We start from the raw sequence: 57,671 nt of genomic DNA, 5'->3' as shown, positions 1-57,671 counted from the left end.
AGCACAGCAGATCGGGAGCCAGCGTCGCCAGCGAGATGTGCTTGGCGTCGTCGTAGAGGATCTTGTCGTAGATCTCGTCGGCGAGCAGCAGCAGCTGATGTTTGCGGGCGAGTGCGACCAGCCGGGTGAGGACCTCCGCCGAGTACACCGCGCCGGTGGGGTTGTTCGGATTGATGACGAGCAGCGCCTTGGTCTTCTCGGTGATCTTCGACTCGATGTCGTCGATGTCCGGGTTCCAGTCGTTCGTCTCGTCGCACAGGTAGTGGACGGGGGTGCCGCCTGCGAGCGACGTCATCGCCGTCCACAGGGGGTAGTCCGGCGCGGGGATGAGGACTTCGTCGCCGTCGTCGAGCAGCGCCTGCATCGTCATGGTGATGAGCTCGGACACGCCGTTGCCCAGGTAGACGTCGTTGATGTCGAACTTGGGGAAGCCCGGCACCAGCTCGTAGCGGGTGACGATCGCGCGGCGCGCGGAGGCGATACCGCGTGATTCGGAGTAGCCCTGCGCGTGGGGGAGCGACGCGATCATGTCCTGCACGATCGTGTCGGGGGCTTCGAATCCGAACGGAGCGGGGTTGCCGATGTTCAGCTTGAGGATGCGGTGACCTTCGGCTTCGAGCCGCGAGGCATGGGCGTGTACCGGCCCACGGATCTCGTACAGCACGTTCTGGAGCTTGGACGACTGTTCGAGTGTGCGTGTCATCCGATGATGAAGTTGGCCCTGATCCTCGTTGTTCACGGGGACCATCGTGCCACTGCCCAGCAAACGATTTTCACCCGGTTTTCCACGACACGCGAAATTTGTCGAAACTCGGGGGCGACGTTTGTCCGTATCAGTGCAATGATTGGTGCTCCATGCAAGATCTGCTTCGTCGGGGAGATGAAGCGGGACGATTTAGGAGTACTCGGAATGGCGCAGGGAACAGTCAAGTGGTTCAACGCAGAGAAGGGGTTCGGCTTCATCGAGCAGGACGGTGGCGGAGCTGACGTCTTCGTGCACTACTCCGAGATCTCGGGTTCGGGCTTCAAGAGCCTCGACGAGGGTGCACGCGTCGAGTTCGAGATCGGACAGGGGCAGAAGGGGCCGCAGGCTCAGGGCGTCCGCGTCATCTGACTCGACCCACAGTTTCTGTCGGCGGCGTTGCATCGTGAGATGCGGCGCCGTCGTCGTGTAGGTCGTGGTCAGTGGTGGCCCCTGTGCGTTGGGGCACAAACCTGCAGGGGATTGCTGCAGATGGGGTGAGTTTCGGTAACATCTACCCGCGTCGGGGGTCACAGAGATCAGCTTATTTCTGTGGGCAAGCAGGGATCGTGCTCGGGGGATTCTCCCGGGTGGCTTGGAGCGGGTTGATCGTGTCAGTGACAAGGGGAGGAAGCTCTGCTGCGCACAGCCAGCAGCGGCGCAGCAACCAGCGGCAATGGCGTGACCCCAAGCGATATCTGTGGCTGTACGGCCTGGCCATCCCGCTGAGTCCTTTTCTCGCGTGGCTCTTGGTCCACTATCTGCATCTCGGAGTTTTCTGGGCGACCGGCGCCATCATGATCGCCGTCATCTGCCCGCTCGTGGACCGTTTCACGAGACTTGACACCAGTAATCCGCCGGAAGAGGTCATGAAGGATCTCGAGAACGACAGGTATTACCGGCGTTGCACCTATGTGTATCTGCCACTGCAGTACGCGGGACTGGTCTTCGGCTGCTGGTTGTGGGTGTCACAACCGATGGGCTGGGCCGAACGGTTCGCCTTGGCCGCGACACTCGGCATCGTCGGTGGCGTCGGAATCAACGCGGCGCACGAGATGGGCCACAAGCGAACGAAGATCGAACGACGACTCGCGAAGATTGCCCTCGCCCAGTCGTTCTACGGCCATTTCTACGTCGAGCACAATTTCGGTCATCACATCCGTGTCGCGACTCCGGAAGATCCCGCGACCGCACGCTTCGGTGAGAGCTACTGGAAGTTCCTTCCGCGGTCCGTGATGGGAAGCTTGACGTCGGCGTGGAAATACGAGCGCGCGCGACTGGCCCGGCGCGGTGTGTCGACGTGGAATCCGAAAAACAACAACGTCCTGAACGCGTGGCTGCTGAGCGCGGCGCTCTACGCCGCCCTCATTGCCGCGTTCGGCTGGCAGATCGCGCCGTGGCTCGTCGTGCAGGCCGTGATGGCGATCATGTTCCTCGAGGGTGCCAACTATCTGGAGCATTACGGGCTGCTGCGCCGCAAGCGGGACGACGGCAAGTATGTGCGGGTGGCACCTGAACACAGCTGGAACAGCAACCACATGTGTTCCAACCTGTTCTTGTACAACCTTCAGCGACACAGTGACCACCACGCCAACCCGATGCGTCGCTACCAGACATTGCGGTCCATGGAGGATGCGCCGCAGCTTCCCGCGGGATACGCCGTCCTGATCATCTTGTCGTTGTTCCCGCCGCTGTGGCGTCGCGTCATCGATCCGAAGCTTCTCGAGCACTACGACTACGATCTGAGTCGTATCAACATGGATCCGGTCAAAGTGGATGCACTGCTTGCGCGGTACGGACAGCCCGGTAATCCTGTAACAGGAAGATGAGTTTGCGATAACGATCGGATCGCGACTCGGGGGAGAGCGCGGGTGGGAGGCTAGTGTCAGCGGATTCGGGACCTGACGGACATCGCGGGGGCAACGCCTCGCTCGACGGTTTCCCTCTCTCCACCGCCCAACGGGGCATCTGGTTCGCGCAGCACCTACTCGGCGATGTGCCGCTGACGATCGCCCAGTACCTCGACGTCCACGGCGAATTCGACCCCGAGATCTTCGCCGACGCAGGCGCAGAAGCCGCTCGCGAGATCGGTACGGGCATGCTGCGGCTCTACGAGATCGACGGCGAGCCGCTCCAAGCCATCGACGACACCCTCCACGACCGGGCCACGATCCTCGATCTCCGCGGCGAGGACGACCCCGAGGCGGCCGCGATCGAGTGGATCCGCGCCGAGTGGGTCGCACCGCTCGACATGCTCCGCGACCGGCTCATCGTGTGCGCTGTCCTCCGTGTCGCCGAGCAGCGACATTTCATCTACACCCGTATTCATCACATCGCCCTCGACGGCTTCGGCGCGATGACCTTCAGTAATCGCACAGCCGAGCGCTACACCGCGGTGGTCGAAGGCCGCGACCCCGAGCCGTTCGGCGTGAGCGCGCTACCCGACATCGTGGAGGACGAAGCCCGCTATCGCTCGTCGACCCGGTTCGACTCCGACCGCAACCACTGGGCCGAGCGCATCCGCAACCTCCCGCACCCCATCAGCCTCGCCGGTCGCGCGGCCCCCGTGGGTTCGCACCCGGTGCGGTGGAGTGCTCCGCTACCCGACCGCGTGGCCGAGGCCGTCGACCGGTTGCTCGTCGAACACGAACGCACCACGTTCGCGACGGTGGTCGTCGCGGCATTCGGAGCGTTCCTGTCGCGGGTGACGGGCGAACGTGAAGTGGTGCTGAGCCTGCCCGTCTCCGCACGCACCACCGCGAAACTGCGCCGGTCCGGCGGCATGGTCTCCAATGTCGTCCCGATCCGGATGACGGTGGGGCCCGACGACACCGCCGCCGATCTCATGCGTCGTGTGCAGCTCGAGCTGACAGGGGCATTGCGTCATCAGCGGTACCGGCACGAGGACATGCGCCGCGACACCGGGTACGGCAGTGCCGACCGCGGATTCTTCGGGCCCGCTGTGAACATCATGATGTTCCAGGGGCATGTCCGCCTCGGCGACGCGATCGGCAAGCTGCACGTGCTCAGCACCGGCCCTGTCGAGGATCTTTCGCTCAACATCTATCCGAGCGACGCCGACGATCCCGCGCACATCGACCTCGAGGCCAACCCGAATCTGTATTCGCGAGCGGAACTGCGTTCGCATCACGCACGTTTCGTGGAGTTCCTCGACGGTTTCGTCTCGACGGCCGGTCCGGTGGGAGCCCTCGATGTGTTGCACGACGACGAGCGCGCCGCACTCGTTCCCGCGCACGGGCCGTCCACCCGCCCGGTGCGGCATCTGCGCGATCTGCTCGCCGACGGTGTCGCGTGCAATCCCGACGGTCCCGCGATCATCGACGGTGCCAGGACCCTGACCTATTCCGAGCTCGATCGGCACGCCGACCTACTGGCCGGGGTGCTGAGTGCCGCAGGCGCCGGACCCGAGGTCTTCGTCGCGCTGAGCATGGACCGCAGCGCGGAGGCCATCATCGCGATGTGGGCGGTGGCGAAGACCGGGGCCGCGTTCGTGCCGATCGATCCGGCGCTGCCCGCCGAGCGCGTCGCCTACATGGTGCGCGATTCCGTTGTGCGACTGGGGCTTACCGTGCGTGCACGGATCGACGAGCTCCCGGACGGACCACGCTGGATCGCAGTCGACGATCCGATCACGGCCGAGGAGTCCGCGGCCTCGTTCGTCCCGCGGTCGCTGCGCCCCGACCACGCGGCCTACATGATCTACACGTCCGGTTCGACGGGAACACCGAAGGGCGTCGTCGTCGGTCACACCGGGCTCGCGACGTTCGCGGCCGAGGCGCGGCCGGAGCTGGGCCTGACATCGCAGTCGCGGATGCTGCGGTTCTCGTCGGCGAGTTTCGACGCGTCGATCTTCGAGATGCTGCAGGCGTTCAGCGCGGGCGCCGCAATGGTCGTGGCCCCCGCCGACGTGCTCGGCGGAGACGACCTCGCCGAAGTGCTGCGCCGTCACCGCGTCACACACATCGTGTCGGCACCGACGGTGCTCACCACCGTCGACCCCGCGGGACTCGACGATCTCGAAGCCGTTGTAGTGGGTGGCGACGTGTGCACCCCCGATCTCGTCGCCCGTTTCGGCGACACGTGCCGTTTCGTCAACAGCTACGGGCCCACCGAGACCACCATCATCGTCACCGCAGGCGAACCACTGACCGTGGGCGCACCGATCACGATCGGCCGCCCGATCGACGGAGTCACGGCCGTCGTCCTCGACCGCAGACTCCGGCCGGTCCCGGTCGGCTTCGTCGGCGAGCTCTACATCGGCGGCGCCGGCCTCGCGCGAGGCTATCTGAATCGTCCGGGGCAGACCGCAGATCGGTTCGTGGCGAACCCGTTCGACCCCGGCACGCGTCTGTACCGTACGGGTGACGAGGTGCGCTGGACCGCCGATCACGAACTCGACTTCGTGGGACGATCCGACTTCCAGGTCAAGATCCGCGGCTTCCGTATCGAACTCGGCGAGATCGACGCGGCGTTGCGTGCCCTCGACGGTGTGGAGTACGCGGTCACCGTCGTCCACGATGCGGGGCATTCCGTCGTCCCCGTCTCCTACGTGCTGATGGAGCCCGGAGCCCTGTTCGACGCCGAGTCGCTCATCCGCGGCGTGGAACGGACCTTGCCGTCGCACATGGTGCCCGCGTCCGTCGTCGAACTCGACGAAGTGCCTGTCACTCTGGCCGGCAAGCTCGACCGTGCCGCGTTGCCTGCACCGAGGTTCGCGTCGGCCGAGTTCCGCGCTCCCATCACCGACACCGAGCGCCTGCTGACCGAAGTGGCGCAGGGTCTTCTCGATGCCGAACGCGTAGGTGCCGACGATTCGCTGTTCGCGCTCGGCGCCGACAGTATCGTCGCGATGCAGTTCGCGGCCCGCGCGAAGGATGTGGGCCTGTACATCACGGCGCGGCAGATCTTCGAGCACAAGACGATTGCGGCGCTGGCGAGGGTTGCGTCGGTGGTGTCGGACGACTCGGTGTTGCGTGAACTCGACGGCGGGGGTGTCGGTCCGGTACCGCTCACCCCGATCGTGCACGAAATGCTCGGCCGCGGAGACTATTCGACGTTCGCTCAGGCAGTACTGGTAACCACTCCGGTCGACCTGACCCACGATCAGCTCACCGCCGCGGTCACCGCAGTCCTCGGCCGCCACGACATCTTGCGCTCGGTATTCACCGCCGAGACGTGGCAGGTCCCGGAGGGAATACCCGAGGGTGCGGTGGCGATCGAGCGGATCACCGTTCCGGACGCGGAGTCGATCGGCGACCTCGTCGACGCCCGATGTGACTCGGCTGCACAGCGTCTCGACCCCTCCAGCGGTGTGATGCTGCAGTGCGTGTGGTTCGACGCCGCGCAAGGGCACGGCCGGCTGCTGCTCGTGGCGCACCACCTCGTCGTCGACGGCGTGTCGTGGCGCGTGCTGCTACCCGACCTCGCGCAGGCGTGGATGCAGATCGTCGCGAGCACCGAACCTGTATCGGCCGAGGGCGGAACCTCCTATCGCCGGTGGGCGTACGCGTTGCAGTCCGATGCCCGCGACGGCATACATGCCGACGAACTCGGATTCTGGCAGCGCACTCTCGGGGCAGTGACGCCGATTCCGGGAATCGGTGAGCTCGACCCCCGGATCGACACGCTCGCGACCACCGAACGCGTGCGCGTTGCCCTCGACCCCGACACCACGGCCGCGGTCCTCACACGGCTGCCCTGCGTGTTCCGTTCGGGCACGGCCGACGGCCTCGTCGCCGCGCTTGCGCTGGCGCTGTCGAGGTACGACCGCGCGGTGCCGATCATGCTCGAAGGCCACGGCCGAGATCGTGAGGGTGCCGATCTCGCGCGCACCGTCGGCTGGTTCACCAGTGTCTATCCGGTGCGTCCGGCCGTACCCGAGTCGGTCGATCTCGTCGAGGCGTTCGCAGGCGGCCCCGCCGCGGGCGCGGTGATCAAAGCGGTCAAAGAGGCGCTCGCAGCCGCCCCGAATCATGGTGTGGGATACGGCATCCTTCGGCATCTCGACGACGAGACGCGCCCCGTCCTCGCCGCGTCGCGCGTTCCGCAGATCGGGTTCAACTACCTCGGACGCCTGACCTCCGGACATATTCCCGAGGCGATCCGCGACATCGGCTGGGTGCCCGCGGCGGTCGATCTCGACCCGACGCGCACTTCGCAGCTCGCGGTGTCCGCGGCCGTCGATATCAATGCCATGGTGGTGGACGGCCCCGACGGGCCTCACCTGACCGCGACCTTCGCGTACGTGCCGCGGGTGGTGCAGGCGGAGTTCGTCACCGACCTCGCGACCCGCTGGCGCACCGCTCTCGAAGCCCTTGCCGCGCATGTGGAGGGTCCCGGAGCAGGCGGTCTGACGCCGTCCGACGTGCCACTGGTATCGGTGCGGCAGCATCAGATCGAACGGTGGGAGTCCGAATACCCAGGTGTGCAGGATATCTGGCCCCTACCACCGCTGCAGTCGGGACTGCTGTTCCACTCGCAGCTCGCTGCCGGGTCGCTCGACGTCTACGTCGCTCAGCTCACCCTGAACCTCACCGGCAGCATCGACGCGGCACGACTGCGCACTTCGATCGAGACCGTGGTCGCCCGGCACGCCAACCTGCGCACCGCGTTCGTCCACGACGAGACCGGAGTGCCTGCCCAGCTCGTGCTCGACCGCGTCGACGTTCCGTGGCGTGAGGTCGAGGCGGACGCGGATGCTCTTGCCGCAGTGCTCGATTCGGAACGCACATCGCCGTTCGACAGTGCGCATCCGCCACTGTTGCGGGCCGTGCTCGTGCGTACCGGTGCGGACGCCGTGCTGGTGCTGACCAACCACCACCTCGTCCTCGACGGCTGGTCGATGCCGCTGCTCGTGCGAGAAGTGCTCTCCTGCTACGTCTCACCCGATGCGCTCGCCGATCCGGTGCCCTACCGCGACTACCTGCGGTGGTGGAACGCCCAGGACCACAACCGGTCGCTGCAGGCGTGGGGCGATGCACTGTCGGGGCTCACCGACCCCACGTTGGTCGCCCCGCATGCCGGGGAGGTGCTCGACGTCGATCCCGAGCAGATCGACGTCGAACTGCCCGCGTGGCTCCGCACGGGCCTCGTCGCCCGCCGCGACACCGATGTCACCGTCAACACCCTGGTGCAGACGGCATGGGCGCTCGTTCTCGGACGCGTACTGGGCCGCGACGACGTCGTGTTCGGCGCCACCGTCTCGGGGCGCCCGGCCGAACTGCCCGGTGTGGAGTCCATGCTCGGCCTGTTCATCAACACCCTGCCGGTGCGGGTCCGGCTCGACGAGGCCGACACCGTCGTCGACCTGCTCCGGCGCGTGCAGGACGACCAGGTCGCAATGCTGGAGCATCACCACGTCGGACTCGGCGCGATCCAGGAGCGCGCCGGCGCAGGAACCCTCTTCGACACGCTGACCGTCTTCGAGTCGTACCCCGTCGACCGTGCAGGTTTCGACGAGACCACCGATCTCGCCGGGATGCACGTGACGGACATCGATGCCCGCGACGCCACGCACTATCCGATCACCGTGATGGCGATCCTCGAACCCACCCTGCGGTTGAGCGTGCGTTTCCGCACCGACCTGTTCGATCGCGCCACCGTCGAACGGCTCGTGCAGCGACTGCTCGGCGTACTCGAAACCTTCGTCGCGCATCCCGACACGCACATCCGCGATGTCGACGTATTCGTGCCCGGCGAACTCGGCGTGATCGCGAACTTCGAGCGCGGCGAGATGGTCGCGCTTCCCGCCAGGACACTTCCCGACCTCCTCTGCGAGCAGTCGGAACGCACCCCCGACGGCACCGCGGTCGTCGTCGACGGCGGCGCAGTATTGAGCTACGGAGCGTTCGCGGGACGCGTGCATCGGGTCGCGCGGGCGCTGATCGCCGACGGAATCGGTTCCGGAGATCTCGTGGCCGTCGCGATGCCGCGGTCGCTCGACCAGCTCGTGGCGATCCACGCCGTCGTCACCGCAGGCGCGGCCTACGTCCCCATCGATCCCGACCAGCCTGAGCAGCGCACCAGGCACGTCCTCGACACGGCACGTCCCGCTCGTGTGCTCGACGCGCTGCCCGACGCACTGTCGTTCTCCGACAGCGTGGTCACCGACGCCGATCGCCGTCGTCCCCTGCACCCCGACGACCTCGCATATGTGTTGTTCACCTCTGGCTCCACCGGCCGGCCCAAGGGCGTGGCGATCTCGCACCGCAGCATCGTCAACCGGCTGCAATGGATGCAGGGTCGATACCCGCTGACGGGCGACGACGTCGTTCTGCAGAAAACACCTGCGACCTTCGACGTGTCGGTCTGGGAGTTGTTCTGGCCACTGCTCACCGGTGCCGCCGTGGTGCTCGCAACCCCGGACGGGCACCGCGACCCTCGCTACCTGTCGCGAGTGATCGCCGAACATCATGTCACCACAGTGCATTTCGTTCCGTCGATGCTCGAGGTCTTCCTCGCGGAAGGTGACCTGCCGCGGTGCGGTGCCCTGCGACAGATCTTCACCAGCGGTGAGGCACTGACCGCGGCGAGCGTGTCGCAGGTGGCCGAGGCGCTCGCCGTGCCCGTGCACAACCTGTACGGACCGACCGAAGCGGCCGTCGATGTCACCGCCCACGAGACGGTGCCCGGCGAAACCCCGGTCCCTATCGGTACGCCTGTATGGAATACGTCGGTGCGGGTGCTCGACCGGCGCATGCGTCCCGTGCCCATCGGAGTCGAAGGCGAGCTCTATCTCGGTGGCGTACAGCTCGCGGCCGGCTACTACGGTGCCCCAGGGCTGACGGCGGAACGGTTCGTCGCCGCCCCCGCGGGCAACGGGCGTCTGTACCGTACGGGCGACCTGGTCCGGTGGCGCGCCGACGGGGCCCTCGAGTACGTCGGCCGCAGCGACTTCCAGGTCAAGCTTCGAGGCCAGCGCATCGAACTCGGCGAGATCGAAGCCGTACTGCTCGAGCCCGACACCGTGACCCAGGCCGTCGTCGTGTTGCATCGCGACGCCGCCGCCGGTGAACACCTCGTCGCGTACGTGGTGGGCGACCGTGATGCGGCTCTCGCACACGCCGAGTCGCGGCTCCCACGACACATGGTCCCGACCCTCGCCGTGTCCCTCGATGCGATGCCGGTCACCGCCAACGGCAAACTCGACCGGAAGGCCCTGCCGGAACCCGAATTCGGATCCGCCGAGCATGTCGCACCGGCGTCGGGTACCGAACACGTCGTCGCCGCGGTGATCGCCGAAGTCGTCGGCCACGACCGTGTCGGAGCGACGACGAGCTTCTTCGACCTCGGTGGCAACTCGCTCACCGCGACCCGGCTGCTCGCCCGGCTCGACGACCACTTCGGCACCCGCCTGCAGGTACGCGACCTGTTCGACAATCCCACGGTCGCAGGGCTGGCCCGAACCATCGACGGCCGCCGCGACGAACAGCGGAGGCAGCCGGCCCCGCGACCACGCCCTCAGCGGATCCCGCTGTCGCCCGCGCAAGCGCGCATGTGGTTCGTCAACCGTTTCGACCCCGCATCCGGCGCCTACAACGTCGCGGTCGCATTGCGGCTCACCGGTGTCCTCGACGAGGAAGCGCTGCGCGCCGCCGTGATCGACATCGCCGGACGCCACGAGACGCTGCGCACCCGCTACCCCGACTCCGGCGACGGCCCGTACCAGCAGATCCTGCCCGTCTCCGAGACCGGACGGGTGCCGGCGATCGAGCCACTCGACGGCCCGCTCGACGAGAGACTGCGCGCGGTGGTGGGACGCGGCTTCGACGTCACTGCCGCGCCGCCCGTCGCACTGACGGTGCTGCGCGAGAGCAGCGCCGACGGCGCAATCGTCGACAGCCACGTGCTCGTGCTGGTGGTGCACCACATCGCCATCGACGGGTGGTCCATGCAGGCACTCGCCCGAGACCTCGTCGCGGCCTACGGCACCCGAGTCCTCGGTAACGCCCCTACCTGGGAGCCCCTGCCCGTCCAGTACGCAGACTTCGCCATCTGGCAACATGACCTACTCGGCGACGTCGACGACCCCGACTCGCTCGGTGCCCGTCAACTCGGCTTCTGGCGCGACACTCTCGCCGGTGCGCCCGAGGTGTCCGACGTCCCCACCGACCGCCGTCGTCCCGCGGTCCCGTCGTTCCGCGGCGGCACCGTGTCGGCCGAACTCGACCCGCAGCTGTACTCGCAACTCGACGAACTCGCGCGCGAGCGCGGTGCGTCGCTGTTCATGGTGCTGCACGCCGCACTCGCGGTGCTGCTGGCCCGGCTGAGCGGCACCGGCGACATCACCATCGGCACACCGGTCGCCGGGCGCGGACAGTCGAACCTCGACGATGTCATCGGCATGTTCGTCAACACGCTTCCGCTGCGCGTGTCGGTGGCCTCCGGCGAGTCGTTCACCGATGTGCTTGCGCGGGTACGCGATGTCGACCTCGCGGCCTATGCACATGCGGATCTGCCGTTCGAGCGGCTCGTCGACGCCCTGGGCACGGCACGGGCCACCTCACACCACCCGGTGTTCCAGACCGTCCTGGCACTCGAAGTGCCGCGTCCGACCTCCGTGTCGCTACCCGGTCTCGAAATCGAAGTTCTTCCCGTCGATTTCGGTATCGCCAAGTTCGATCTGGAATTCGCGGTCACCGAGCACGACGACCACGCGACCGTCGCATTGACGTTCGCACGCGACCTGTTCGACGACCGCACCGCAGCCGTGATGCTGGAGCGGTATGTACGCGTGCTCTCCGGTGCCGCGGCCGACCCGCAGTCGGCAGTGGGCGACGTCGAGCTGCTGACGGACGACGAACGCATCACTCTGATGCAGGCCCCGGACTCCGCCCCCTACCGGCCCCTGCCCGTCCTGTTCGCCGACGCCGCATCCGACCCCGAGGCACTCGCCCTCGTCTCCGGCTCCGCAACCCTGACCTACCGCGAACTGGATCGACGATCGAACATCCTCGCCCGCAACCTCATCGAGGCCGGGGCAGCGCCCGGATCGGTCGTCGCGGTCGCACTGCCGCGGTCGGTGGACTCGGTGATCGCCTTGTGGGCCGTCGCCAAGACCGGTGCCGTATTCCTGCCCGTCGACCCCGGCTATCCCGCTGCGCGTATCGAGCACATGCTCACCGACTCCGGTGCGCGCCTGGGTGTGGCCGCCACGGCGCTGCCCGGCGACGCCACCTGGGTGTCACCACATTCCAGCGGAGACGATCGGCCGATCTCCGATCGCGTGCCGCGCCCGGACGAGGCCGCCTACCTGATCTACACCTCCGGGTCGACGGGTGTGCCCAAGGGCGTCGTCGTCACTCACCGCGGGCTCGCCGCCTTCGTCGCCGAGCAACAACGCCACTATCGGGTGCAACCCGGTGACCGGGTCGCAGCGTTCGCATCCCCGAGTTTCGATGCGTCGCTACTCGAGATCTTCATGGCCATCGGTGGACGAGCAACACTCCAGTTGGTCCCCTCCGACGTCTACGGCGGCACCGAACTCGAAGAACACCTCGCGGGTGTGACTCACCTCTTCCTCACCCCCGCTGCCCTCGCGACACTGAACCCCGCACGCCTCGAACATGTTCGAGGCGTCGTTGTCGGCGGCGAAGCATGCGAACCATCGCTCGTCGAGCAGTGGGCACCGGGACGCGAGATGTTCAACGCCTACGGCCCGACCGAGTCGACCATCATGGCCACCCATTTCGGACCGATGACGACGGGTGCGCCCGTGCGAATCGGCCGGCCCGTGCTCGGCACCGGCGTGGTGGTGCTCGACACGCGGCTGCGTCCCGTCCCCGCAGGAGTCCCCGGGGAGCTCTACGTGTACGGCGCCGGTCTTGCCCGCGGCTACCACGATCAGGCGGCGCTCACCGCATCCCGATTCGTCGCGAACCCGCTGCACGGCGGACTCATGTACCGCACCGGCGACCTCGTCCGTCGGGTCGACGGCCACCTCGATTACCTGGGGCGCACCGACTTCCAGGTGAAGGTGCGTGGTCACCGCATCGAACTGTCGGAGATCGACGCGGTGCTCGCCGGCCATCCGGGGGTCGATGCAGCGGTGACCGTGTCGCATGAGGCGACCGGCACCCTCGTGTCGTACGTGACCGGACGGGTCGATCCGGCCGAGCTGTCCGTGCATGCCGCGCACGTGCTGCCCGCATACATGGTGCCGTCGTCGATCACCGTCGTAGACGCTTTCCCCCGCACGGGCGCAGGCAAGATCGACACCCGCGCGCTCCCCGAACCTGTCTTCGCCGCATCCGAGTTCGTCGAACCGCGCAGCGCGGAGGAAGTGCGGGTCGCCGAGGTGTACGCCGAGATCCTCGGCGTCGACCGGGTCGGTGCGCACGACGACTTCTTCGCACTCGGCGGCAACTCGCTGTCGGCGACGCGGGTGATCGCGCGGCTCGACTCGTCGTTGGGTGTGCGTGCGCTCTTCGAGAACCCCACGGTCGCGGCGCTCGCGGTCGCCGTCCGCGAAGGCACCCCGGATCAGCGCCCGCCACTGACCGCAGGTACACGGCCCGAGCACATCCCGCTCTCGCCCGCGCAACAGCGGATGTGGCTGATCAACCGGTTCGATCCCGCATCACCGCTCTACAACATTCCCGTCGCGGTGCGCCTGACCGGTCGCCTCGACGTCGATGCGCTCCAGGCGGCGGTCGACGATGTCGTGCAGCGGCACGAGATCCTCCGCACCCTCTTCCCCATAGCCGAACGTCACCCCGAGTCAGTCCAACTGACCGAAGGTGACATTCGGCCATCACGGCATGGGGCGCTACCGCATCAGGTGGTGCTCGACGCCGCACCGCTCGACCTCACCCCGCGCGCAGCCACCGCCGACACGGTGCGCGACGAGATCGTCGCCGTCGCCGGTCACGGGTTCGACGTCACCGACGAGACCCCCGCTCGCGGAGCACTGCTCCAGCTCGCCGACGACGAGCACATCCTCGTCGTCGTGGTGCACCACATCGCCGCCGACGGCGCCTCGACGATGCCGCTCGCCCGCGACATACTCGTCGCCTACCAGGCGCGACTGTCCGGAACGGAACCCGCGTGGGCCCCCCTCGCCGTGCAGTACGCCGATTACGCGCTGTGGCAACGTGCCTTGCTCGGCGACCCCTCGGACCCCGCATCGATCTCGGCGCGCCAACTCGCGTACTGGACCGACACGCTCGCCGACAAGCCCGCGGTGCTCGATCTACCCGCCGACCGCCCGCGACCCGCCGTTGCCTCACAGCGCGGTGCCCGCACCGAATTCCGCATCCGCCCCGACACCGTGCACGCGCTCGACAACCTGGCCCGAAGCCACGGCGCGACCCGCTTCATGGTGCTGCACGCGGCGCTCGCCGTGCTGCTCGGCAGGCTCGGATCCACCGACGACATCAGCATCGGCACGCCCATCGCCGGGCGCGGAGACGCCGCACTCGACGATCTCGTCGGCATGTTCGTGGGGACCCTCGCGCTGCGCACCCGCATCGACCCGGCGACCGGGTTCGCCGAGTTCCTCGAACAGGTCCGCGACATCGATCTCGCCGCATTCGGCCATGCCGACGTGCCGTTCGAGGAGATCGTCGACGCCGTCGACCCCGTCCGTTCACAGGCGCATGCACCGCTGTTCCAGGTGTCGCTGTCGTTGCAGAACCAGGGCACCGGAACCCTCGAGCTACCCGGCCTCACGGTCGAGCCCCTCGACCCCGGCATCGACGTCGCCAAGGTCGATCTCGAATTCACCGTCCGTGATGGCGACGACGAGTCGCTTGCCGGATCGCTCACCTACGCGACAGACCTGTTCGACGAAGACACCGCCGCGACTCTCGCCGAGCGGTGGACACGACTGCTCGGTGCGATCGCGTCCGAGCCGACCCTCGCAGTGGGCGACCTGCCGGTACTCGACGATGCAGAGACCTCGCGCGCGCTCGCTCACGCGGTGCCCGCCGCATTGCCCCCGCAGACGCTGCCGCAGATCTTCGCTGCCGGCGTGACCGCCAATCCCACCGGCATCGCCGCCACCGACGGCACCCGGCGTCTCACCTACACCGAACTCGACCGCGCTTCCACCCGCCTGGCGCACAAACTGACCGCGCACGGTGCCGGTCCGGAAACCGTAGTGGCACTGTCGTTCCCACGCTCGATCGACGCGATCGTGGCGTTGTGGGCGGTCGTGAAGACCGGAGCGATGTTCGTACCGATCGATCCGGCGCTGCCCGCGGCACGCATCGAATACCTGCTGGCCGACTCGGACGCGAACATCGGGCTCGGCACCGGACCGTCCGGTATCCCTTGGCTGTCGATCGACGCCGAAGACCAGCCCGAAACTCCACTCGCACCGGCAATCACGGCACTGTCCGCGGCATACATGATCTACACCTCGGGCTCCACCGGCACCCCCAAGGGCGTCGTGGTCACCCACCGCGGCCTGGCTGCGTTCACGGCCGGGCACCGACCGGAACTCGGCCTCGACACGGCATCGCGGCTGCTGCGGTTCTCGTCGTCGAGCTTCGACGCATCGGTGTTCGAACAGATCGCCGCGTTCTCCGCCGGCGCCACCATGGTGGTCGCGCCCCCGGACATCGTCGGCGGCGCCGAGCTCACCGACCTGCTCGGACGCGAGCGCGTCACACATATCCTCACCGCGCCCGCAGCCCTCGGCACCCTCACCGCCGGCGAACTGCCCGAACTCGAAGCCGTCGTCGTGGGCGGCGACGTGTGCCCTCCCGAACTCGTCGAACGGTTCGGCCCGGCCTGCCGGTTCATCAACAGCTACGGCCCCACCGAAACCACCATCATCATCACCGCCACCGCGGCTCTGTCGCCGGGCGACGAGATCACCATCGGCACACCCATCGAAGGTTCCGGTGCCGTGGTGCTCGACAACCGGCTCCGGCCCGTGCCCGACGGTGTCATCGGTGAGCTGTACCTGTCCGGGGCAGGCCTCGCGCGCGGCTACCACCGCCGCCCGTCTCTGACCGCGTCCCGATTCGTCGCGAATTCGTTCACCGGCGATCTCATGTACCGCACGGGCGACCTCGTGCGGCGCACTCCCGCAGGCGAACTCGATTTCATCGGTCGCAGCGACGCACAGGTTCAGGTGCGTGGCCTGCGCATCGAACTCGGCGAGATCGAATCCGCGCTCACCCGAGGTGACGACGTCGCACAGGCTGTCGTCGTCGTGCATTCCGACCCGCACACCGGCGACCGGATCATCGGATACGCAGTGCCCGCGACCGGCGCCGCCGTCGATCCGCAGCAGATCCGCGACCGACTCGCTGACGAACTGCCCGCCTACATGGTGCCCGCGCAGATCCTCGTCCTCGACACTCTGCCGATCACCGCGCACGGCAAGCTCGACCGGAAAGCCCTCCCCGTCCCCGGTATCGAAGCCCGAGCCTTCCGTGCGCCCGAGAGCCCCGTCGAGCAGACCGTCGCCGCCGTCTACGCCGACCTGCTCGGCACCGCGCGCGTGGGGCTCGACGACGACTTCTTCGAACTCGGCGGCAACTCGCTCATCGCCACCCAGCTCGTCGCTCGCCTCGGCACGGCACTCGACACCACGGTGCCTGTGCGTGCCGTGTTCGAGAACCCGACGGTGAGTGCGCTCGCCGCAGTGGTGGCGGGCAGCGCCGGGGAGGGTGCGCGGCCGGTACTGGTGAAATATGACCGGCCCGAACATATCCCGCTGTCGTTGGCGCAGCAGCGGATGTGGTTCCTCAACCGGTTCGATCCCGATTCGACGGCGTACAACCTGCCCATGGCCCTGCACGTGCGCGGCGGCCTCGACGTCGACGCGTTGCGGGCAGCGATCACACATGTCGTGGAGCGCCACGAAACCCTGCGCACTGTCTACCCCGAGACGGAGGATGGTCCGCAGCAGCTCATCCTTCCGGTGGAGCAGGCGGTCCCCGGGTTGGATATCGCACGCCCCGGCGAGGATTCGATGTTCGCTGCCGTGGTCGATTTCGTCGTCCAACCGTTCGACGTCACCGCCGCGGTACCTCTGCGGACACGACTGTTCGAGCGCGCCGACGGTGACCACATCTTCGCGATGGCGGTGCACCACATCGCCGCCGACGGCTCGTCGATGGCACCCTTCGTCCGCGATCTCCTCGTCGCCTACAGCGCGGCGGTTGCAGGGGACACTCCGGCGTGGAGCCCGCTCGACGTCCAATACGCCGATTACACCCTGTGGCAGCGACACGTACTCGGCGACGAAAACGACCCCGATTCGGTGTTGACCCGGCAGCTCGACTTCTGGCGCCGCACGCTGGACGGCCTGCCAGACCTGCTGCAATTACCTACCGATCGTCCGCGTCCGGCAGCGCAGTCGTACGAGGGCGCGCAGATCGAGTTCTCGATCGACGGGGCGCTGCATGCGCGCCTCGTCGAGCTCGCTCGTGCCCACCACGCGACACCGTTCATGGTGGTGCATGCCGCCCTCGCTGTGCTCCTGTCTCGCCTGTCGGGTACCGACGACATCGCGGTGGGCACCCCCATCGCGGGTCGCGGTGAGCCCGCACTCGACGATCTCGTCGGCATGTTCGTCAACACCCTCGTGCTCCGCGCCGATGTGCAGGCGGACTCGTCGTTCACCGACCTGCTCGCTGCGGTCCGGGAGAGCGATCTGCAGGCGTTCGCCCACGCCGACGTCCCGTTCGAGCGGCTCGTCGAAGTGTTGGATCCGCCGCGCTCGACCGCGCGGCACCCGCTCTTCCAGGTTGGATTCTCGTTCCAGAATGTGGCCCCGACCTCCATCGAGCTGCCGGGACTGAGCGTTTCTCCCGTTGAGCTCGAGCACCGCACATCGCAGTTCGATCTGCACTGGATCGTCCAGGACGAGTACGACGAGGCGGGTGCCGCTGCCGGCATGTCGGGATTCGTCACCTACGCGTCGGCGCTGTTCGACGAGGCCAGCGTGACCGTCTTCGCCGGCCGGTTCGTGCGCCTGCTCGAAGCTCTCGTCGCGAATCCGGCCGCTGCGGTGGGCGACCTGCAGATCATTTCCGACACCGAACGTCGTCGGATCATCCACGACTTCAACGACTCCGACCACGACGTTGCGCCGGCAACGTTGGTGTCACTGTTCGATGCGCAGGTTGCTGCCACCCCCGACGCGCTCGCCCTCGACGCACCGGACACGCAGCTGACCTACATCGAATTCGACGCGCGCGTCAACCGGCTGGCCCGCCACCTCATCGCTGCGGGTGTCGGGCCGGAGTCCGTCGTGGCGCTCGGCATGCGTCGCTCCGTCGAACTCGTCGTGGGCATGTATGCGGTCGTGAAGGCCGGCGGCGCCTACCTGCCGCTCGACCCGGACCAACCCGCCGACCGCACGGCCTACATCCTCGACACCGCAGCACCCGTCTGTGTGCTCACCACCGACGACACGTTCGACACCCGAACACACCCGGTGCTGCACGTCGACGAACGCAGCGATCTTCCGGCGACACCCGTCGCCGACAACGAACGTGTCGCGCCACTGAGACCCGATCACACCGCCTACGTGATCTTCACATCGGGTTCGACAGGCCGCCCCAAGGGTGTCGCGGTGTCGCACTCCGCGATCGCCAACCAATTGCAGTGGAAGCGTGAACAGTTCGGGCTCGGCCCCGGCGACGCGGTGCTCCTCGCCACCGCGGCCACGTTCGACCTGTCGGTGTGGCAGTTCTGGTCTGCGCTCGTCTCCGGGGCGCGGCTCGTCATCGCCGAACCCGACGGCCACCGCGACCCCGCCTACCTTGCGGCACTGATGGACGACTCCGCGGTGACGACCCTGCACGCAGTTCCGTCGATGCTCGAAGCACTGACAGCTCGAGGTGAGTTACCCGCATCGTTGCGTCGTGTACTCGCGATCGGTGAGGCCCTGCCGCCCGATCTCGCGCAGCGCATCCGAAGCACAGCGCCCGAGCCCACACTGTCGAACCTGTACGGCCCCACCGAAGCCGCCGTGTCGGTGACCTGGCACGACGTCACGGACGACGACACCGCCACCGTGTCGATCGGCGGACCCGAATGGAACACGCGCCTGTACGTCCTGGACGAACGATTCCAGGTGGTACCGGTCGGAGTGCCGGGTGAGCTGTACCTCGCGGGCGCACAGTTGGCGCGCGGCTACATCGGACGCGCCGATCTGACCGCGGACCACTTCGTCGCAAATCCGTTCACTCCGGGAACACGGATGTACCGTACCGGCGACCTCGTGACCTGGACCGACAAGGGAACCCTCGAGTACCTGGGCCGCACCGACTTCCAGGTGAAGGTGCGCGGGTTCCGTATCGAACTCGGGGAGATCGAGACCGCGCTGCGCAACGAGAGCACCGTGGCCCAGGCCGTGGTCGTCGCCCACCGCGATCCGCGGCTCGGTGAGCAACTCGTGGCATACGTCGTGGGAGACCGGACCCTCGCCACGGATGTCCTGAAGAAGGCGCTGGGCTCCCGACTTCCGACCTACATGGTGCCGTCGGCCTGGGTGGTGCTCGACGCGCTGCCGCTCAACGTCAACGGCAAGGTCGACCGACGTGCCCTGCCCGCGCCGACCCTCGACACGACACCGTTCCGGGCGCCATCCACACCCGTCGAGCAGATCGTCGCCGGCGTGTACGGCGACGTACTCGGGCTCGACCGCGTGGGCGTCGATGACGACTTCTTCGCGCTCGGCGGCAACTCGCTGAGCGCCACCCGGGTCACGGCACGTCTGGGTGCCGAACTGGGCACCACCGTCCCGGTGCGGGTGTTGTTCGAGCACCCGACGGTCGAAAACCTCGCCGTCGCAGTCCTGGAACAGACCGCGGGTGGAGAACGACGCCCGCTCGTGGCGGGGGAACGTCCCGAACTGGTGCCGTTGTCGCCGGCACAGCAACGGATGTGGTTTATCAACCGGTTCGTTCCGGACTCGGCTGCCTACAACATCCCCGCGGCGATCAGACTCACCGGCGAGCTGGACGTCGACGCGCTACGCGGCGCTGTCGGCGATCTCGTTGCACGCCACGAGATCCTGCGGACCGTCTACCCCGAGATCGACGGTGCCGGAGTGCAGGTCATCAGGCCTGTCTCCGAGTTCACCCTCGATCTCATCGAAGAGGACGTCGAACCGGGCAGGGCGATCGAGGTCGTCACCGGCGTCATCCGGTCTGGGTTCGACGTGACCGCGGACGTACCCGTCCGCGCACGCCTGCTCCGCGTGGGTGAGTGCGAGTTCGTCCTCGTCGTCGTCGTGCACCACATCGCCGCCGACGGTTTCTCGATCGGGCCGATGCTCCGCGACGTCATGGTCGCGTACGCGGCCAGGTCGACCGGAGAAGCCCCGGCCTGGGCGCCGCTCGACGTGCAGTACGCCGACTACAGTCTGTGGCAACGCGACATACTCGGCTCCGAAGACGATCCGACGAGCGTCATCTCGCGGCAGATCGACTACTGGACGGGCGCCCTCGACGGCGTCCCCGACGTCCTCGAACTACCGGCCGATCGTGCGCGACCGGCCGTGGCGTCGTACCGCGGCGCAACCCACCGCATCGGACTCGATGCCTCGACTCACCGGGGCCTGCTCGATCTGGCTCGAAGCAGGAACGCAACGCTGTTCATGGTGCTGCACAGCGCTCTGAGCGCTGAGCTCGCGTGGCTGAGTGCCACCGACGACATCGTGGTAGGCACCCCCGTCGCCGGCCGTGGCGACCAGGCGCTCGACGACCTCATCGGCATGTTCGTCAACACCCTCGTGCTCCGCACCCGCGTCGACCCCGACGAGACGTTCTCGACATTGCTGTCGCGTTCCCGAGACATCGCCCTCGGCGCCTTCGCACACGCAGACGTGCCGTTCGAGCGACTCGTCGAGGTTCTCGACCCGCCCCGGTCTCAGGCACGGAACCCGCTGTTCCAGGTGATGCTCACTCTCCAGAACATGGAGCGCCGCCACTTCGAGCTCGGCGACGTCCGGATCGAGCCGATCGACGCAGACCTCGGTGAAGCCAAGGTCGACCTGCAGATCACTGCGGTCGAACGGTTCGACGACGACGGCGCACCCGCCGGCATCGCAGTGGAGTGGACGTATGCGACCGACCTGTTCGACAACTCGACCGTCGTGTCGTTCGCAGAGCGCTTCACCCGGCTGCTGAGTGCGGTCGTTGCAGATCCGGACCTGCGTATCACTGCGCTGCCGTTGCTCGACGACGCCGAGCGGGCCCGAGTCCTGGCGTTCGGTGTGGGGCCGGAACTTGTTGTGGACAAGGGGATCCCCGATCCGTATTCCGAGGCAATTGCGGTCACCTCGGCCGAGATGTCCTTGACCAGTCGTGAATTCGACGAACGTGTCGCAGGGCTGGCTCGTGCACTGATCGCGCGTGGCGTCGGGCCGGAGACACGTGTCGCGGTGTACATGGAGCGCAGTCTCGACCTGCTCGTCGGCATCCACGCGATCCTGCAGGCAGGTGGCGCGTACGTCCCGCTCGACCCCGACCACCCGGCCGAACGTATCGCGCACATCGTCGAGACCGCGAAACCTGTTCTCGCGCTCGTCCGCTCCTCCACGACCGAACTGCCGATTCCGATGCTCGAGGTCGATTCCGTCGGTGCCTCCAACGACACATCACCGATCACCGACGGCGACCGGCTTGCACCGCTGCGCCCAGATCACCTCGCGTATGTGCTGTTCACCTCAGGGTCGACGGGCAGGCCCAAGGGCGTCGCCGTCACCCATCGCGCGCTGAACACCCAGCTCGACTGGATGCAGCACACACTCGGGCTGACCTGCGACGACGTGATCTTGTGGAAGACACCCGTCACCTTCGACGCATCCGTGTGGGAATTGCTGCTGGCCACACGCATCGGCGCGCGCCTGGTGGTGGCAGACTCCGAGGGCCACGCCGACCCTGCGTATCTCGCGTCGGTGATTGCCGCGGAGAAGGTGACCGTCGCGCAGTTCGTGCCGTCGGTACTCGACCTCGTCGTCGACGAGGATCCCGGAGGGTCTCTGCAGCAAGTGTTCTCGGGTGGTGAGGCCCTACGCTCCGCTACCGCCGAACGAGTCCGTGATGTGCTCGGCGCGCAGATCCACAACCTGTACGGCCCGACGGAAACCACGATCCAGGTCGCTCACCGGGCAGGGACATCCCGTGCGGGGCGCAGCGTACCGATCGGCACGGCGGTCGCAGGTACGACCTTGCTGGTGCTCGATGCGCGTCTGCAGCCTGTTCCTGTCGGTGTGCGCGGCGAACTCTACGTCGCGGGGCCGCAGGTGGCGCGCGGCTACGAGAACGCCACCGGCCAGACAGCGTCGCGTTTCGTCGCCGACCCCCACAGCGCAAGCGGCACACGGATGTATCGCACAGGCGACGTCGTGCGCTGGACGACGGCGGGAGAACTCGAATACCTGGGCCGCAGCGACCATCAGATCAAACTGCGTGGCCTACGCATCGAAATCGGCGAAATCGAGACGGTGCTGCAGGCGCTGGACACGGTCGCGGCGGCGGCAGTCGCGGTGGTGTCGGATCGGCTCGTCGGCTATATCGTCCCCGCTTCCGGTTCGGACGTGAACGTCGAATCCGTTCGTGATGCAGCGGCAGAGCAGTTGCCGTCGTACATGCTTCCGGATGCTCTCGTCGTACTCGAGGCGATGCCGCTCAACACCTCCGGCAAACTCGACCGCAGGGCACTTCCGGAACCGGAATTCGAGGCGCGGGAATTCCGGGCACCGGTGACGCCGACCGAAGAGATCGTGGCGTCCGTGTTCGGTGCCGTGCTTGGCGTCGAACGTGTCGGCCTCGACGACGGATTCTTCGAACTCGGCGGCAACTCCCTCAGTGCGACGCAAGTCGCATCCCGAGTGGGTGCGGCAGTGGATGCGCGGGTGCCCGTGCGGATGCTGTTCGAGTCGCCGACGGTGGTCGCCCTCGCTGCTTCGGTCGACGAGCTTGCTCGTTCCAGCGATGTGGCTGCGCTCGAGCCCCAGCTGCGAGTTGGCCGGATTCCGCTGTCGACGGCACAGACCCGGATGTGGTTCCTCAACCGGTTCGACCCGGAATCTGCAGTGAACAACATTCCTGCCGCCATCCGTTTGTCGGGGGCACTCGATGTCGACGCGTTGTCGCAGGCCATCGATGATGTGATCGAGCGGCACGAGATTCTGCGTACCTACTATCCCGAGATCGACGGAATCGGCAGCCAGGTCGTGCTGCCCGCGGTTGACCGTCAGCTCGGTCTGACGGCGGAGGCTGTAGCGGAGAATGATCTGCTGAGTGCGGTTGCTCGCGAGGTGAGTGCCGGTTTCGATGTGACGCTCGCGCCGCCGGTTCGCGTGAAGTTGCTCCGGGTCGCGGACGCCGAGCATGTACTGGTGGTGGTCGTGCATCACATTGCAGCCGACGGTTTCTCGATGGGCCCGTTGTCGCGGGACCTGATGACGGCGTACGCGTCGCGGTCGCTGGGTGAAGTGCCGTTGTGGGAGCCGCTCGAAGTGCAGTACGCGGACTACGCGATATGGCAGCGGCAGGTTCTCGGGTCCGAAGCCGATGAGGGATCGGTGTTGTCGCGGCAGTTGGCGTACTGGTCCGATCAGTTGGCGGGGGCGCCGGATGTGATCGAGTTGCCTGCGGATCGTCCGCGCCCGGCTGTTGCGTCGTATCGCGGTGCGTCGCATGACTTTACCTTGACTGCGTCGCTGACTTCGAGCCTCGAAACCGTCGCGCGTGCACACGGTGTCACGCCGTTCATGGTCGTGCACGCTGCTCTTGCGGTGCTGCTCGCGCGGTTGTCGGGGACCGGCGACATCGTGATCGGTACCCCCGTGGCGGGTCGCGGTGAGCGTGCGCTGGACGATCTGATCGGGATGTTCGTCAACACATTGGCGTTGCGGACGCAGGTCGAGGGCGGGGAGTCGTTCGACGAGTTGTTGTCTCGGGTGCGAGATGTGGACCTCGGTGCATTCGGGCACGCAGATGTCCCGTTCGAGCGGCTGGTCGAGGTCCTTGATCCCGTTAGGACGACCGCGTGGAATCCGTTGTTCCAGGTGATGCTCACGTTCCAGAACTTCGCACCCACGAGTTTCGAGTTGCCAGGGCTGACGTTGACTGCCGTCGAGGCCGATACTCACCTTGCGAAGTTCGATCTGCAGGTCACGATGTCGGAGCTATCCGACGGCGGATTCGCTGTGTCGTTCACGTATGCGACGGACCTGTTCGACGAATCGACGATCGTGTCGGCTGTCGAACGTTTCACCCGGGTGTTGACGGCCGTGGTCGAAGACCCGCGCGTGGTGGTCGGTGATGTCGACATCCTGACCGCAGACGAACGTGCTCGATCGCTGGATTCCGGTAGGGGTGAGGATGTCCCGGCGTCCGGATTCGTTGTTCCAGATCTCGTCGGACAACGTGCCGAGGGTTCGTCCCGCGCGATGGCGATTGTCGGCGTCGACTCGGCACTGACGTACGGTGAGTTCGGCCGCCGGGTGGCAGGTCTTGCGCGTCATCTGATTTCGTGGGGTGTCGGGCCTGATACGCGCGTGGCGGTGGCGATGAGTCGGTCCGCGGAGATGGTCGTGGCGATCCATGCGGTGCTCGCTGCCGGTGGCGCATATGTGCCGATCGATCCAGAACAGCCGCAGGACCGGATCGCGTACGTACTCGACATCGCCGACCCACTCCTCGTGCTGATTTCGTCGAATGAAGCCATCGAGACCGATCGCGCCGTGGTGTGTACGGACACTCTCGACGTGTCCGAATACTCGACCGCAATAGTGTCCGATACTGACCGCCGTGCTCCGTTGCGTCCCGAGAATGCCGCGTATGTGTTGTTCACGTCGGGCTCGACCGGTCGGCCGAAGGGCGTCACGGTGTCCCACGGCGCGGTGGTGAACCAACTGCTGTGGATGCAATCGAAGTTCGGTGTCGATGCTTCGGATTCGGTGTTCTTGAAGACCCCGGCGACGTTCGATGCGTCGGTGTGGGAGCTGCTGTTGCCTGTCGTATCCGGTGCTCGGATGGTGATCGCCGGTCCTGAAGGTCATCGTGACCCCGGGTATCTGGCCGGTGTGTTGACTTCGGGTGAGGTGACGATCGCGCAGTTCGTGCCGTCGGTGCTCGATGCGGTACTCGATGTCGTGGACGAGCCAACCGATGCGCTGCGGTTGGTGTTCTCCGGTGGCGAGGCGTTGTCCGGCACGACTGCGCGGCGGGCGCGGATCTCGCTCGGGGCAGATGTCCACAACCTGTACGGGCCGACGGAATCGACAATCCAGGTCACGCATCGACTCAGTGTCGAGGGAGACGCTGGGATCGTCCCGATCGGTGAGCCGGTGTCGAATACCCAGGTGTTCGTTCTCGATGACCGTCTGCAGTTCGTCCCCGTGGGTGTCCCAGGCGAGCTCTACGTCGCGGGTACACAGGTGGCTCGCGGATATGTCGATTCGCGGCTGACGGCCGACCGGTTCGTGGCGAATCCGTTCGGTGGTGCCGGCGACCGCATGTATCGCACGGGTGATCTGGTGCGGTGGAGTCGTGCCGGTGAGCTCGAGTTTGTGGGTCGCAATGATCAGCAGGTCAAGCTGCGTGGTCAGCGTATCGAGCTCGGTGAGATCGAGGCTGTGTTGCGTGGTCTCGACGGTGTTGCCGCGGGTGCGGTTGCGGTCTGGTCGGACCGGTTGGTCGGCTACGTCGTTTTGTCGGGTGCTCCGGGTACTTCGGATCTGCGGGATGCCATGAGCGCGGTGCTGCCGTCGTACATGGTGCCGTCGCAGTTCGTCGTCCTCGAGTCGTTGCCGCTCAACGCGTCCGGAAAGCTGGACCGGAAGGCGTTGCCGGAGCCGATGTTCGAGACCCGTGAGTTCCGGGCTCCGGTGACGGAGACCGAGCTGATCGTGGCGTCGGTGTTCGCGGATGTGCTCGGGGCTGAATCGGTCGGTCTCGACGACGACTTCTTCGCGCTCGGCGGTACGTCCCTCGTCGCGACGAGGCTCGTCTCACGCCTGCGCGCGGAGCTGGACACTCAGGTGCCCTTGCAGTGGCTGTTCCAGGAGTCGACCGTCGAAGGCTTCGCCCGCTTGATCGCCGAGGGTTCCGGTACGAGCATGTCGGACGCGCTCCGTCCGGTGTTGCCGCTGCGCGCACAGGGCTCGGGCACACCGTTGTTCTGTGTGCATCCGATCGTCGGTTTGTCGTGGTGCTACACCGGCTTGTCACAGGAACTCGACATCGACCTCTATGGTCTGCAGACGCCGGCCGGTACCGAAGCCGACTTCGCGCCCGCCACCCTCGACGAACTCGCCGCGCGATACGTCGAAGAACTTCGCGGCGTGCAGCCGCACGGGCCCTACCGGCTGCTCGGCTGGTCGCTCGGTGGTGTGATCGCCCATGCGATGGCGGTGCAGCTGCAGGCCGCGGGTGAATCGGTGGACCATCTCGTGATGCTCGACAGCGTCGTGGGCGGCTCGTCCGAGCCGACCGCCGGTGAACGTGCGACGGTGTCGATGGCCGACCTCCTGGCAGGTTTCGGCTTCGACGACAGCGCGCCGCAGGATGTCGCCGAGCTCGTCGCGACTGTTGCAGAGCTGACCGGCAACGCCGTCGACGACACCGAACCGATGGTGCAGCGACTGATCGCCACCGCAGAACACAACTCGAGGCTGCTCAGCGAGCACCGGCCCGGTGTGTTCGACGGCGACGTCCTCTACTTCACCGCTTCTGCCGACGGACGATCTGGAGCCACAGACTGGGCAGACGCGGTCACGGGCGAGATCCATGATCATTCAGTGCCCGTGACGCATTGGCACATGACTTCGCCCGAGGCCCTTGCTGTCGTCGGTCCGACGGTGCGTAGAGTCATCGAACTGCACCCGACTACCGATAAGGGCGAATCCGCTACATGAATGAGTACGTTCTGCGCCGAGCAGCGTTGTGCGCTGCGGTCGCGTTCGCCCTGGTTGTCCCTGCCGTGCCTGCGTCCGCCGAACCCGCGGCCCACGTGGACAGCGTCGAGCAGGTCGACGATCGGCGCTCGGACATGCTCGTGTATTCGCCGTCGATGGACAGGAACATTCCCCTGCAGGTCATCAAGCCTGCAGATACATCTGTTCCGCGCCCGACGCTGTACTTGCTCAACGGTGCAGGCGGCGGCGAGGACGGCGCCAACTGGCTCAACCAGACCAAGATTCTCGAGTTCCTCGCCGACAAGAACGTCAACGTCGTCATCCCCGCCGAGGGAATGTTCACGTATTACACCGACTGGATCAAAGAAGATCCGGTCGTCGGCGTGGCCAAGTGGGAGACGTTCCTGACCGAGGAACTGCCCCCGGTGATCGACGACGCGCTGGGCACAACGGGCGTCAACGCGATCGCGGGTTTGTCGATGGCCGCGACGTCGGTGCTGTCCCTCGCGATCCACGCTCCCGACCTCTACCGAGGTGTCGCGTCGTACAGCGGGTGCGCGCAGACCAGCGACCCGCTGGGGCAGACCTATCTGAGGTCGGTGATCGAGGGGATGGGGGAGACCGACGCGACGAACATGTGGGGTCCCTATGACGGGGAAGGCTGGGTCGCGCACGACCCGACCGTCAACGCGGAAGGCCTACGCGGCCTCTCCCTCTACATCTCGAACGGAACGGGTCTGCCCGGGCCGTACGAGAATCCGGAACTTCCGCGGACGCCGCAGTCGCCGCCGCTACTCGACCAGGTCGTGGTCGGCGGCCTGATCGAGGCCGCCACGAATATCTGCACGCATCGACTCCAGGACCGGTTGGAAGAACTCGACATCCCGGCGACCTTCCACTTCCGGCCCGACGGTACGCACTCGTGGGGGTACTGGGAAGACGAACTTCAGCGCTCCTGGCCGCAGCTCGCGGCGTCGATGGAGCTGTGATCGTCCAGTGCGCCCGAATCCGGTCGTCCACATGGGGGCTGTACGGAAGTTGTCCACAGGGACGGCATTCGTACACAGAATCCGCGATTTCCCGGAACGGGGCTGGTGCCGGGCGAACCGGTAGACGACGCTGCATCGTGTGGGGGACGACAAGATCATTCGACGATGTGAGGCGCGTGCGCGCGGTGTCACCGACTCGGAAGTCCGGCGACTGGTGCGAACAGGAGCATGGACTCGGTTGGGCTCGGGTGTGTATATCCCGTCCGGCATCTACGCAGACGCAGACGAGCGAGACCGGCATTTCTACCGCGCGACGGCGGCGATGGAGAACTTCAGAGAAGGCACCGCTCTGAGCCACGTGTCGGCGGCCGTGATGCACGGACTGGAGACGTGGCAGATTCCGCTCGATGCCGTCCACGCGACTCGCAATCGCTCCGGTGGAAGTCGCCGGGGACCCGGGTGCGTGTTGCATTCGTCGAAGTTCACCGAGGATGAAGTGACGTCGAGGGTCGGCGTGCGTGTGCTTTCCGTCGAACGGACGATCACCGACCTTTCTTCGACTCTGTCGTTCGAGCAGGCTGTCGTGGTGGGGGACCGGGCGCTGAGGATCGGCGTCACCACGCTCGACGAGCTGAATCGGGCCATCGAGCGCATGGGCCGGCATCCGGGTCGTGCGAAGGCGGCGCGAGCTGTCCGTTTCATGAGCGACCGCAGCGATAGCGTCGGCGAATCCCGCAGCCGAGTCCTGATGATCGGTGCGCAGTTGCCCATCCCGGAAGAACAGCCGGATGTGTTCGATGCGAATGGTCGTTGGTTGGCTCGTGTCGACTTCCTCCTTCCTGAGCATGGAGTGATCGGTGAGTTCGACGGGCGGATCAAGTACCGGCGTGACGGTGTCGCCACCAGGGATGCAGAGGACGTCGTCTTCCAGGAGAAGTTGCGCGAGGATCGGCTGCGGCATTCGGGATGGGTCGTCGTGCGGTGGACGTGGGCAGATTTGCAGACACCGGACGCACTCGTCACCCGAATCCGCGAGGGGATCGCACTGGCTGGGAGAGGGAGCGGTCCGATGGGGACGTTCGAGACCCGGAAGCTAGCAGGGCAAAAGTAAAGCAAGCAGCCCTGGTGGATGACCACCAGGGCTGCTTGCTTTGTACTAGGGCTGCTTACTTACGGCCGGGAGGCTTGGGGCCACCCTTGATCTGCAGTCCGCCGGGCTTGGCCTTCGGCGGAGCCGGTGCCTCCGACGCGGGCTTCGCCTCGGGCTCGGCGGACGGCTCGGGCACAGCCTCCGGAGCAGACGCGGCCTCCGGAGCAGGAGCCGACTCCGGAGCAGGAGCCGACTCCGTCGCCGGTGCTGCCGGTGCGGCCTTCTTCGGGCCGGGGCCCTTGAGTCCGCTCTTGAGCTGCAATCCACCGGGCTTCGCCTTCGGGATCGCGGTCTCCTTCGGTGCTTCGGCAGGAGCCTCCGAGGCCGCAGCTTCAGGAGCAGCCTCGGGTGCAGACGCTGCTGCGGGAGCAGCTGCCTTACTGGCGCCGGGGCCCTTGAGTCCGCTCTTGAGCTGCAGACCACCGGGCTTGGCGGTCGGGAGTGCCGACTCGGCTGCGGGTGCAGCAGCTTCCGGAGCGGCCGCGGCCGGTGCAGCTGCCTTCTTGGCGCCCGGTCCCTTGAGCCCGCCCTTCATTTGCAGTCCGCCGGGCTTGGCCTTCGGGACGGCCGGAGCTTCGGTCGACGCAGACTCGGAAGCAGGAGCAGCAGGTGCCGCTGCCTTCTTGGCGCCCGGTCCCTTGAGTCCGCCCTTCATTTGCAAGCCGCCGGGCTTGGCCTTCGGTGCCTCAGCGGCCTCGGCAGGCGCCGCGGCCTTCTTGGCGCCGGGGCCCTTGAGTCCGCCCTTCATCTGCAGTCCGCCGGCCTTCGGCGCGCCCGTCGTCTTGGGTGCCGCGGGGGTCGCCGCAGCTTCCACGACTTCTTCGACGCGCTCTTCCTCGACGGCTTCGGCGACGGCCTCGGCCTCGACCGGGGTCTTCGGCTGCTGGATCACCTTCAGGTTCTCCGTGAGCTTGTCCGCCTCGACGCGTGAGATCGACTCGAGCATCAGCTGCGCGACGTCGACGACCTCGACACCCTCGCCCTTGCCCTCTTCCTGACGCGCGGTGACACCGTCCGTGAGCATCACGCGGCAGAACGGGCAGCCGGTTGCGATCTTCTTGGGGTCGGTGCTCAGTGCTTCGTCGACACGGTCGACGTTGATGCGCTTACCGATCCGCTCTTCCATCCACATGCGGGCACCGCCGGCGCCACAGCACATCGACCGCTCACCGTGGCGAGGCATCTCGACGAGCTTTGCACCCGACGCCGCCATGAGCTCACGCGGAGCGTTGTACACCTTGTTGTGACGACCGAGGAAGCACGGGTCGTGGTAAGTGACGTCCTCGCTGACAGGCGCGACCTGGACCAGTTTCTTCGCCCGCACCAGGCGGTTGAGTAGCTGGGTGTGGTGGACGACCTCGTAGTTGCCACCGACCTCGGGGTACTCGTTGTTCAGCGCGTTGAAGCAGTGAGCGCAGGTCACGACGATCTTGCGCTTGCTCTGCTCGACACCCTCGAACACGCCGTCGAGGACCTCGATGTTCTGCTGCGCCAGCTGCTGGAACAGGAACTCGTTACCCGCGCGGCGAGCCGAGTCGCCCGTGCAGGTTTCCTCGGCGCCGAGGACCATGAACTTGGTTCCTGCGGTGGCGAGCAGTTCGGCGACGGCCTTCGTCGTCTTCTTGGCGCGATCCTCGTAGGCGCCGGCGCAGCCGACCCAGAAGAGGTATTCGTAGCCGTCGAAGCTCTCGGCGTCCTTGCCGAACACCGGGATCTCGAAGTCCATCTCGTTGATCCAGTTGAGACGGTCCTTAGAATTCTGACCCCAGGGGTTGCCCTTGTTCTCGAGGTTCTTGAACAGACCTGCGAGCTCGGACGGGAAGTCCGATTCGATGAGCACCTGGTAGCGACGCATATCGATGATGTGGTCGACGTGCTCGATATCGACGGGGCACTGCTCGACGCACGCGCCACAGTTGGTGCAGCTCCACAACGTCTCGGTGTCGATGACGGGGGCGAGTTCGCCGGCCTCGACGAGTTCGGCCGATTCGCCGACGAGCTTGCGGCCCGCTTCGGCACGTGCCGCTTCGGGGATCTTGGCGAGTGCGGCTTCCTTGACGTTGCCTTCGCTGTCGACGAGGCCGACCTCGTCGCCGCCCATGTCCGTGCGGCCACCGGCCAGCAGGTAGGGGGCCTTGGCGTTGCCGTGGTCGCGCAGCGACATGATGAGCAGCTTCGGCGACAGCGGCTTACCGGTGTTCCAGGCGGGGCACTGCGACTGGCAGCGGCCGCACTCGGTGCAGGTGCTGAAGTCCAGCCAGCCCTTCCACGAGAAGTCCTCGATGCGTCCGGCACCGAGCGTGTCGGTGTCGGGGTCGACGTTCTCCATGGTGAGGGCCTTGCCCTTGCTCATCATGGGCTTCGCGGCACCGAGGGCGACTCCGCCGTCGTCCTCACGCTTGAAATAGATGTTGAAGAACGCAGCGAAGCGGTGCCATGCGACACCCCACGTGATGTTGCGGCCGACCACGTAGAGCCAGATCATGCCGGACATCAACTTGATGAACGCGAAGACCGACACCATCTCGGGGCTTGCAGGCAGAAGCTTCGCGAGATTCATCGTGAAGAAGTCGGTCGACATGTGGCCGCCGCCGTAGGTGGCGATCTTCCCGGCCTTCACGAAGATCATGCCGAGGCCCTCGATGAGGACGACTGCCTCGACGAAGTAAGCGGCCTTGAAATCGGAGCCGGTGAAGCGCGACAGACGTCCGGGCTGACGAGGGTGATTCAGCTGGCGAATGATGATCAGCACGACGATGCCGATCACCGTGCCGAGGCCGAGGATCTCGTCGACGAAGTGGTAGACCGCGGTGCCACCGATGAGAGGCCAGTGGAACTCGGGGTTGAACGTCTGGCCGTATGCCTCGAACCAGACGATGGCGCCGAGGAGGAAGCCGACCATGACGAGCCAGTGAGCCCAGCCGACGGTCCGGAACTTGTTCATTCTCGTGTGCGCGAGGAACTCGACGACCATCTGCTTGAAGCGCGGGAAGAAGGGGCGCCAGCGATCCGGGGCCGGTTGGCCGATCCGTATCGCGCTGACCATCTTCCATGCGCCGCCGATGAAGGAGTACCAGCACACGAGGCTGAGCAGCACGCCGATCGTGCCCAACGTGATCGTCAGGGCATTCATACGTGGCCTTTCGTGTCGGGGGCGGACAGCCCGCCTGGTATAAGCCTCCGCATCGTAACGCACGCTAAGTTACCCGCTGGTAACTAGAGCGAGTCTACTTGTGAGTAACTAGGCGTTGCGGTGCTGAGAGCCTGTGCGGCAGTCACCGTATAGACGGGTAATTCGTCAAAACGAGCCAGGCTGCCCTTACCGCGGCACGCTCGATATAAGGCGCGGGAACGCTTCAGGGCACGATTCGGCATCTATCAGGCGTTACTGGGATAACAAATTGTTCGGGCGTCGGTTATGATTTCGATCCGGACGTGACTTTCGGACAAAAAGAGCGAACGTCGGGGGTTCGAAAGTCTCACGCTTACAGGGAAAATTGGGGGCGTCCTCGGGGCGTGCGCCATGTCACAGAACGGAAACACATGAAGCTCAGGAAGCTTGCCGCCGTAGCGACGATGACAATCGCCGCTATGGGAATCACGGCCGGAACCTCCTACGCGGCCCCGGCGGCCCAGGATGAGATCAACTACGAGTCGCATGTCGATGGCCAGTCTGTCGTCACCGTCATCGACGCGGGCGCATTCCAGGTCTCGGGCGACGGCCAGAGCGTCGAACTGCAGGACAACGCTGGCAACACCGTCGTCAGCCTGCCCCTCGCGGTTCAGCTCGGCGACATCCAGCTGCCCTTCGAGCGTGAGATCAGCGAGGACGGCAAAACCCTCACTCTGACCCCGGTCACCGATCTGTCGCAGGCGACCCCGGTTGCCCCCGAGGACAAGGTTGCTCAGGGCATCACGCCGGTCGCTCTCAAGGTGACCGACGTTGCTTCGCCGGATGAGAACCTCAAGGCTCAGCAGAACTTCGCGTCGCAGCTCGGTATTGCGACTGCTGTTGGCGGCCTGACCGGCACGATCATCGGTTGCATTGTGGGTTCGGTCGCAACCATCCCGCTCCTGGCAGTCGGGTGCGTTCCGGGTGCTGGCGTCGGCGGGGTGCTTGGCACCATCGCTGCAGGCGGTCCGACGCTGATCGTTGCGGGGATCGGCCTGGTTCAGACGCTTATGGCGCCTCCGGGAACCACGCAGTACGCAAACTGACTTACGTCGACGAACGGCCCCGTCATCTATCGGATGGCGGGGCCGTTTGCGGTTCGACGTCAGCTCACCACAGCAGCTGAATCAAGAGGTTGATGGCACTCGCCAACACATCGGCGCTCCCCGTAACCGATCCGAACATCTACACGTCCTCCCTGTAATTCGCCGCCGATGCGGGGACATCCCCCCCCATCGTTCGTTTTGCGGCCGAACGAGATTTCAGGAGCGTATCCCGGTTCGATCTTGGTGCCGCGTCGACACTCCGCTACCCGCATCCCAACCCGACCGAGTGGATGTGCAGGCGGAGAAGCGGCGTCAGAAAACATCGGTGCCCGCCTTCCGTGTGGAAGACGGGCACCGTGTGCTGGACGCGAGGACTAGCTGGTGCGGATCGTCAGGCCCGGGTTCTCCGCGAGGATCGAGTTGATCGGCGTCGCGAACAGTTCGGGGGTTTCACCGAGCAGGCCACTGACGATGGTTGCGATCTCGCACATGCCGTACTGGCCGACGTTCGAGGCGCTCGAGATGCCCATGGCAAGGGTGCCGGTGACGAGTGTGCCGCCACTGTCGCCCTGGAGTGCGCACAGGTTGGTCGAGAAGCCGTTCTGCAGGACGCGATGACCGATCTCGACGTTCTGGCTGGTGGCGGTCACGAGACCGCAGCTGTAGCCGGTACGCAGACCGGACTTGCAGACGGGTGTGCCGACGATCGGGTCGGCGGTGCCGGTGATCGGCAGGGGAGCCGCACCGGGCACGCGGACGCCGTTGTTCTCGAACCGGCCTTCGGCCTCGCCGGTCGGGCGGATGATCGCGTAGTCGCTGTGGTCCAGGCTTGTCTTCTCGAACTTGCCGAGGTGCTGACCGAGCGCCTCACCGTTCAGCTGGTACACATCGGACGCCCACTGGGTGCCTGCCTGGGCACGGTTCGGGTCGCAGTGTCCGGCGGTGATGTTGACGGGACCGCGACGGTCCTCAGCGTTGAAGCCGAGCGAGCACCGCAGACCCGTTCCCTGTCCGAGCGACGCGTATGCGTCACCGCCGAGCAGCGCGTCGGGTGCGGCCGTGCCTGCCACGGGATGCAGGTCTGCGGCAGGCTGCGGGGTGAGTTCGGCCGGAGCGAACAGCACCCGCACTCCCGACAGGAACTCCGGCAGTTCCAGTCCGGCGACGTTCTCGGCGCGCACGATGACGTCGTTGTTGATGACGTCGATGGCAACACCGCGAACCACATCGGCGATGGCCGGCGGCTGCGTTTCGAGCCAGTCGTTGAGGGCCTTCAGTTCGTCGTTGAGGGCGTTTTCGCTGTCTTCGGTGCGCTGCACGGCGAACCCGGCGTCCTCGGCAGAGGTGCGCGCCTCGTCGAACTGTTCGCCGTCTGCGAGCCCGACGGTGGGCGTGCCGTGGTCGTCGAGCCACACACCGGCGAACACGGCCGCGAACTGCTCCCGTGCCGTCTCTGCGAACCGTGCGAGGTCCTGGCTGCGCGCGGCGTCCTGCAGGAATCGCTCAGGGCTGATCTGAAGATCTCGATCCAACGCTTCGACGAGTTCGGCGGGCAGATCCGCGGTCTGGGCGGGAGCCGGGTCGGCCTGGGCTACCAGCGCCGCAGGTCCGATGAGCAGTGCAGCAGCCGAGCCGAGGACGGCTGCCCGACGTGCGAAGGAGCGTCGCATGGATACCTTTCTCAGTGACCTCCACGCGTGACGTGGAGAGGCCGATCGGAGCGGATCGGCGACACGATTCTATGGGCTGATGGCGGCAACCGGCGCGGATCGCCGGTTGCCAGTGTGTCGCATGTGACTTGTGTGATTATTCGGGTGCGGATGCTGTGCGCACTCGGGTTCCGGTGGCGTCCGTGATGTTGCCGACCGCAATCCCGAGGCTCGATGTCCCACCCGTGGTGGCGAGCACGAGGTTGGCCTCCACGCAGTCGGGGGCGCCCGCACTGTTCGATCCCGAGATCACGCCGAGCGCCAGGGTGCCTGTGACGATCGCGCCGCCGCTGTCGCCCGACAGGGTGCATGCGGTGGTCGCGAAGCCGCGGATAGTGCTGGCGGTGCCGTTGGCGTACATGAGCTGGGTCTCGACGTGATCGGCGGCAACCACGCCGCACGTGAACGACGACGACTGCCCGGACTTGCACACGGGAGCGCCCACCACGGGACGCGCGGTTCCGGTGACCGTCAGCGTCGAACCATTTCCACCACGCACCGTCGGGCGGTCGAGACCTGCATCGACACCCGCCTCGTTGAGCGAGATGATCCCGTAGTCGAGGTTGCTGTCGGTGCCTGCAGTCGAATCCGTGAACGAACCGATCCGAACGCTTTCGTCGATGTTGCCGCGATTGGGCAAGTACACCGTGGACCCGCCGTCTTCGCGGGCCACCGCGTCGCAGTGACCTGCAGTGATGTTGACGGCATCGCCGTTCGCGTCGACACCGTTGAACCCGAACGAGCAGATGCCGATGCGCTCGAGCGGTGTGTCGCGCACGTCGCCATCGGCGGTGACGTAGGTGTCGCCGCCGAGCGGAGCCGGATCGTTGGGCGGCATTCCGGGCGACAGCTGCACCTGGATGTTCGCGATGAGCGAGGGCAGGTTGAGGGCTCGGCCGAGCGGGGAGTTGACGATGTCGACGACGATCTGGTTGTTCAGGACATCGATCGACGTGTTGTTGACCTGAGACGAGACCTCACGCGGCAGTGCAGCGACCCACCGGTTGAGTTCTTCGAGGGCTCGCTCGAGGCCGTCGGCCGAGATGGGTGCGACCGTGGCGTGGTAGCCGTCCTGCTCGGCCTGGCGCGCTGCGTCGCGGTTGGTCACGGCGACGACGGGGTTGCCGTCTGCATTCATCCATGCGCCTGCGAAGTCGGAGGGCCGTTCGGCGCGGAAGTCGCGCGCGTAGGTGTTCAGCTCCTGGGCGCGGGCTGCGCGCTCGAGGTACTGCTCAGGTGTGAGCCCGAGGTCGCGCTGCAGGGCCTCGACGAGTTCCGCCGGAAGTTCGGGCGTCTGGTCCGCGGGAGCGGCGTTCGCGGTTGCGGTCAGCGGTCCGATCAGCAGCACCGCTGACGCCGCAACCGTTGCGGCACGACGGATGGTGGTACGGACTGCGGCGCGCGACGCCGACGAGTGACGCATGGAGGCCCTTCGTAGTTGGTCGATCTTGTACGTGAACTGCTGTTTTGTGAACTTCGCCGTTGGGTCCGAACGGCCCCGGGACAGCGTACGGCACCGGGTATTGATCTTGAAAGGGTCGAAGGTCCGATTCGGCTATATCTGAGGGGACGCTGTGGTAGTCGTGGCCTCTTCGGAGGGCGCTGCCGTCGTCTCGGTCGGGTCGACCGTCTCGGTCGGGTCCGGGGAAGGCTCGGTGGACGTCGTCGGCTCCGGGGAGGGTTGCAACGGCGCACTGGTGCTACCACCGGAGCCTCCCCCCGACCCGCTGCTCGGCTCGTCCGGCGGGTTTCGCCGCGACCATCTCGTACTGCTGCTGGTCGGCGCAGTGGTGGTCGAGGTGTTCTTCTCCGTGGTCGTCGACGACTCGGTGGGCGAGGTCTCTGCCACCGTCTGCGGGACGTTCGTGGCCACATACCCGGGCGCCGTGTACTCCGCCTCTTCGATCTCCGCGGTCGTCGAGGTTTCGGTGGTCGCCGAGGGCGTGGGGGTCGTCGGCGTCGATCGCGGCAGGAGCGGTGTACCCGTCGGGACGATTGCGCTCGGCACGGTCGAGGTCGGAGGGTTCGCGTTTGCGGTGGACGTGTCGCGCAGCGTGAAGACGAGGACGCCGATGCCGACTATCAAGGCGACTGCTGCGGCCGCGGCCCAGACCCCGAACTTCGATTTCTTCTCGGGATCATCGATGTCGGCGTCCGGACCTGCCGCATCGGTGGACTTGCCGGGAGTCACCTTGGCGGTCGACGCCGCGTTCGCGACGCCGGCGCTTTTGCCTGCGTCTGCGGGTGTGGCAACGGGGGGAGTTGTGGGCGTGATCTTGGCGATCACCGCGGTGGTCTCGGGATCCAGGTCGGTGCGCTTCGGGCCGGTCGGGCGAGTGGCAGGAAGCACTTGGGTGGATCCGAGGAGATCCACCGACCCTGCGGCGGCCGCGAGTGCCGCACCGCGAACCATGGTCTGGTGAGGGTCGGGTGCGAGCGCACAGCGCACGCCGAGACCGGCCTTGATCGACTGAGCGACGATCTGCGCGGCGCTCGTATCGACCGTTTCGTCGAGGGTCACGACGATCGCATCGAGATTGGTCACGAGCCAGCCGAACGCTCCGAGTGCCGTCGACAACTGTGCGGAGACCGACGGGGCATCGCCTTCGGCGAAGCGGAATGCCTTACCCGCGACGACACCGGAACGGACGAGCGTGACGGTCGAACCGTGCGGGTCTATGTGGTAGCTCGCAACGAGCCTTCCCGTCTGGTGTGCCACCTGCGACTCGAACCACGCGGCGGCGGCCTCGGCGTCGGAGATCAGCGACACGTGACGCAGGCCCACGTAGTCGAGGGCGTTGCGGAGCAGCGCGACGGTCGAAGGCGGCCAGTCGGTGGGGTGGGAGGCCACGACGGTGTAGTTCGCATCGCCGATCATCGTCCCGGCGTCGGCGATGAGGCATTCCATTGCTGTTGCGACGAGGTCTTCGGCACGGGACAGGGCGCCGTCGTTGGCACGGACCCCGTTGGAGCGGCCCAGCCGATCGACGAAGTCGGTGAAAGAGCTGGTGTTGCCATCGACGACATGGTGTTCGCCCAGCGTGGCGGTGCCGTCGGAGTGCAGATGCACCGCGGTGCGCCGCTCGATGGGGTCCGGGTCCGGCCGTCCGGGGGAGGGGGAAGTGACGGCAACCGACGACACGGTGGTGCCGACCCTCAGGCCTACGCCTACGGACATGCCGAAGTTCCCCCATTCTGGTAGGTCGTGTCACGTCGTCGAACGTCGACGCCGTAGCCCATTGCGCGGAGCATGGACAGTAGCTCGGAGCGGCTTCCGGCGCCGAGGCGACGACGGATCCGGGCGACATGATGTTCCACGGTCTTCGCGGAAATGTACAGGCGATTCCCTACTTCGCGGTAGGTGAGGCCCGAAACTACGAGGTCGGCAACCTCTGCCTCGCGGTCCGACAACGGTCCGCAGGCCGCCCGGTCGCTCGATGTGGCCTTTTCCGAGACCTCGTCGGGAGCAGAATCGGGTGGTGACGGCGTCGCACCGGCGGTTTGCCGGACGGTGCGCGCGAGTTGCAGGAGCGCCGTCGCTGTCGAGGTGTCGGATGCCCGGAGCGCGCCTTCGCTCGCGAGCCGTGCGCCGTCCCACGGCAGCCCGATCGTGGCCAGCGCGTGCGCGGCGTCTCGTATCCGTGTGGCGTCGACGTCCCCCTGGAGCACGGTGAGCCATGCGTGTCCGGCGCGGGCGAGCGCTGCTGCATAGGAAGAGGACTCGGCGGCGGCGGCAAGAGCGCGTGCATGGGGGACGAGATCGGCGGGGTGGTTGGCCGTGATCGCGGCCTGGACCCCGTACCAGTGCAGAGCAGCGCCCCACAGTGGGGGCTCGCCGAGTGCGGCGAGCAGATCGTGTGCCTGCGTCACCAGGTGCGCGATCCGGTCGGACTCTCCGGCGCGCACACCGGCGAGCCACAACTCGCCGAGTGGGAGCAGGCCGAACAGGTCGACGGAGTATCCGGCGACGACCTCCTGAGCAGCAGCCCATTCGGTGAGCAACGAGCCGAGGTCGCCCGTCCGGCGCGCGAGTCCGACGCGCAGTCCGTACAGAAACAGTCGGTCGCGTGCGCGTACGACCTCTGGTGACACTGCTGCCACTTCGGCCGCCGCGGCAGCCAGGTCTCCTCCCAGTAGTGACGTCCACGCTGTGAGAAGCCGGTGACGCACGGTGGAGTTGTGGGCGAGGACCGCCCGGGCATGGGACAGTTCGCCCGCGTGCAGACACAACAGCGCGGTGACTGCCTCGATACTGTCGGGTTGCATGCGCCCGGGCTGAGCGCCCCGAGTGGCGAGGGCGCGGGTGAGACGGTTCATTGCGATCCGTCCGTCGCCGTTCACCGATTCCCGGAGCCCCGCCTCGAACAATTGCGCGGCCGCTGCCGACGATGTGGGCGCACCGGGCTCGGCGGAACGTAGCAGGGCGGCCGCGTCGGGACGCCCGGCCGCGAGGAGGACTGCCGCGCCGATCGACGCGTCGGGGCCTGCCCGGTCGGGGCCGAGCCATTCGTACAGATCTGCACTGCGACCGAGCATGCCCTGCTGCGCGGCGGCAGTCGCGGCGATGCGGACCGCGCTACGTACGTCGACGACGGGCCGTGACGCCGCGTCGTCGAGGATGCGGTCGGTCAGTCGTTCGACGGTCGCGAGATCGCCGGCGGCGATCGCGGCCTCGGCACGCCGGGTCGCGAGGGTGTCTGCGTCCGCCCCGGTCTCGACCGCGATATCGAGCAGCTTTGCGGCCACCGTGGAGTCTGCTGAATCCGATTGCGCGACCAGATATTCGGACAGGCCTGGTTCGGTGATGCCGGTGGCGGCAAGTCGTACGGCGAGATCGATGGTGAGCGTGCCTTCGCGTGCGCGTACCGCAAGCAGGGCCCGCGCCAGTGCGCGTACTGCGTGAGCTCCCAGCAGGGCGGCGGGTACCCCGGCAGCGCCGGGAAGGAGAGTGTCCCCGAGCAGAAGGCCGCTGGCATGTGCCGCGTCGATGGTGTCGCGTGCCTGCTCGGGGTCGGCCGCGAGGACGGCGGCGAGTTCGGTGGAGTCGAGTTCGATTCCGAGGTCGGCGAGCGCGAGCGCTGAGGCGAGTGCCCGGTCGGCCGCGACACGTTCACGGACCCGGGCCGCGACCGCCTGCCGCGGATCGGCGCCGGAGAGTAACGCCGACAACGCTGCCTCGGCGAGGTCGGGCACGCCACCGGTGAGACGGTGCACCGACTGGATGCTCTCGGACGACTGGCCCTGGCCGAGCGCGGAAGCGCAACCGGCGATTTCACGAGGAGTCCACGGTCGAAGCTCGACAAGTGCCGAACGGGCACTGAACGCCGAAGCCAGGGCACGCAGGTCGACGCGGTGCGCCCGCGGTTCGGTCGCGACGAGAAGCGCGTGAGTGCCGCTCTGCGCGAGAAGGGTGAGGTCTTCGACGGCGTCAGCGGTCAGTGTGTGGGCGTCGTCGACGATCCGCGCGGATCCGGCAATATCGGTGTCACGCAGGGCGGCGAGTATCTCGGACTTGCCGGTCCCCGTCCCGCCGACCAGTAACAGCAGCGGCGGATCGGCTGCGAGCGCACGCGTGACCGCGCGCGGAACGGGGCGCGGACGCCCGAGAAGAGACGACATCGAAGTGTGATCAGTTTCCGAGGAGACCACCGACGACGTTTCCGGTGCCGTCGAGAACGCCGCCGACCACATTGCCCGTGCCGTCGAGGACCTTGCCGACTCCGCTACCGACACCGTCCACGACGGCGCCCGTGCCTTCCCCGGCGCCTTGCAATGCGTCACCGACGCCGCTGCCGTCGGGTTGTGGTGCGGGCTGCGGCGCAGGTTGGGGTGCGGGTGCCGCCGGCACCACCGGAGCGGCGGTGGGAACGGGGACCGGTGCTGCGTCGGTCGGTGCGGGTGCCGGTGCGCCGTCCGTGGCGGTCGCGGGTGTGCCGGCGGGCGGTGCATCCGGTGTGGCGACAGCGTTCGCGGTCGTGGCTGCGCTGGTGGCCCCCGCAGGCACCGCTGTGGCGGATCGACCGGGGTCGCTGATGGTGACGCCGGACGACGGGTCGAGTGCCGGAGCCGACCCGGACGAGGGGGTGTCGGTGGTGCTGGTCGTCGCTGCTTCCCGCACGGTGTTGTTCGTTCCACTGTCGCCGCTGGTCCCGAGGGTGCCGATGGCGAGGCCACCGCCGGCGAGCAGGACGATCGCGGCGGCGGCACTGCCGATGATCGTGGCCCTGCGGGCGCGGGTGCGTATCGGTTCGTTCGGCGCCGGATCGAACACGGCGGGACGGTGCACCCCGGACACGGCGGCGAGCACGACGGTCTCGGCATCGCCATTCGTCATGGGTGCAGGTGTCGGGATCGGGGCCGGGGTCGCGTCTGCAGCGAAGAGCGCTGCGCCGTGCGCAGCAGTGAACGTGGGCTGCGGGGATGCGACGACCGGAAGGCCGAATCGAGACGAAACCAATTCGGCAACAAGGGGTATCGACGCTCCGCCGCCGGTGAGCAACACCCGGCCCACGTCGGAGACATCGATTCCGGCGGCACGCAGGGCGTCGTGCACCGTCTCGATCGAGGCCTCCAGCGGTCCGCGCGCGAGCTCCTCGAATTCGTCGCGTACCACCCGCACGCTCTGCTGGACGCCGGGTAGGTCGATCGTGACGGTGGTTTCGGTGTCGGACGAGAGCGCTTCCTTCGCGGCGCGGCAGTTCCGGCGCAGATCGGCCAGAGAGGCCACCGTCGCCGGTGCGAGGAGGTCGGTTTCGGGTAGTGCGTCGCGTACCTGGTCGAGTACGTGCGTGGTGAGTGCGTGATCGAGCTGGTCGCCGGAGACCTCGACGTTCACCACCGGCCGGCCCAGGACCGCGGGAGCATTGCCACCGCGGAGCACCGCAACGTCGAGGGTTCGAGCCCCAAGGTCGTACACGACGGTGACATCGTCATCGACGAGTGCCTCCCGCACGCCGTCGAGCCACCGCACGGCCGCAACCGGCTCGGCGACGAGGGTTGCGCTCACCCCCGCGCGGTCGAGCGCGGCTTCCAAGGAAGCGACCGAGTGCTCCGTCCACGCGGCCGGGTACGTCAGCGTGGTCGCCGGCGTCGGCGCATCCGGATCCACCGCGTCGCGCAGGAGGCACGTGACAGCGGTCGCGGTGAGGTCTTCGCCCAGGTACGCCTCGCCGTCTTCCGTGAGGATTCCGACGGGATCGCCGACGCGTGCCGTGAACCCGGTCAGGGCCCGCGGCCCCGGGCCGGTGAGGTGACCGAGATACGGGGCGCCGTCGGTGGGCAGATGCAGTTCCGTCGCGCGGACCAGCACAGCCGGTGTCCGATGGCCGGCCGACTCGTGCACGGTGAGCGCCACCGCGTTCGCCGACCCCAGCGTGACGCCGAGTCCTGATGCCATGCGCATACTCCTGCTCCGGGCGGAGGCCACCTCCGACGTGGGTGCAGGGAACCTGCACGTATCTCGGCTCCTATGTCGTTCGCCGCGGCCGTGTTGTTAGCGGCACCCATCCGGAAGGGGGCGAATCCCCTAACGCGCCGCGATCCCCCAACCGCTCGGGCACCGAAGGTAGGGGGCGTGGACCCCTTGGGCGCCGGGGTCGGGGTTCGTAGCGTCGAAGGCAGATTCGACAACCCAGGAGAGACGCGATGTCCAATGCAGTGCTCGACTTCATCCTCGATCTGTTCCGCGACGAGAACGAACTTGCTCGTTACTGTGCGAACCCGGAGGCCGTGCTCGCCGAGGCAGGACTGAACGATGTCTGCCACGCCGACATCGTTGCCGTCGCGCCGCTCGTCGCCGATACCGGACTGTTCGCAGGATCGACGGCGGATCTGACCGCCGCACTGAACGGTGCCGTAGGTGCTGGGGGTGCGCTGGCGAGTTCAGCGGGCCTTGCGGGTGGCGGTGCGCTCGGACTCGGCGGAGCTGCCGGACTCGGCCTCGGCGTGAGCCTCGGTGCCGGACATGCCGGGGGCGTCACAGCCGGGGCAGACGCAAGTGCAGGTGTCGACGTGGACCTGTCGAGCTCGCTCGGCGCCGCGCTCGAAATCGGTGGTGACCTCGGCGCGAACCTCGGCGCCGCGCTCGGCGGTGCTCTCGGTGCAGGTGCAGGACTCGATCTCGGGGCGGATCTCGGAGTCGACGTCGCAACGGCGATCACGACCGGACTCGACCTCGGCGCTGGTGCTGCCGCAGACTTCGGCGCGTCCCTCGATGCTGCCGTCGCTGCGGTCGGCGGACTGGGGGTCGACCTCGGCGCCACCCTCGAGTCTGCGTTCGGTGTGGGCGGCGCGTTCGGTGCCGATCTCGGCGTGGCATTCGGTGGGCTCCTCGACAACGCGATCAGCGCAGGCGGCGAATTCTCTGCCGCGCTCGACGGGGCACTCGCCGGCGGCGCGGAGCTGGGCACGGCGCTCGGCGTCGCCCTCGGTGGCGCGCTCGGCGCCGGTGCCGAACTCAGCGGCGCACTAGGCGGTGCTGTGGATTCGGTACTCGGAACCGGTCTCGAAGTAGACGCGGGCATCGGCCTCGTGACAGGCCTGGGTGCGTCGCTGTCCGCATTGCTCGGCGCCGGAGGGGAGACCGCAGGAGACCTGGGCGCTGCGCTCGGAACGGTAATCGAAAGCGGTGCCGACGGTGGGTTCGTGGGCGGCGTCGATCTCGGTGGCCTCCTCTCGGGCTCGGGGGAGACGGACCTCGATCTCGGCACGGTTGTCGGTGGCGTACTCGGCGGCGCGCTCGGGTTGGACACAACGGCGACGATGGAGCTGTCCGCGGCACTGGGCGGTGCACTCGACGCAGGGGCGGGCGCAGGCGCAGACCTCGGTGCGACCGCAGGCGGGGACCTGTCGGCGGTGCTCGGCTCGGCATTCTCCGCAGGCGGAGAAGCCGGTGCCCACCTCGGTGCGCAGCTCGGGGGTGCGCTCGAGACCGGGGGTGTGTCGCTCGAATCGAACGGCGACCTCGCGACCGGGATCGCCACCACGATCGGCACCGGAGTCGGAGCGGGAGCCGACGCGACAGGTCAGCTCGGTTACGCCCTCGACGGAGCGCTCGATGCGGGTGCAGGTCTCGTGGCCGGCGTCGGTGGTGGCATCGCGACCGGAATCGACGGCGGGCTCGGGGCAGGCGTGGGCCAGGGAACAGATCCGGCAGGTGGGCTCGGTACCGCGGTCGAGGGCGCAGGCGATGTCGGCGCAGATCTTTGGGGCGAGCTGTCGGGCGGACTCGAGTCGGCCGCCGACCTCGACGGCACCGCGACCGGGACGCTCGGCGGCGCCGTCGACGGGGCTGCGAGTGGTTGGTCGTCGCTGGACGGCGACGTGTTCGGTGCGGCCCAAGGCGCCGGTGGACTGTTCGGTTCCGGCGACCTCGTGGCCGACAGCGGCCTCGGCGGTGGCCTGTTCGGAACCATCGGTGCCGACCCGGCAGAGACGGTGGCCGGCGACCCGGCAGCACTGGACGACCCGATGCCCTGATCCGTCATGCGGCTCCGGCCATAATGGCCGGAGCCGGCCTTCACGACAGAAAGCGTGCGACACCTCGCTATGTCACTCTCACCCGCAGATGCCGCTACCCGCCGCGCGGCGCTTGTCGATCTCATCGACGAGACGATTGTGTCGGCACGTGCCGCCGATCGAGTCGACCTCGTTGCGCGGCTCGCTGCCGCCCGTACCCGGGTGGCCGACCCGAGGTTGCGTGTCGTCGTGGTCGGTCCGCTGAACCAGGGCAAGAGCCGATTCGTCAATGCGCTGCTGGGAGTCGATGTGTGCTCCGTCGGAGACGACGAGACCACCGCGGTCCCGACGCTCGTGCAGCACGGCGACCGCCCTCGCGCCGACTTCGTGCTCGCCGGGGACGGCGCGGAGCGCATCGAGATCCCACCGGGCGATCTCGCCCGCATCACCCCGGCAACCCCCTGTGCCGACGGACGAACCGTGCAGCGACTCGAGGTCAGCGCGCCCAGCCCACTGCTGGCCGACGGACTGGTCTTCGTCGACACCCCCGGTGTGGGCCGTCATGGAAACCCGCACACCGCAGCAACATTGACCTTGATTGCAAGTGCCGACGCGGTCTTCGTCGTCTCCGACGCCAGTCAGGAGTTCACCGCCCCGGAGATGTCGTTCCTGCGTCAGGTGCACACGCTGTGCCCGGCGTCGGCGGTGCTGCTCACCAAGACCGACCTGTATCCGCACTGGCGTCGGATTCTCGACGCCGACCGGGCACATCTGCAGGATGCGGGTCTCGACGTGCCGCTCGTGCCGGTGTCGTCGCTGTTGCGCGAGTACGCCCTCCGCACCGACGATGCGTCGCTGAATGCCGAATCGGGGTTCTCCGCGGTGTACGACTTCCTGCGTGAACGCGTGGTGGAGCGCAATGCCGACGCGGCTCGGGTGTCGGTCGCGCGCGACGTGAAGCGCGTGATCGAGCATCTCACGCTCGGTGTCCGGAGCGAACTCACCGCGCTCCGTGATCCGGAAGCCGGCGTCGCTGCTGTCGAGGATCTGCAGCGTGCCAAGACAGCGGCCGAGACGTTGCGGACACGCGCCGCGCGCTGGCAGATCACGCTCGCCGACGGCATCGCCGACCTGGCCGCGGACGTCGACCACGATCTGCGCGACCGGCTGCGGAGCGTCACTCGAGCAGCGGAGGAGTCCGTCGACGAATGCGATCCCGGCCGCGAATGGCCCAGGCTCGGTCAGTGGCTCGGAGAGCAGGTCGCCGAATCGGTGGGGGACAACTTCGTATGGGCGCACGAACGGGCGCTGGCGTTGGCAGGCACCGTCGGCGAGCACTTCGCTCTCGACGACGCGCGGCTGCCTGAGCTGCGCCTCGGTGACCTGTCGGGGTTGCTCGCACCCGTCGGCGACCTGTCGGATCTCGAATCGGGACGTATCGGTGTCGGACAGAAGGTGCTCGTCGGGATGAAGGGTTCGTACGGTGGTGTGCTCATGTTCGGGCTGGTGACCACTTTGATGGGAATGGCGCTCGTCAACCCGATCTCGGTTGGTGCCGGAGTGGTGTTGGGCACCAAGGCATATCGTGACGACAAGCAGGCGCGTGTCGCCAAGCGGCGGGCCGACGCGAAGATCGCCATCCGAAAGTTCACCGATGACGTCAGTTTCCAGGTGGGCAAGGAATCGAAAGATCGGTTGCGGGTCATTCAGCGGCAGTTGCGAGATCACTTCACGGATATCGCCGACCAGACCCTTCGCTCGTTGTCGGAATCGATGACGGTTGCGCAGGACGCCGCGAACGTAGAACAGCAGGAACGGCACCGGCGGGCCGCGGACCTCGAGCGTCAGGTGACCGAACTGACCGGGATGCGCGACCGGATGGCCCGTTTCGCCGAGGCGCAGGCGTGAACGCGGCACTCGACCGCGCGCGCGGTCTCGTCGACGCTGCCCGCGCACGATACGGCGCAGACCCGGCGGTGGCCGAGTCGATCTCCGCGTGTGCGCACCGGCTGGATCAACCGCTGCGCGTGGCTCTTGCAGGGTCGCTGAAGGCGGGGAAGTCGACTCTGCTCAACGCGCTTGTGGGACAAGATATTGCACCCACCGACGCGACGGAGTGCACGCGCGTCGTGACGTGGTACCGGAACGGTCCCACCCCGACGGTGACCGCCTGGTACGACGGCGGAAGCACGTTCGGTGTGCCGGTGCAGCGGCATGATCGCCGGCTCACTTTCGACCTCGGTCCGCTCACGGCGGACCGCGTCGACCACATCGACGTGCAATGGCCTGCCAGCGCGCTCGCGCACACCACGCTCGTCGATACTCCCGGCACGTCGTCGCTGTCGCGGGACGTCTCGGCGCGCACCCTGGCTCTGCTGGCGCCCGACGATGCTGCGTCCGGCGCCGATGCGGTGGTCTATCTCATGCGCACCCTCGGTGCCGCCGACGTCGACTTCCTCGACCGGATCGGCAGGCACGTGGGTGGTGAATCCGGTCCCCTCGGGGTGATCGGTGTCGTGTCGCGGGCCGACGAGGTGGGGGCAGGGCGCGCCGACGCCATGGCCTCCGCGCGAGATGTCGCGTCGCGACTGACGGGTGAGCTCGAGCGAACAGGGTCGTGTCAGGCGGTCGTTCCCGTTGCCGGCCTCCTCGCGCTGGCTGCGCGCACGCTCCGGCAGGCCGAGTTCGCGGCGTTCGAGGCGCTTGCGCAGGTGCCGGGGGAGCAGCTGCACATCGCGATGCTCTCCGCCGACCGGTTCTCACGACCCGACATCGAGCTCCCAGTTGCCCCTGCGATGCGCGCGCAGCTGGCAGATCGTTTCGGGCTCTTCGGTATCCGGATGGCCGTCGCGCTCGTGCAGCTCGGGATCCGTGATTCGTCGTCCCTTGCTGCCGAGCTCGTGGCCCGCAGCGGCCTGGACGAACTGCGCCAGGTGATCGACGTGCAGTTCGGTCAGCGGGCAGATCAGCTCAAGGCACACTCGGCGTTGCTCGCGCTCGACAAGGTGGTGCGCACATTCGGGGACCGGGACCTGCGTGCGGCGGTGCAGCGGGAACTGGCCGACGGGCACGGATTCGCCGAGTTGCGGCTCCTCGGCCGTCTGCGGTCGGCGCGCCTGTCGCTGGGCGATGACGACCTGGCAGACCTGCAACGCCTGATCGGGGGTTTCGGGATCGAGGCGACGCAGCGGCTCGGATTGCCCGGTGACGCGTCGCCCGCCCGGATTCGAGAAGCAGGTGTTGCTGCGGTCCGGCGGTGGCGTCAGTACGCCGAGCATCCGCTGCTCGATCCGGCGACCGCCCGGGCGGGGGCGGTGGCGGCGCGCAGCGCGGAGGGGATTCTCACCACGAAGGCAAACGAAGCGCGGTCCTCGTAGAAGCGGAGCAACGGACGGATACACACCTTCGCGGAGGTTGTATCCGTCCGTTGCTGTGGTGATCACCGTCGACGTGCCCTGCTTGCCGCGTCGATCAGACGTGCGCGCACCGCGTCGAACTCGAACAACTCTCCCCACGTCCATCGCACGACCTCGTAGCCGAGTGCTCGGATCGCGTCCTCGCGGAGCTTCTCGCGATGGATGGTGTCAGCGGTCGCGGGTGAGGTGGACACACTTCGGGTCGACGCCCCACAGATCGAACCCGTGCAGGACGGCAGCCGAGATGTGGCTGATCGCTTCGTCGTCGGAGAGGGTGCCTCGGAGGGCGGTCAGGCGGGCACGGTGCCTGTGGACAACCGCGATTGCAGCGCCTCCGGACAGATACCGCGGGTCGAAAATGGTGTATTGGTCCGCATCTCTTGCAAACAATAGTGATCTGCATCACATCAGGAACATATTCTCGATACTTGCCGTTGGACCCATCAGACAACTTGAGCGCATATGACTCAACTTGCTTGACAGGCACGTGGATGCAGGTGCAAAGTCGAGTCGACCGCGCTCAGTGTGAGTCGGGCAGGCTCAGGTTGAGCAAGGAACATCTCGAAGCATTTGGAGGAAATCATGGCTCGTGCGGTCGGTATCGACCTCGGGACCACCAACTCGGTCGTCTCCGTTCTGGAGGGCGGCGAACCCGTCGTGGTCGCCAACGCTGAAGGTTCACGCACCACCCCGTCGGTTGTTGCGTTCGCCAAGAACGGCGAAGTTCTGGTGGGCCAGCCCGCCAAGAACCAGGCAGTCACCAACGTCGACCGCACGATCCGCTCGGTCAAGCGCCACATCGGCACCGACTGGACCGTCGCGATCGACGACAAGAAGTACACCTCGCAGGAGATCAGCGCTCGCACGCTGATGAAGCTCAAGCGCGACGCCGAGGCGTACCTGGGTGAGGACATCACCGACGCGGTCATCACGGTGCCCGCGTACTTCAACGACTCGCAGCGTCAGGCGACGAAGGAAGCCGGCACCATCGCAGGCCTCAACGTCCTGCGCATCGTCAACGAGCCCACCGCAGCCGCGCTTGCCTACGGTCTCGATAAGGGCGAGAAGGAACAGACCATCCTCGTCTTCGACCTCGGCGGCGGCACGTTCGACGTGTCCCTCCTGGAGATCGGCGACGGTGTCGTCGAGGTGCGCGCCACCTCCGGCGACAACCACCTCGGTGGCGACGACTGGGACGAGCGTGTCGTGAGCTGGCTCGTCGACAAGTTCAAGTCGCAGCACGGCGTCGACCTGACCAAGGACAAGATGGCCCTGCAGCGTCTGCGTGAGGCTGCGGAGAAGGCGAAGATCGAGCTGTCGAGCTCGCAGTCGACGTCCATCAACCTGCCGTACATCACGGTCGACGCAGACAAGAACCCGCTGTTCCTCGACGAGCAGCTGACCCGCTCGGAGTTCCAGAAGATCACCAACGATCTCCTCGAGCGCACCCGCGCGCCGTTCCAGCAGGTCGTCAAGGATGCAGGTATCGCTGTCGGCGACATCGACCACGTCGTGCTCGTCGGTGGCTCCACCCGTATGCCCGCCGTCACCGACCTGGTGCGCGAGCTCACCGGTGGCCGCGAGCCCAACAAGGGTGTCAACCCCGACGAGGTCGTGGCCGTGGGCGCTGCCCTGCAGGCCGGTGTCCTCAAGGGTGAGGTCAAGGACGTCCTGCTGCTCGACGTCACCCCGCTGTCGCTGGGTATCGAGACCAAGGGCGGCGTGATGACCAAGCTCATCGAACGCAACACCACGATCCCGACCAAGCGGTCGGAGACCTTCACCACGGCCGACGACAATCAGCCGTCCGTGCAGATCCAGGTCTTCCAGGGTGAGCGCGAGATTGCAGCGCACAACAAGCTGCTCGGCTCGTTCGAGCTCGGCGGTATCGCGCCGGCCCCGCGCGGTGTGCCGCAGATCGAGGTGACCTTCGACATCGACGCCAACGGCATCGTGCACGTCACCGCCCGCGACAAGGGCACCGGCAAGGAGAACACGATCAAGATCCAGGACGGCTCCGGCCTGTCCCAGGAGGAGATCGACCGGATGGTCAAGGACGCCGAGGCTCACGCCGAGGAAGACAAGACCCGTCGCGAGGAGGCCGAGGTTCGCAACCAGGCCGAGTCCCTCGTGCACCAGACCGAGAAGTTCATCAAGGACAACGAGGAGAAGGTGCCTGCGGACGTCAAGGAGAAGGTCGAGGCTGCCATCAAGGAAGCCAACGACGCGCTCGCCGGTTCCGACATCGCCGCGGTGAAGACTGCCGTCGAAAAGCTCGCGACCGAGTCGCAGGCTCTCGGCCAGGCCATCTACGAGGCGCAGGGCGCAGAAGGTGCAGCCGGTGACGGTGCAGCCGCCGGAGCCGACGACGTCGTCGACGCCGAAGTCGTCGACGAGCCCAACGACACGGAGAAGAAGTGACGTCGAGTACCCCCGAGCAGGAGCCGGTCACTGTCACCGACAAGCGACGGATAGACCCCGAGACCTTCGAGGTTCGTGATTCCGAACCTCTCGAAGGCGACGTGGTCGAGCCGGCTCCCGACTCGGAGGGCGACACAGAAGCGTCCACCGAGGCATCGGCGGAGACTCCGGAGTCGGACGAGCTCGCCGAGCGCACTGCGGATCTGCAGCGTGTCACGGCCGAATACGCCAACTACCGGCGGCGGTCCGACGCCCAGCGCACGGCAGCGGTGGAGGAAGCCAAGGCCTCGGTCGCGGCGAAGTTCCTCGATGTGCTCGACGATCTCGACCGTGCACGAGCACACGGCGATCTCGAGTCGGGCCCCCTGAAGGCCATGTCCGACAAGTTGACCACCGTGTTCGACTCACTCGGGCTGGCCGGATTCGGAGTCGAAGGCGACCCCTTCGACCCCGAACTCCACGAGGCGGTCCAGATGGAGGGCGACGGCAACCATCCTGTTCTCGGGACGGTCCTGCGCAAGGGCTACCGCTACAACGAGCGGATCCTGCGACACGCGATGGTGACCGTGACCGACGGAGATCCGTCGGACACACCGCAAGATAAGCCGTCGGACGAGTCCGGCGCAGAGTAAGAACAACAACAACGGAAGGAGGAGGCGCCCAGTGAGCCAACGGGAGTGGATCGAGAAGGACTTCTACAAGGATCTGGGCGTTTCCTCGTCCGCATCGGCCGACGAGATCAAGAAGGCCTACCGCAAGCTGGCACGGGACCTACATCCCGATGCCAACCCCGGCGACTCCGCCGCCGAGGAACGTTTCAAAGCGGTCAGCGAAGCCAATGCTGTGCTGTCCGACCCTGCCAAACGCAAGGAATACGACGAAACCCGTCGCCTGTACGCCTCGGGAGGCTTCCCCGGTGGCGGCTTCCAGCCCGGCGGCGGCGGATTCTCCGGAAGCAGCACCTTCGACCTCGGAGACCTGTTCGGGGGAGGCGCGGCAGGCGACGGTGGGCTCGGCGACCTCTTCGGCGGCATGTTCAATCGCGGGGGAGGCGCTGGCGGGGCAACCCGGTCGCGTCCGCGTCGCGGCAGCGATGTCGAGACCGAGACCACCCTCGACTTCCGTGACGCCGTGCTCGGCGTAACGGTTCCGCTGCGCATGACCAGTCCCGCGCCGTGCACGACGTGTCACGGTAGCGGCGCAGAACCGGGCACGAGCCCGCGTGTCTGCCCGCGCTGCAACGGAAGTGGCATCGTCTCGCGCAACCAGGGCGCATTCGGTTTCTCGGAACCGTGCGACGACTGCCGCGGCAGCGGCTCGATCATCGACAATCCGTGCCACGACTGCCACGGATCCGGCGTGCAGAACCGCACACGGACGATCACCGTCCGCGTTCCCGCGGGCGTGAAGGACGGATCCAAGATCCGTCTCGCCGGGCAGGGCGAGGCCGGACTGCGTGGCGCTCCTTCGGGCGACCTGTTCGTCACCGTGCACGTGCGCTCCGACAAGGTGTTCGGTCGCGAAGGCGACGACCTGACACTCGTACTTCCCGTCAGCTACGGCGAACTCGTGTTGGGCGGCACCGTGTCCGTGCCGACACTGGAAGGTCGTGTCGGGCTGAAGATTCCGCCTGGCACCGCAGACGGACGAGTCATGCGCGTCCGCGGGCGCGGTGTCGCCAAGCGTGGCGGCGGCTCGGGCGATCTGCTGGTGACCCTCAAGGTGGCGATCCCGCAGAACCTCGACGACAAGGCGACCGAGGCGCTGCGCGCATATCTTCAGGCCGAAGAGGCCGGTGGATTCGATCCGCGTGAAGGATGGGCAGGTGCACGATGAGCGAGACACCAGGTTTCCGTAACCCGCCGGACCCGGATGCACGTGTCTATGTCATCTCGGTCGCGGCCGAACTCGCAGGAATGCACGCGCAGACGCTGCGAAACTACGACCGGCTCGGACTGGTGACCCCACACCGCACCAGCGGTGGCGGTCGCCGGTATTCGCCGCGCGACGTCGAACTGCTTCGTGAAGTGCAGCGACTCTCGCAGGACGAGGGTGTCAGCCTCGCAGGCATCAAACGGATCATCGAACTGACCAATCAGGTCGAGGCGCTGCAGCAGCGGGTCGCGGAGATGTCGGTGGAGGTCGCCCGGCTCCGCTCCGCACGACGCGAACTGGTTCCCATCCCGCGCAGCAATGCACTGGTGGTGTGGAAGCCGCGCGGACAGCGCGACTGATGACCGTATCCGCTGCCACGTCAGTCTCCCGATCAGCGGAATCCCACGACCGGAAAGCTTTCCACGCGGGCACACTGTGGCGTGTTCCACAGTACCGATCAGCGGAAGGCATCAAGCATGGTGGATTGGGCGGAAGAAACCGACGTACTCGTCGTCGGATCGGGAGCCGGAGGCGCCTGCGGCGCTTACACGGCAGCACGTGAAGGACTGTCGGTCACCCTCGTCGAAGCGTCCGAGTACTTCGGCGGCACCACCGCCTACTCCGGGGGCGGAGGCGTCTGGTTCCCCACCAATGCCGTGCTGAAGCGCGCCGGCGACGACGACACCATCGAGGATGCACTCGAGTACTACCACGCCGTCGTCGGCGACCGGACGCCCCAGGAATTGCAGGACGCGTACGTCCGCGGCGGCGCACCTCTGATCGACTACCTCGAGACCGACGACGACCTCGCGTTCATGCCGTACCCCTGGCCGGACTACTTCGGCAAGGCACCCAAGGCGCGCGCCGGAGGACGTCACATCGTGCCGACGCCGCTGCCGATCGCCGACGACCCGGAACTCAACGAGTCGGTCCGTGGCCCGCTCGGCCGCGAACGCAACGGCGAAGCGCTACCCGACATGCTGATCGGCGGCCGCGCCCTGATCGGCAGGTTCCTCATCGCGCTGCGCAAGTACCCGAACGTCCAGTTGCATCGCAACACCCCGCTCGAAGAACTCGTCGTCGAGGACGGGGCCGTGGTCGGTGCGATCGTCTCGAATGGTGACGAGCGTCGCGCGATCCGTGCGCGCAAGGGCGTCGTCCTCGCGGCCGGCGGTTTCGACCAGAACGACGAGATGCGCAGCAAGTACGGTGTTCCTGGCGCGGCCCGCGACTCGATGGGTCCGTGGTCGAACCTGGGCAAGGCACACCAGGCCGGTATTGCGGTCGGTTCCGACGTCGACCTCATGGGCGAAGCGTGGTGGTCTCCCGGACTGACGCACCCGGACGGACGCTCCGCGTTCGCGTTGTGCTTCACCGGTGGCATCTTCGTCGACCAGGACGGAAAGCGCTTCACCAACGAGTACGCCCCCTACGACAGGCTGGGTCGCGAGGTCATCGACCGCATGGAAAGCGGCGACATGACGCTGCCGTTCTGGATGATCTACGACGACAGCCGCGGGCCGGTGCCCCCTGTCGGGGCGACCAACGTTCCGTTGTCGGAGACCGAGGAGTACGTCGAGAAGGGCCTGTGGAAGACGGCCGACACCCTCGCCGGCCTCGCCGAGCAGATCGGTGTTCCGGCGGCAGCGCTCGAAGCGACGGTCGCGCGGTTCAACGAACTCGTGGTCAAGGGCGTCGACGAGGACTTCGGCCGCGGTGACGAACCCTACGACCTCGCCTTCACCGGCGGCGGTTCGGCGCTGGTCCCCATCGAGAAGGGCCCGTTCCACGCGGCACAGTTCGGTATTTCCGACCTCGGCACCAAGGGCGGACTGAAGACGGACACCGTTGGGCGAGTTCTCGACACCGAGGGCACCCCGATCGCCGGCCTGTATGCGGCAGGCAACACGATGGCGGCGCCGAGCGGCACCGTCTACCCCGGTGGCGGCAACCCGATCGGCACGAGCGCATTGTTCGCGCATCTGGCCGTGAAGGACGCTGCGACCCGCTGACCTACGAAAGAGAATGTGGCCGAACGTTGCTCGCCTCATGGGGAGCGGCGTTCGGCCACATGCGGATTCAGGGGCGGCTGACTGTGTAGGTCACCTTCATGAAGGGAAAGCCCGTCCCCACGTGCGACGCGATGGAGTAACCGTGCCGGTTCGGTCCGTCGATCCGCGTGCCGTCTGCATTCGCAGGACCGGTGCCGTAATTGTTCGACATCAGCGCGACGTGCCCGTCGCCCGGCATCGTGTAGGTCACCTGGATTCCGAGCCCGCGCCGATCCGTAGCGACAGCACTGATCGTCTCGGTCGCATGTGCTGCAATCACCGTGGCGGGTTTGTCGACCCACCGCCCGTACTCGTTGCTGTCGCCGGAGTAGATCATCGGCGCGTCACTGGTGTTCGTGACGGTCATGACGATGGTGGGGCCGTCGTCGGGAAGTCCATCGGCACCCGCGGTCGCGGGCGCGGTGAGGGTCGCGGCGGCGAATACGGCGGCGGCAATGACGCGGGTGCGAAGTTTCATCGTGCTCCTGCGGGGTCTCGGTGCCTACTGCGAATGGCCGGCTGGCCGCCAAAGTGTACCCACGAGTAGATGTCGACGCGATTACCTTCCCATTCCCGATTCCCTCCCCTGTAGGGCCGAATGTCACCTTCGGCTACTCGAGGTGCATAAAGGTGACATTCGGTCAATGGTCAGGCGGGGACCAGCCCGCTGACCTGCGCGACCAGTTCGAGCGACCGCAGCCACGCCGCACGACCCGGTGCCGACGACACGACGATCAGTTCGTCGGCCTGCGCGCGCTCGGTGAACCGGTCGAGGTAGTCACGCACGTCGTCGGCGGTACCGACGGCGGTGTAGCGCAGCATCGTGAGCACCTGCATTCCGGCGGGGGAATCGAGCAGCATGTCGATCTCCTCGTCGGTGAAGGTGCGGCCGCGCCCCACCATCTGCACGACGCGCTGACGCTTGGTCTGCTCGAACAGCTCCGCGGCCTCGTCGGCAGTGTCGGCTGCGATGACGCCGACACCCGCGATCACGTGCGGTTCGGGATGCTGCTCCGACGGCTGGTACTCGTTCCGGTACAGCTGCACCGCCTCTTCGAGGGATTGCGGCGCGAAGTGCGACGCGAACGCGTACGGCAGACCGAGCAGCGCGGCGAGCTTCGCACCGAACAGGGACGATCCGAGAATGTAGAGCGGCACGTCGGTGCCCTTGCCGGGGATCGCGTCGACGCCGGGGATGCGGGAATCACCACGTAGATAAGCTTGGAGTTCGAGCACGTCCTGCGGAAAGCTGTCGGCCGACGACGGGTCGCGGCGCAGCGCCCTCATCGTCTTCTGGTCGCTGCCGGGTGCGCGACCGAGACCGAGGTCGATACGCCCCGGGTGCAGTGTTTCGAGGGTGCCGAACTGTTCGGCGATGGTGAGCGGCGAATGGTTGGGGAGCATGATGCCGCCCGCGCCGAGCCGGATCGTCGAGGTGTGTGCGGCGACGTGCGCGATCAGCACACCGGTCGCCGACGACGCGATCGTCGGCATGTTGTGGTGCTCGGCATACCAGATCCGTCGGTAACCCCACTCCTCGGCGAGCTGGGCCATCTTCACGCTCGCCTCGAAGCTGTCGCGTGCGGATTCGCCCTTGCCGATGTGTGCCAGATCGAGGATGGAGAGGGGAACGGTCACCGAGAGATCCTTCGCGTCGGGGCCCGGCACCGGCCGCCGGGCACACCTTCGGTGCAACCCGTTCCCGGCGACCGCTATTCCGCCTCGTGTGTCACATGTGCTCGAATGTGCCGTAATTGCCGCGGTAGAACAGCAGCGGGCTGTTCGGGTCCAGGGTGGTCAAGCCGGTGACGCGGGCGACGACGATGGTGTGGTCGCCTGCGTCGTGCTCGGATTCGACGACGGCCTCCACGCGAGCGAGGGCACCGTCGATGGCGGGCGCACCGTTGTCACCGGGAGACCAGCGGACACCGCGGAACTTGTTTCCGCCGCTCGTCGCGAACGCCCCGCACAGCGTGCGCTGGCTCTCGGCGAGCACGTTGATGGCGAGTGTGCCGACCTCACGGATCTTGGGCCAGGTCGTCGAGGTGCGAGCCGGGCAGAACGACACCAGCGGTGGTTCCAGCGACACCGACGTGAAGGACTGGCACGCGAAACCCAGTGGCTCGTCACCGTCGAGGGCGGTGATCACGGTGACCCCCGTGCAGAAGTTACCCATCACATCGCGCATCGTGCGTGGATCCAGCACTGCATGTTCCGCGGTCATACTCAGCTCCGTTTCCGAGATCGTCGTTCCTCCAGTGTCCGGTACTCGATCGACACGCGTGGATGGGGCTCCCGATCAGTGGTCGGACACGGCGTAAAATACCGGCCTCTCGCTCAACGGGAAACTGTATCCGTGCGGGGATCGGGTCGTCGTAGCGTCGCGCACATGTCAACAACCGAGAGCATCCCGTCTGCGGATACTGTCCGCGCCACCATCGCCGGATACATGGCCGCGTTGGAGTCGGGCGTGTCGGCGACGATCGCCGCACTGTACGCCGACGATGCGACCCTCGAGGATCCGGTCGGCTCCGGGACGAAGGTGGGCAGCGAGGCCATCGCGCAGCACTACAGCGCGCTCGACGGCACCCGACAGAAGGCCGAGTTGCTGACCTTGAAGATCAGCGGGGCGAGCGCAGCCTTCCACTTCCGTGTCACCACCCCGATGGGCGACAAGGTCTACGAGGCCGAACCGATCGATGTGATGACCGTCGACGAGTCCGGTCGCATCACCTCGATGCGTGCCTATTGGTCGCCTGAGGACATGAAGGTGCTGTGATGCCTGAAACCGAGTTGACGCTCACGGCGGCCGAGCAGGCGATGGCGATCGAGGAGATCAAGCGGGTGTTCGCCGCTCGGCTCCGGGTGATGGACAACAAGCAGTGGGAGCTCTACCCCACCCTGCACACCGAGGACGTCGTCAGTGAGACGTTCCGCCTCGAAGGCGGCGACCACAGTCACCTGCCGCCCGCGGAGCGTCCCGGCGCAGTCGTGGGCCGCGAGCCGCTCAAGAACATGATCCAGCAGTTCCTCGACGGCGAGATCACCGTGACCTCGGCCCACCACGGCCACAACCCCGAGATCACGCTCACCTCCGACACCACCGCGACCGGCATCTGGGCGATGGAGGACGTGCTGTGGTGGACCAACGGCGACGTGGAGGAGCACCTGCACGGCTGGGGTCACTACCACGAGGAATACCGCAGGGTGGACGGGACGTGGCTGATCAGCTATCGCAACCTCACGCGTCTTCGCGTCGATCACACACCGGCGTTCTATTCGTATCGAGGGAGATGACCGCCACTGTTGTCGGCGGCGAAACGGGGGCAGGGCAGTGCGCTGCACTGCCCGCGCGGACCGAGGAGTTCGGGATCGAATATCGGCGCGAGTGTTGCGCTGTGGGGCATCCCGGTGGTCGGGATCATCCGTTCCGATGGTGAAGTGGCTGGCCTAGCGTCTTCCAACACGTTGTGACACTCAGGTACAAGGAGAATTCTCGATGGTGAAACGCGCCGTACCGCCCCTGACTCCCGCCCGCGACACCACCGTCGACCTGCTCGTGATCGGCGCGGGCACGGGCATGGCTGCGGCCCTGGCGGCGAACGAGCGTGGCCTGTCGTCGCTCATCGTGGAAAAGACCGAGTACGTGGGTGGCTCCACGGCCCGATCGGGCGGTGCGTTCTGGATGCCCGCCAACCCGGTCCTGAAGCAAGCACGCACCGGCGACACGGAAGAGCGCGGTCGCACCTACGTGCGCTCGGTGGTCGACGGCACCGCGCCGGTCGA

Annotated in this window: 28 protein-coding genes (2 of these 28 running past the window's edge); 17 read left to right on the top strand and 11 right to left on the bottom strand. The window is 67.0% G+C overall.

The features are described from left to right. A protein-coding gene (locus tag HCA61_RS05095) for a pyridoxal phosphate-dependent aminotransferase (RefSeq protein ID WP_169687089.1) crosses the window boundary here: on the bottom strand, positions 1 to 748 show its 5' portion. The gene continues 518 nt to the left of window position 1, outside the view; only the first 748 of its 1,266 coding nucleotides appear in the window; the start codon lies at positions 746 to 748; its stop codon lies beyond the left edge, outside the window. A gap of 162 nt (positions 749 to 910) precedes the next feature. Here HCA61_RS05095 and HCA61_RS05090 point away from each other — a divergent pair, with 162 nt between their 5' ends. The 5 genes from HCA61_RS05090 (at position 911) to HCA61_RS05070 (ending at position 28,700) form a co-directional block, all read left to right on the top strand. Next, positions 911 to 1,114: a cold-shock protein gene (locus HCA61_RS05090; RefSeq protein WP_054807297.1), complete on the top strand. Its 204-nt coding sequence runs from the start codon at positions 911 to 913 to the stop codon at positions 1,112 to 1,114. Positions 1,115 to 1,359: 245 nt separating this feature from the next. Next, positions 1,360 to 2,571, top strand: coding sequence for an alkane 1-monooxygenase (locus HCA61_RS05085; RefSeq protein WP_169687447.1), 1,212 nt, complete (start codon positions 1,360 to 1,362; stop codon positions 2,569 to 2,571). Between the two features lie 53 nt (positions 2,572 to 2,624). Further along, positions 2,625 to 26,600 (top strand): non-ribosomal peptide synthetase, encoded by a 23,976-nt coding sequence (locus tag HCA61_RS05080; protein ID WP_169687088.1) that lies wholly within the window; start codon positions 2,625 to 2,627, stop codon positions 26,598 to 26,600. Beyond that, a complete protein-coding gene (locus tag HCA61_RS05075) occupies positions 26,597 to 27,589 on the top strand; it encodes an alpha/beta hydrolase family protein (protein ID WP_169687087.1) in 993 nt (330 codons plus the stop codon). The genes HCA61_RS05080 and HCA61_RS05075 overlap by 4 nt, the downstream gene beginning before the upstream one ends. A gap of 139 nt (positions 27,590 to 27,728) precedes the next feature. Continuing rightward, positions 27,729 to 28,700: a type IV toxin-antitoxin system AbiEi family antitoxin domain-containing protein gene (locus HCA61_RS05070; RefSeq protein WP_169687086.1), complete on the top strand. Its 972-nt coding sequence runs from the start codon at positions 27,729 to 27,731 to the stop codon at positions 28,698 to 28,700. Between the two features lie 55 nt (positions 28,701 to 28,755). On the opposite strand, the gene HCA61_RS05065 is transcribed toward HCA61_RS05070, so the two are convergent. Further along, complete coding sequence (locus tag HCA61_RS05065; protein ID WP_169687085.1) at positions 28,756 to 31,872, bottom strand: (Fe-S)-binding protein; 3,117 nt, start codon at positions 31,870 to 31,872, stop codon at positions 28,756 to 28,758. A 410-nt stretch (positions 31,873 to 32,282) separates the two neighbouring features. Here HCA61_RS05065 and HCA61_RS05060 point away from each other — a divergent pair, with 410 nt between their 5' ends. Then, the gene (locus tag HCA61_RS05060; protein ID WP_169687084.1) at positions 32,283 to 32,957 is read left to right on the top strand and encodes an ammonium transporter; all 675 of its coding nucleotides are present in this window, start codon (positions 32,283 to 32,285) and stop codon (positions 32,955 to 32,957) included. Between the two features lie 374 nt (positions 32,958 to 33,331). Here the strand turns inward: HCA61_RS05060 and HCA61_RS05055 are convergent, their stop codons facing one another. From HCA61_RS05055 to HCA61_RS05035, 5 genes are all read right to left on the bottom strand, one after another. Beyond that, positions 33,332 to 34,627 (bottom strand): S1 family peptidase, encoded by a 1,296-nt coding sequence (locus tag HCA61_RS05055; RefSeq protein ID WP_169687083.1) that lies wholly within the window; start codon positions 34,625 to 34,627, stop codon positions 33,332 to 33,334. Between the two features lie 136 nt (positions 34,628 to 34,763). Then, the gene (locus tag HCA61_RS05050) at positions 34,764 to 36,089 is read right to left on the bottom strand and encodes a S1 family peptidase (protein ID WP_169687082.1); all 1,326 of its coding nucleotides are present in this window, start codon (positions 36,087 to 36,089) and stop codon (positions 34,764 to 34,766) included. A 132-nt stretch (positions 36,090 to 36,221) separates the two neighbouring features. Further along, positions 36,222 to 37,844, bottom strand: a complete 1,623-nt coding sequence (locus HCA61_RS05045; protein WP_169687081.1) for a hypothetical protein — start codon at positions 37,842 to 37,844, stop codon at positions 36,222 to 36,224. After that, positions 37,835 to 40,285 carry a LuxR C-terminal-related transcriptional regulator gene (locus HCA61_RS05040; protein WP_169687080.1) on the bottom strand — a complete coding sequence of 817 codons (2,451 nt, stop codon included), beginning with the start codon at positions 40,283 to 40,285 and terminating at the stop codon, positions 37,835 to 37,837. The genes HCA61_RS05045 and HCA61_RS05040 overlap by 10 nt, the downstream gene beginning before the upstream one ends. Before the next feature lie 10 nt (positions 40,286 to 40,295). Next, positions 40,296 to 42,062, bottom strand: coding sequence for an Hsp70 family protein (locus HCA61_RS05035; protein WP_169687079.1), 1,767 nt, complete (start codon positions 42,060 to 42,062; stop codon positions 40,296 to 40,298). Positions 42,063 to 42,310: 248 nt separating this feature from the next. Here HCA61_RS05035 and HCA61_RS05030 point away from each other — a divergent pair, with 248 nt between their 5' ends. From HCA61_RS05030 to HCA61_RS05020, 3 genes are all read left to right on the top strand, one after another. Continuing rightward, complete coding sequence (locus HCA61_RS05030) at positions 42,311 to 44,143, top strand: IniB N-terminal domain-containing protein (RefSeq protein ID WP_169687078.1); 1,833 nt, start codon at positions 42,311 to 42,313, stop codon at positions 44,141 to 44,143. A gap of 69 nt (positions 44,144 to 44,212) precedes the next feature. Next, positions 44,213 to 46,030, top strand: a complete 1,818-nt coding sequence (locus tag HCA61_RS05025; RefSeq protein ID WP_169687077.1) for a dynamin family protein — start codon at positions 44,213 to 44,215, stop codon at positions 46,028 to 46,030. Beyond that, positions 46,027 to 47,499, top strand: a complete 1,473-nt coding sequence (locus tag HCA61_RS05020; RefSeq protein WP_169687076.1) for a dynamin family protein — start codon at positions 46,027 to 46,029, stop codon at positions 47,497 to 47,499. Before HCA61_RS05025 ends, HCA61_RS05020 begins: the two co-directional genes overlap by 4 nt. A gap of 62 nt (positions 47,500 to 47,561) precedes the next feature. Here HCA61_RS05020 and HCA61_RS05015 read toward each other — a convergent pair whose 3' ends face one another. Further along, positions 47,562 to 47,732: a hypothetical protein gene (locus HCA61_RS05015; protein WP_169686882.1), complete on the bottom strand. Its 171-nt coding sequence runs from the start codon at positions 47,730 to 47,732 to the stop codon at positions 47,562 to 47,564. 388 nt (positions 47,733 to 48,120) lie between these two features. Between HCA61_RS05015 and dnaK the strand changes: the two genes are divergently transcribed. From dnaK to HCA61_RS04990, 5 genes are all read left to right on the top strand, one after another. Continuing rightward, on the top strand, positions 48,121 to 49,959 hold the full coding sequence (dnaK, locus tag HCA61_RS05010; protein ID WP_169687075.1) for a molecular chaperone DnaK: 1,839 nt from the start codon (positions 48,121 to 48,123) through the stop codon (positions 49,957 to 49,959). Then, the gene (gene grpE / locus HCA61_RS05005) at positions 49,956 to 50,591 is read left to right on the top strand and encodes a nucleotide exchange factor GrpE (protein WP_169687074.1); all 636 of its coding nucleotides are present in this window, start codon (positions 49,956 to 49,958) and stop codon (positions 50,589 to 50,591) included. Before dnaK ends, grpE begins: the two co-directional genes overlap by 4 nt. A 31-nt stretch (positions 50,592 to 50,622) precedes the next feature. Further along, on the top strand, positions 50,623 to 51,795 hold the full coding sequence (dnaJ, locus tag HCA61_RS05000; RefSeq protein WP_169687073.1) for a molecular chaperone DnaJ: 1,173 nt from the start codon (positions 50,623 to 50,625) through the stop codon (positions 51,793 to 51,795). After that, a complete protein-coding gene (locus HCA61_RS04995; protein ID WP_169687072.1) occupies positions 51,792 to 52,193 on the top strand; it encodes a helix-turn-helix domain-containing protein in 402 nt (133 codons plus the stop codon). Before dnaJ ends, HCA61_RS04995 begins: the two co-directional genes overlap by 4 nt. A gap of 117 nt (positions 52,194 to 52,310) precedes the next feature. Then, positions 52,311 to 53,846 carry an FAD-binding protein gene (locus HCA61_RS04990; protein ID WP_169687071.1) on the top strand — a complete coding sequence of 512 codons (1,536 nt, stop codon included), beginning with the start codon at positions 52,311 to 52,313 and terminating at the stop codon, positions 53,844 to 53,846. A gap of 67 nt (positions 53,847 to 53,913) precedes the next feature. Here the strand turns inward: HCA61_RS04990 and HCA61_RS04985 are convergent, their stop codons facing one another. From HCA61_RS04985 to HCA61_RS04975, 3 genes are all read right to left on the bottom strand, one after another. Continuing rightward, positions 53,914 to 54,363, bottom strand: a complete 450-nt coding sequence (locus tag HCA61_RS04985) for a hypothetical protein (RefSeq protein WP_169687070.1) — start codon at positions 54,361 to 54,363, stop codon at positions 53,914 to 53,916. A gap of 170 nt (positions 54,364 to 54,533) precedes the next feature. Next, positions 54,534 to 55,523: an LLM class flavin-dependent oxidoreductase gene (locus tag HCA61_RS04980; RefSeq protein WP_169687069.1), complete on the bottom strand. Its 990-nt coding sequence runs from the start codon at positions 55,521 to 55,523 to the stop codon at positions 54,534 to 54,536. Between the two features lie 91 nt (positions 55,524 to 55,614). Then, positions 55,615 to 56,109, bottom strand: a complete 495-nt coding sequence (locus HCA61_RS04975; protein ID WP_169687068.1) for a flavin reductase family protein — start codon at positions 56,107 to 56,109, stop codon at positions 55,615 to 55,617. A gap of 165 nt (positions 56,110 to 56,274) precedes the next feature. On the opposite strand from HCA61_RS04975, the gene HCA61_RS04970 reads away from it, so the two are divergent. From HCA61_RS04970 to HCA61_RS04960, 3 genes are all read left to right on the top strand, one after another. Then, on the top strand, positions 56,275 to 56,664 hold the full coding sequence (locus HCA61_RS04970; protein WP_169687067.1) for a nuclear transport factor 2 family protein: 390 nt from the start codon (positions 56,275 to 56,277) through the stop codon (positions 56,662 to 56,664). Beyond that, the gene (locus HCA61_RS04965; RefSeq protein ID WP_169687066.1) at positions 56,664 to 57,182 is read left to right on the top strand and encodes a nuclear transport factor 2 family protein; all 519 of its coding nucleotides are present in this window, start codon (positions 56,664 to 56,666) and stop codon (positions 57,180 to 57,182) included. Before HCA61_RS04970 ends, HCA61_RS04965 begins: the two co-directional genes overlap by 1 nt. A 202-nt stretch (positions 57,183 to 57,384) precedes the next feature. After that, a protein-coding gene (locus HCA61_RS04960; RefSeq protein ID WP_169687065.1) for a 3-ketosteroid-delta-1-dehydrogenase crosses the window boundary here: on the top strand, positions 57,385 to 57,671 show its 5' portion. It continues 1,423 nt past the right edge of the window; 287 of the gene's 1,710 nt are visible here — the first part of the coding sequence; its start codon is at positions 57,385 to 57,387; its stop codon lies off the right edge, out of view.

Source organism: Rhodococcus sp. HNM0563, assembly GCF_012726195.1.
GTDB lineage: Bacteria > Actinomycetota > Actinomycetes > Mycobacteriales > Mycobacteriaceae > Rhodococcus.
This window is presented reverse-complemented; position numbering and strand designations above follow the sequence as displayed.

Excerpts from the sequence above, each read along its gene's own strand:
- HCA61_RS05090 (WP_054807297.1), top strand. The coding sequence starts at position 911 with ATGGCGCAGGGAACAGTCAAGTGGTTCAACGCAGAGAAGGGGTTCGGC.
- HCA61_RS05075 (WP_169687087.1), top strand. The coding sequence starts at position 26,597 with ATGAATGAGTACGTTCTGCGCCGAGCAGCGTTGTGCGCTGCGGTCGCG.
- HCA61_RS05065 (WP_169687085.1), bottom strand. The coding sequence starts at position 31,872 with ATGAATGCCCTGACGATCACGTTGGGCACGATCGGCGTGCTGCTCAGC.
- HCA61_RS05060 (WP_169687084.1), top strand. The coding sequence starts at position 32,283 with ATGAAGCTCAGGAAGCTTGCCGCCGTAGCGACGATGACAATCGCCGCT.
- HCA61_RS05055 (WP_169687083.1), bottom strand. The coding sequence starts at position 34,627 with ATGCGACGCTCCTTCGCACGTCGGGCAGCCGTCCTCGGCTCGGCTGCT.
- HCA61_RS05050 (WP_169687082.1), bottom strand. The coding sequence starts at position 36,089 with ATGCGTCACTCGTCGGCGTCGCGCGCCGCAGTCCGTACCACCATCCGT.
- HCA61_RS05045 (WP_169687081.1), bottom strand. The coding sequence starts at position 37,844 with ATGTCCGTAGGCGTAGGCCTGAGGGTCGGCACCACCGTGTCGTCGGTT.
- HCA61_RS05040 (WP_169687080.1), bottom strand. The coding sequence starts at position 40,285 with ATGTCGTCTCTTCTCGGGCGTCCGCGCCCCGTTCCGCGCGCGGTCACG.
- HCA61_RS05035 (WP_169687079.1), bottom strand. The coding sequence starts at position 42,062 with ATGGCATCAGGACTCGGCGTCACGCTGGGGTCGGCGAACGCGGTGGCG.
- HCA61_RS05030 (WP_169687078.1), top strand. The coding sequence starts at position 42,311 with ATGTCCAATGCAGTGCTCGACTTCATCCTCGATCTGTTCCGCGACGAG.
- HCA61_RS05025 (WP_169687077.1), top strand. The coding sequence starts at position 44,213 with ATGTCACTCTCACCCGCAGATGCCGCTACCCGCCGCGCGGCGCTTGTC.
- dnaK (WP_169687075.1), top strand. The coding sequence starts at position 48,121 with ATGGCTCGTGCGGTCGGTATCGACCTCGGGACCACCAACTCGGTCGTC.
- HCA61_RS04995 (WP_169687072.1), top strand. The coding sequence starts at position 51,792 with ATGAGCGAGACACCAGGTTTCCGTAACCCGCCGGACCCGGATGCACGT.
- HCA61_RS04990 (WP_169687071.1), top strand. The coding sequence starts at position 52,311 with ATGGTGGATTGGGCGGAAGAAACCGACGTACTCGTCGTCGGATCGGGA.
- HCA61_RS04985 (WP_169687070.1), bottom strand. The coding sequence starts at position 54,363 with ATGAAACTTCGCACCCGCGTCATTGCCGCCGCCGTATTCGCCGCCGCG.
- HCA61_RS04975 (WP_169687068.1), bottom strand. The coding sequence starts at position 56,109 with ATGACCGCGGAACATGCAGTGCTGGATCCACGCACGATGCGCGATGTG.
- HCA61_RS04970 (WP_169687067.1), top strand. The coding sequence starts at position 56,275 with ATGTCAACAACCGAGAGCATCCCGTCTGCGGATACTGTCCGCGCCACC.
- HCA61_RS04965 (WP_169687066.1), top strand. The coding sequence starts at position 56,664 with ATGCCTGAAACCGAGTTGACGCTCACGGCGGCCGAGCAGGCGATGGCG.